Origin of the sequence: Pseudomonas sp. RG1, assembly GCF_025910115.1 — a bacterium.
GTDB lineage: Bacteria > Pseudomonadota > Gammaproteobacteria > Pseudomonadales > Pseudomonadaceae > Aquipseudomonas > Aquipseudomonas atacamensis.
This window is the reverse complement of the sequence record NZ_JAPCIK010000001.1, coordinates 1-56,161: the sequence shown is the minus strand read 5'-3', so window position 1 is coordinate 56,161 and position 56,161 is coordinate 1. Positions and strand designations below refer to the sequence as shown.

General features: G+C 61.0%; 52 protein-coding genes and 2 pseudogenes (1 of these 54 cut by a window edge). 29 read left to right on the top strand and 25 right to left on the bottom strand.

Annotated features, from left to right (window positions below):
• Window positions 1-1,774: the 5' portion of a DNA helicase Rep gene (gene rep, locus OK411_RS00270; RefSeq protein ID WP_016772574.1), read on the bottom strand. The gene continues 236 nt to the left of window position 1, outside the view; the window shows 1,774 of its 2,010 coding nt (coding positions 1-1,774); it begins with the start codon at window positions 1,772-1,774; its stop codon lies off the left edge, out of view.
• Between the two features lie 272 nt (window positions 1,775-2,046).
• On the opposite strand from rep, the gene OK411_RS00265 reads away from it, so the two are divergent.
• Window positions 2,047-3,717: a putative bifunctional diguanylate cyclase/phosphodiesterase gene (locus OK411_RS00265; protein WP_073470929.1), complete on the top strand. Its 1,671-nt coding sequence runs from the start codon at window positions 2,047-2,049 to the stop codon at window positions 3,715-3,717.
• A gap of 78 nt (window positions 3,718-3,795) precedes the next feature.
• On the opposite strand, the gene OK411_RS00260 is transcribed toward OK411_RS00265, so the two are convergent.
• The gene (locus tag OK411_RS00260; protein WP_264364243.1) at window positions 3,796-5,190 is read right to left on the bottom strand and encodes a NorM family multidrug efflux MATE transporter; all 1,395 of its coding nucleotides are present in this window, start codon (window positions 5,188-5,190) and stop codon (window positions 3,796-3,798) included.
• 159 nt (window positions 5,191-5,349) lie between these two features.
• Between OK411_RS00260 and OK411_RS00255 the strand changes: the two genes are divergently transcribed.
• From OK411_RS00255 to OK411_RS00245, 3 genes are all read left to right on the top strand, one after another.
• A complete protein-coding gene (locus tag OK411_RS00255; RefSeq protein ID WP_024014781.1) occupies window positions 5,350-6,270 on the top strand; it encodes a LysR substrate-binding domain-containing protein in 921 nt (306 codons plus the stop codon).
• A gap of 187 nt (window positions 6,271-6,457) precedes the next feature.
• The gene (locus OK411_RS00250) at window positions 6,458-8,434 is read left to right on the top strand and encodes a methyl-accepting chemotaxis protein (RefSeq protein ID WP_016772578.1); all 1,977 of its coding nucleotides are present in this window, start codon (window positions 6,458-6,460) and stop codon (window positions 8,432-8,434) included.
• 195 nt (window positions 8,435-8,629) lie between these two features.
• Window positions 8,630-9,844 carry an aldose 1-epimerase family protein gene (locus OK411_RS00245; protein ID WP_136493174.1) on the top strand — a complete coding sequence of 405 codons (1,215 nt, stop codon included), beginning with the start codon at window positions 8,630-8,632 and terminating at the stop codon, window positions 9,842-9,844.
• Here OK411_RS00245 and OK411_RS00240 read toward each other — a convergent pair.
• Both OK411_RS00240 and OK411_RS00235 read right to left on the bottom strand, forming a co-directional pair.
• Window positions 9,841-11,334: a YifB family Mg chelatase-like AAA ATPase gene (locus OK411_RS00240; protein WP_110644495.1), complete on the bottom strand. Its 1,494-nt coding sequence runs from the start codon at window positions 11,332-11,334 to the stop codon at window positions 9,841-9,843. The genes OK411_RS00245 and OK411_RS00240 overlap by 4 nt on opposite strands.
• 383 nt (window positions 11,335-11,717) lie before the next feature.
• The gene (locus OK411_RS00235; RefSeq protein WP_073470953.1) at window positions 11,718-12,182 is read right to left on the bottom strand and encodes a hypothetical protein; all 465 of its coding nucleotides are present in this window, start codon (window positions 12,180-12,182) and stop codon (window positions 11,718-11,720) included.
• A gap of 252 nt (window positions 12,183-12,434) precedes the next feature.
• On the opposite strand from OK411_RS00235, the gene OK411_RS00230 reads away from it, so the two are divergent.
• Window positions 12,435-12,704: a HigA family addiction module antitoxin gene (locus OK411_RS00230; RefSeq protein ID WP_125916812.1), complete on the top strand. Its 270-nt coding sequence runs from the start codon at window positions 12,435-12,437 to the stop codon at window positions 12,702-12,704.
• Window positions 12,705-12,914: 210 nt separating this feature from the next.
• Here the strand turns inward: OK411_RS00230 and OK411_RS00225 are convergent, their stop codons facing one another.
• Complete coding sequence (locus OK411_RS00225; protein ID WP_264364242.1) at window positions 12,915-13,175, bottom strand: accessory factor UbiK family protein; 261 nt, start codon at window positions 13,173-13,175, stop codon at window positions 12,915-12,917.
• A gap of 394 nt (window positions 13,176-13,569) precedes the next feature.
• Here OK411_RS00225 and glnK point away from each other — a divergent pair, with 394 nt between their 5' ends.
• The 4 genes from glnK (at window position 13,570) to sutA (ending at window position 16,351) form a co-directional block, all read left to right on the top strand.
• Complete coding sequence (gene glnK / locus OK411_RS00220) at window positions 13,570-13,908, top strand: P-II family nitrogen regulator (protein ID WP_002555808.1); 339 nt, start codon at window positions 13,570-13,572, stop codon at window positions 13,906-13,908.
• Between the two features lie 37 nt (window positions 13,909-13,945).
• Window positions 13,946-15,283, top strand: coding sequence for an ammonium transporter (locus OK411_RS00215; RefSeq protein ID WP_041476939.1), 1,338 nt, complete (start codon window positions 13,946-13,948; stop codon window positions 15,281-15,283).
• A gap of 214 nt (window positions 15,284-15,497) precedes the next feature.
• Window positions 15,498-15,923 carry a secondary thiamine-phosphate synthase enzyme YjbQ gene (locus tag OK411_RS00210; RefSeq protein WP_024014775.1) on the top strand — a complete coding sequence of 142 codons (426 nt, stop codon included), beginning with the start codon at window positions 15,498-15,500 and terminating at the stop codon, window positions 15,921-15,923.
• A 101-nt stretch (window positions 15,924-16,024) separates the two neighbouring features.
• Window positions 16,025-16,351: a transcriptional regulator SutA gene (gene sutA / locus OK411_RS00205; RefSeq protein WP_016772583.1), complete on the top strand. Its 327-nt coding sequence runs from the start codon at window positions 16,025-16,027 to the stop codon at window positions 16,349-16,351.
• 189 nt (window positions 16,352-16,540) lie between these two features.
• Here sutA and OK411_RS00200 read toward each other — a convergent pair whose 3' ends face one another.
• Genes OK411_RS00200 through lptM form a run of 6 tightly spaced genes read right to left on the bottom strand, consistent with a single transcriptional unit; the run spans window position 16,541 to window position 21,147 of the window.
• Window positions 16,541-17,248, bottom strand: coding sequence for an HAD family hydrolase (locus OK411_RS00200; RefSeq protein ID WP_264364241.1), 708 nt, complete (start codon window positions 17,246-17,248; stop codon window positions 16,541-16,543).
• Window positions 17,245-18,144 (bottom strand): tyrosine recombinase XerC, encoded by a 900-nt coding sequence (gene xerC / locus OK411_RS00195; RefSeq protein ID WP_264364240.1) that lies wholly within the window; start codon window positions 18,142-18,144, stop codon window positions 17,245-17,247. Before xerC ends, OK411_RS00200 begins: the two co-directional genes overlap by 4 nt.
• A gap of 2 nt (window positions 18,145-18,146) precedes the next feature.
• Window positions 18,147-18,872, bottom strand: a complete 726-nt coding sequence (locus OK411_RS00190) for a DUF484 family protein (protein WP_024014772.1) — start codon at window positions 18,870-18,872, stop codon at window positions 18,147-18,149.
• Between the two features lie 13 nt (window positions 18,873-18,885).
• The gene (dapF, locus tag OK411_RS00185; RefSeq protein ID WP_039757394.1) at window positions 18,886-19,716 is read right to left on the bottom strand and encodes a diaminopimelate epimerase; all 831 of its coding nucleotides are present in this window, start codon (window positions 19,714-19,716) and stop codon (window positions 18,886-18,888) included.
• 3 nt (window positions 19,717-19,719) lie between these two features.
• Window positions 19,720-20,967: a diaminopimelate decarboxylase gene (gene lysA, locus OK411_RS00180; protein ID WP_071172135.1), complete on the bottom strand. Its 1,248-nt coding sequence runs from the start codon at window positions 20,965-20,967 to the stop codon at window positions 19,720-19,722.
• Window positions 20,968-20,976: 9 nt separating this feature from the next.
• Window positions 20,977-21,147, bottom strand: coding sequence for an LPS translocon maturation chaperone LptM (gene lptM, locus OK411_RS00175; RefSeq protein ID WP_016772589.1), 171 nt, complete (start codon window positions 21,145-21,147; stop codon window positions 20,977-20,979).
• Between the two features lie 324 nt (window positions 21,148-21,471).
• On the opposite strand from lptM, the gene cyaY reads away from it, so the two are divergent.
• The 3 genes from cyaY to rnk all read left to right on the top strand — a co-directional run bounded on the left by cyaY (window position 21,472) and on the right by rnk (window position 22,703).
• Window positions 21,472-21,804, top strand: a complete 333-nt coding sequence (gene cyaY, locus OK411_RS00170; RefSeq protein ID WP_041476930.1) for an iron donor protein CyaY — start codon at window positions 21,472-21,474, stop codon at window positions 21,802-21,804.
• A gap of 3 nt (window positions 21,805-21,807) precedes the next feature.
• A complete protein-coding gene (locus OK411_RS00165; RefSeq protein WP_110599860.1) occupies window positions 21,808-22,029 on the top strand; it encodes a DUF1289 domain-containing protein in 222 nt (73 codons plus the stop codon).
• Between the two features lie 254 nt (window positions 22,030-22,283).
• Entirely contained in the window at window positions 22,284-22,703 is a 420-nt protein-coding gene (gene rnk / locus OK411_RS00160) for a nucleoside diphosphate kinase regulator (protein WP_039757397.1), read from the top strand.
• A 9-nt stretch (window positions 22,704-22,712) separates the two neighbouring features.
• On the opposite strand, the gene OK411_RS00155 is transcribed toward rnk, so the two are convergent.
• The 3 genes from OK411_RS00155 to OK411_RS00145 form a co-directional block, all read right to left on the bottom strand.
• Window positions 22,713-25,556 (bottom strand): class I adenylate cyclase, encoded by a 2,844-nt coding sequence (locus OK411_RS00155; protein WP_136493170.1) that lies wholly within the window; start codon window positions 25,554-25,556, stop codon window positions 22,713-22,715.
• A gap of 181 nt (window positions 25,557-25,737) precedes the next feature.
• Complete coding sequence (locus OK411_RS00150; protein WP_016772594.1) at window positions 25,738-25,983, bottom strand: TIGR02647 family protein; 246 nt, start codon at window positions 25,981-25,983, stop codon at window positions 25,738-25,740.
• A 196-nt stretch (window positions 25,984-26,179) separates the two neighbouring features.
• Window positions 26,180-26,470 (bottom strand): hypothetical protein, encoded by a 291-nt coding sequence (locus OK411_RS00145; RefSeq protein WP_264364239.1) that lies wholly within the window; start codon window positions 26,468-26,470, stop codon window positions 26,180-26,182.
• 123 nt (window positions 26,471-26,593) lie between these two features.
• Here OK411_RS00145 and OK411_RS00140 point away from each other — a divergent pair, with 123 nt between their 5' ends.
• The gene (locus OK411_RS00140; RefSeq protein ID WP_136493169.1) at window positions 26,594-27,253 is read left to right on the top strand and encodes a glutathione S-transferase; all 660 of its coding nucleotides are present in this window, start codon (window positions 26,594-26,596) and stop codon (window positions 27,251-27,253) included.
• A 128-nt stretch (window positions 27,254-27,381) separates the two neighbouring features.
• Here OK411_RS00140 and argH read toward each other — a convergent pair whose 3' ends face one another.
• Window positions 27,382-28,776: an argininosuccinate lyase gene (gene argH / locus OK411_RS00135; RefSeq protein ID WP_016772597.1), complete on the bottom strand. Its 1,395-nt coding sequence runs from the start codon at window positions 28,774-28,776 to the stop codon at window positions 27,382-27,384.
• A gap of 314 nt (window positions 28,777-29,090) precedes the next feature.
• On the opposite strand from argH, the pseudogene OK411_RS00130 reads away from it, so the two are divergent.
• From OK411_RS00130 to OK411_RS00095, 8 genes and pseudogenes are all read left to right on the top strand, one after another.
• A pseudogene (locus OK411_RS00130) lies at window positions 29,091-29,249 on the top strand (sensor histidine kinase); the annotation flags it as partial.
• Window positions 29,246-29,992 carry a LytR/AlgR family response regulator transcription factor gene (locus tag OK411_RS00125; RefSeq protein WP_016772598.1) on the top strand — a complete coding sequence of 249 codons (747 nt, stop codon included), beginning with the start codon at window positions 29,246-29,248 and terminating at the stop codon, window positions 29,990-29,992. The pseudogene OK411_RS00130 and the gene OK411_RS00125, both read left to right, overlap by 4 nt.
• Window positions 29,993-30,129: 137 nt before the next feature.
• Window positions 30,130-31,071 (top strand): hydroxymethylbilane synthase, encoded by a 942-nt coding sequence (hemC, locus tag OK411_RS00120; protein WP_056791656.1) that lies wholly within the window; start codon window positions 30,130-30,132, stop codon window positions 31,069-31,071.
• Window positions 31,068-31,814, top strand: a pseudogene (locus tag OK411_RS00115) (uroporphyrinogen-III synthase); the annotation flags it as partial. The gene hemC and the pseudogene OK411_RS00115, both read left to right, overlap by 4 nt.
• A gap of 36 nt (window positions 31,815-31,850) precedes the next feature.
• On the top strand, window positions 31,851-32,993 hold the full coding sequence (locus tag OK411_RS00110; RefSeq protein ID WP_225914463.1) for a uroporphyrinogen-III C-methyltransferase: 1,143 nt from the start codon (window positions 31,851-31,853) through the stop codon (window positions 32,991-32,993).
• A complete protein-coding gene (locus tag OK411_RS00105; protein ID WP_264364238.1) occupies window positions 32,990-34,228 on the top strand; it encodes a heme biosynthesis protein HemY in 1,239 nt (412 codons plus the stop codon). The genes OK411_RS00110 and OK411_RS00105 overlap by 4 nt, the downstream gene beginning before the upstream one ends.
• A gap of 216 nt (window positions 34,229-34,444) precedes the next feature.
• Entirely contained in the window at window positions 34,445-34,996 is a 552-nt protein-coding gene (locus OK411_RS00100; protein ID WP_016772601.1) for a disulfide bond formation protein B, read from the top strand.
• Window positions 34,997-35,177: 181 nt separating this feature from the next.
• The gene (locus tag OK411_RS00095) at window positions 35,178-35,636 is read left to right on the top strand and encodes an Rsd/AlgQ family anti-sigma factor (protein ID WP_016772602.1); all 459 of its coding nucleotides are present in this window, start codon (window positions 35,178-35,180) and stop codon (window positions 35,634-35,636) included.
• Window positions 35,637-35,693: 57 nt separating this feature from the next.
• Here the strand turns inward: OK411_RS00095 and OK411_RS00090 are convergent, their stop codons facing one another.
• On the bottom strand, window positions 35,694-36,359 hold the full coding sequence (locus tag OK411_RS00090; protein ID WP_264364237.1) for an FKBP-type peptidyl-prolyl cis-trans isomerase: 666 nt from the start codon (window positions 36,357-36,359) through the stop codon (window positions 35,694-35,696).
• A 192-nt stretch (window positions 36,360-36,551) separates the two neighbouring features.
• Between OK411_RS00090 and OK411_RS00085 the strand changes: the two genes are divergently transcribed.
• Window positions 36,552-37,745: an AlgP family protein gene (locus OK411_RS00085; protein ID WP_136493165.1), complete on the top strand. Its 1,194-nt coding sequence runs from the start codon at window positions 36,552-36,554 to the stop codon at window positions 37,743-37,745.
• Here the strand turns inward: OK411_RS00085 and OK411_RS00080 are convergent.
• On the bottom strand, window positions 37,742-38,203 hold the full coding sequence (locus OK411_RS00080) for a TIGR02444 family protein (RefSeq protein ID WP_133335744.1): 462 nt from the start codon (window positions 38,201-38,203) through the stop codon (window positions 37,742-37,744). The two genes, OK411_RS00085 and OK411_RS00080, sit on opposite strands and share 4 nt — an antisense overlap.
• 50 nt (window positions 38,204-38,253) lie before the next feature.
• Here OK411_RS00080 and OK411_RS00075 point away from each other — a divergent pair, with 50 nt between their 5' ends.
• The 3 genes from OK411_RS00075 to rhtB all read left to right on the top strand — a co-directional run bounded on the left by OK411_RS00075 (window position 38,254) and on the right by rhtB (window position 41,524).
• Entirely contained in the window at window positions 38,254-40,164 is a 1,911-nt protein-coding gene (locus OK411_RS00075; protein WP_264364236.1) for an ATP-binding cassette domain-containing protein, read from the top strand.
• Window positions 40,164-40,745, top strand: coding sequence for a mechanosensitive ion channel family protein (locus OK411_RS00070; RefSeq protein WP_024014760.1), 582 nt, complete (start codon window positions 40,164-40,166; stop codon window positions 40,743-40,745). Before OK411_RS00075 ends, OK411_RS00070 begins: the two co-directional genes overlap by 1 nt.
• A 146-nt stretch (window positions 40,746-40,891) precedes the next feature.
• Window positions 40,892-41,524 (top strand): homoserine/homoserine lactone efflux protein, encoded by a 633-nt coding sequence (gene rhtB / locus OK411_RS00065; RefSeq protein WP_016772608.1) that lies wholly within the window; start codon window positions 40,892-40,894, stop codon window positions 41,522-41,524.
• A gap of 218 nt (window positions 41,525-41,742) precedes the next feature.
• Here the strand turns inward: rhtB and OK411_RS00060 are convergent, their stop codons facing one another.
• From OK411_RS00060 to OK411_RS00040, 5 genes are all read right to left on the bottom strand, one after another.
• On the bottom strand, window positions 41,743-42,486 hold the full coding sequence (locus tag OK411_RS00060; RefSeq protein WP_110599886.1) for a penicillin-binding protein activator LpoB: 744 nt from the start codon (window positions 42,484-42,486) through the stop codon (window positions 41,743-41,745).
• A 3-nt stretch (window positions 42,487-42,489) separates the two neighbouring features.
• A complete protein-coding gene (lpoB, locus tag OK411_RS00055; protein WP_016772610.1) occupies window positions 42,490-43,077 on the bottom strand; it encodes a penicillin-binding protein activator LpoB in 588 nt (195 codons plus the stop codon).
• A gap of 36 nt (window positions 43,078-43,113) precedes the next feature.
• Window positions 43,114-43,485 (bottom strand): YcfL family protein, encoded by a 372-nt coding sequence (locus tag OK411_RS00050; RefSeq protein WP_016772611.1) that lies wholly within the window; start codon window positions 43,483-43,485, stop codon window positions 43,114-43,116.
• A 16-nt stretch (window positions 43,486-43,501) separates the two neighbouring features.
• Complete coding sequence (locus OK411_RS00045) at window positions 43,502-44,896, bottom strand: COG3014 family protein (protein ID WP_016772612.1); 1,395 nt, start codon at window positions 44,894-44,896, stop codon at window positions 43,502-43,504.
• Between the two features lie 206 nt (window positions 44,897-45,102).
• The gene (locus tag OK411_RS00040; RefSeq protein ID WP_264364235.1) at window positions 45,103-46,509 is read right to left on the bottom strand and encodes a COG3014 family protein; all 1,407 of its coding nucleotides are present in this window, start codon (window positions 46,507-46,509) and stop codon (window positions 45,103-45,105) included.
• A gap of 251 nt (window positions 46,510-46,760) precedes the next feature.
• On the opposite strand from OK411_RS00040, the gene OK411_RS00035 reads away from it, so the two are divergent.
• Together OK411_RS00035 and OK411_RS00030 are read left to right on the top strand one after the other, a co-directional pair.
• Entirely contained in the window at window positions 46,761-48,659 is a 1,899-nt protein-coding gene (locus OK411_RS00035; RefSeq protein ID WP_123441797.1) for an FTR1 family protein, read from the top strand.
• Between the two features lie 102 nt (window positions 48,660-48,761).
• A complete protein-coding gene (locus OK411_RS00030) occupies window positions 48,762-49,217 on the top strand; it encodes a YaiI/YqxD family protein (protein ID WP_016772615.1) in 456 nt (151 codons plus the stop codon).
• 128 nt (window positions 49,218-49,345) lie between these two features.
• On the opposite strand, the gene elbB is transcribed toward OK411_RS00030, so the two are convergent.
• Complete coding sequence (gene elbB / locus OK411_RS00025) at window positions 49,346-50,014, bottom strand: isoprenoid biosynthesis glyoxalase ElbB (RefSeq protein ID WP_264364234.1); 669 nt, start codon at window positions 50,012-50,014, stop codon at window positions 49,346-49,348.
• Window positions 50,015-50,181: 167 nt separating this feature from the next.
• Complete coding sequence (locus tag OK411_RS00020; RefSeq protein ID WP_056791681.1) at window positions 50,182-50,841, bottom strand: DedA family protein; 660 nt, start codon at window positions 50,839-50,841, stop codon at window positions 50,182-50,184.
• A 207-nt stretch (window positions 50,842-51,048) separates the two neighbouring features.
• Between OK411_RS00020 and hemB the strand changes: the two genes are divergently transcribed.
• Together hemB and ppk1 are read left to right on the top strand one after the other, a co-directional pair.
• Complete coding sequence (gene hemB, locus OK411_RS00015) at window positions 51,049-52,062, top strand: porphobilinogen synthase (protein ID WP_041476908.1); 1,014 nt, start codon at window positions 51,049-51,051, stop codon at window positions 52,060-52,062.
• 18 nt (window positions 52,063-52,080) lie between these two features.
• The gene (gene ppk1 / locus OK411_RS00010) at window positions 52,081-54,306 is read left to right on the top strand and encodes a polyphosphate kinase 1 (RefSeq protein ID WP_016772619.1); all 2,226 of its coding nucleotides are present in this window, start codon (window positions 52,081-52,083) and stop codon (window positions 54,304-54,306) included.
• Window positions 54,307-54,550: 244 nt separating this feature from the next.
• Here ppk1 and ppx read toward each other — a convergent pair whose 3' ends face one another.
• On the bottom strand, window positions 54,551-56,053 hold the full coding sequence (ppx, locus tag OK411_RS00005) for an exopolyphosphatase (protein WP_101161519.1): 1,503 nt from the start codon (window positions 56,051-56,053) through the stop codon (window positions 54,551-54,553).
• Window positions 56,054-56,161 lie beyond the last annotated feature (108 nt).

Genomic DNA, 56,161 nt, shown 5'->3' with positions numbered 1-56,161 from the left:
CTTCGATGGTGTCGGCTTCGATGCTGGAACGGTGCGGGAGGATTTCCTCTTCCATGCCCATGATGAACACGTAGGGAAATTCCAGCCCTTTGGACGCATGCAGCGTCATCATCTGCACACCTTCGGCACCGTCCTCTTCTTCCTGCTGGCGCTCGAGCATGTCACGCAGCACCAGTTTGCCGATGGCGTCTTCGACGGTCATTTCGCCGTCCTCGTCCTTCTCGAGAGTGTTTTTCAACGCCTCGATGAGGAACCAGACGTTGCCCATGCGGTAGTCCGCAGCCTTGTCGCTGGAGCTGTTGGTGCGCAGCCAGTTCTCGTAGTCGATGTCCATGACCATGCTGCGCAGCGCCGAGATCGGATCTTCGCCGGCGCACTGCTCGCGGACCTTGTCCATGAAGCGCTTGAAGCGCGCCAGGCGATCGGTGAAGCGGCTGTCGAGATGTTCGCCGAGGCCAATTTCGTCGGTGGCGGCGTACATCGAGATCTTGCGCTCGGTGGCGTAGTTGCCGAGCTTTTCCAGGGTGGTCGAGCCGATCTCGCGACGCGGCACGTTGATCACGCGCAGGAAGGCGTTGTCGTCATCCGGGTTTACGATCAGGCGGAAGTAGGCCATCAGGTCCTTCACTTCCTGACGACCGAAGAAGCTGTTGCCGCCGCTCAGGCGATACGGCACCTGATGGTGTTGCAGCTTCAATTCGATCAGCTTGGCCTGGTAGTTACCGCGATAAAGAATGGCGAAATCGCTGTACGGGCGGTCGGTGCGCAAGTGCAGGCTGAGGATTTCCATGGCCACGCGCTCGGCTTCGGCGTCCTCGTTGCGGCAGCGGATCACGCGGATCTCGTCGCCGTGGCCCATCTCGCTCCACAGCTGTTTTTCGAATTCGTGCGGGTTGTTCGAGATCAGCACGTTGGCGCAGCGCAGGATGCGGCTGGTGGAGCGGTAGTTCTGCTCCAGCATCACCACTTTCAAGGACGGATAGTCGTCCTTGAGCAGCATCAGGTTTTCCGGGCGCGCGCCACGCCAGGCGTAGATCGACTGGTCATCATCGCCCACCACGGTGAACTGGTTGCGCTTGCCGATGAGCATCTTCACCAACAGATACTGACTGGCGTTGGTGTCCTGGTATTCATCGACCAGCAGGTAACGGACCTTGTTCTGCCACTTTTCGAGAATGTCGGCGTGCTCTTCGAAGAGCTTTACCGGCAGCAGGATCAGGTCATCGAAGTCCACCGCGTTGAACGCCTTGAGCGTGCGCTGATAGTGGGTGTAGACGATGGCGGCGGTCTGCTCCTTGGGATTGCGCGCGTTTTCCAAGGCCTGGGCCGGCAGGATCAGGTCGTTTTTCCAGGCGCCGATCATGTTCTTGATCTCGTCGACGCCGTCGTCGCCTGCGTATTCCTTCTGCATGATGTCGGTCATCAGGGCTTTGACGTCGGTCTCGTCGAAGATCGAGAAACCGGGTTTGTAGCCCAGCCGCGCATGCTCCTTGCGGATGATGTTCAGGCCCAGGTTGTGGAAGGTGCAGACGGTCAGGCCACGGCCTTCGCCGGCACGCAACAGGGTGCCGACCCGCTCTTTCATCTCGCGCGCGGCCTTGTTGGTAAAGGTCATGGCGACGATGTACTGGGCGCGGATGCCGCAGTTCTGGATCAGGTGCGCGATCTTGCGCGTGATCACGCTGGTCTTGCCGGAGCCAGCACCGGCGAGCACCAATAGAGGGCCGCCGACGTAGTTCACGGCTTCTTGCTGCCGGGGATTGAGTCGGGACATACGAAAATTCGGGAGTCGTTGACGAAATGGGCCGGCATTTTAACAGGCTCAGCGATTTCTGCTGCTCTGTCCGACTTGTGACGCAGCACGCGATTCAGATTTGCCGCTTTTGTTACTTTCACGCAGGATACGCGGGGATTTTGCGGCTAATGTTCTCATTCGTGACACAAAATAACGTTTCGATGCCGTTGTCATCAGACAACGCATTGGTCATTGTTCAGCACACCGGCATAATGCCCCGCCTACATCATTGCAGAGTCTAGGGAGTCAGCTTGTCTACGCCTGTCGAACCCTTGCGTTTGCTGCTACTGGCCGAAGAGCCAGCGTGGACAGCGTTGTTGCGTGAGTGTCTGGCTCCGATGGGGAGCGCGGCGGTGCTGATCAGCGCGCCGAACTGGGATTCGGTCAGCCGCCTGTTCGAGGACAACCGCCACGCGGTGCTGCTGACCCTGCCGGCGTTGCAACCGGCGCCCGGGCGTTGCAGCCTGCCGACCGTTCTGCTGCTTGAACACGAACCGGCCACCGCGCCGGTCGGTGTCAGCGACTGGCTGGTATTCGACGCCCTCGACGCCGGCATGCTCCAGCGCTGCCTGCGCCATGTGCGCGAGCGCGGCGTGCTGGAAAACACTCTCCAGCGTCTCGCCGAACAGGATCCGCTGACTGGCATCGCCAATCGCCAGGGCTTTCAGACCCTGCTTACTGCGCGTCTTGCCGAAGGCGACGGTCGCGGTCTCGCCCTCGGCCATCTCGATCTCGACAATTTTCGCCATGCCAACGATGCCCTTGGTCATCAGGCCGGCGATCGCCTGATCCTGCAAGTGGTCGCGCGGCTGAAAAGTCAGCTGGAGGCCGGCGATCAACTGGCACGGCTGGGCAGCGATGAATTCGCTCTGCTGATCGATACCCGTCGTGCACCGCAACGCGCCGAGTGGATGGCCGAACGCATTACTGAGGCGTTGGCCGAACCTTATTGGGTCGACGGCGAGAGCCTGCTGATCGGTTCCAGCCTCGGCATCGCCCATGCCCGCGCCAATGGCGGTGCCGATCCACTGATGTGGCACGCCCATATCGCCATGCAGCAGGCCAAGAGCACACAGGGCTGCACTTTTCATATCTTCAACGAACGCATCAACCGCAACGCGCGGAGCATGGCCGACCTCGAAAGCGAGCTGCGCCGGGCCTTGCGCCGCGATGAGCTGGAACTGCATTACCAGCCACGCCTGAATCTTGAAGACGGCCAGATTGTCGGCCTCGAAGCGCTGGTGCGCTGGCGTCATGGCGAGCGCGGTCTGTTGCCACCGAGCGAGTTCGTGCCGCTGGCCGAGCAGAGCGGGCTGATCGTGCCGCTGGGCTACTGGGTGATTTCCCGCGCCTTGCGCGATATGCAGGCGTTGCGCGAGCAGGGGCTGCCGGCGCTGCACATGGCGATCAATCTGTCGTTCCGCCAGTTCCAGGACAGCCAGTTGCTGCCGACGCTCAGCCGCCTGATTGCCGAACGTGGGGTGGAGGCGCAGTGGTTGGAATTCGAACTGACCGAAACCGCGGTAATGCGGCGCAGCGATCTGGTCAAGCAGACCATGGACGCCCTCGGCCGCCTCGGTGTGCGCTTCTCGCTGGACGATTTCGGCACCGGGTTTTCCTCGTTCGTGCACCTCAACAGCCTGCCGATCACCTTGCTGAAGATCGACAAGAGTTTTGTCGGCGGCATGGAACAGCGCGAAGAGAACCGCAAACTGGTGCACGCGATGATCAACCTTGCGCACAACCTGCACCTGGAAGTGGTCGCCGAGGGCGTCGAGACGCCGGAGCAACTGGAGTTGTTGCGCGGGTTCGGCTGCGATCAGGTACAGGGTTACCTGATCAGCCGACCGTTGCCGCTGGATGAGTTGGTGGAATATCTGACCTTTGGAGCCAGTCAGCAGGCTTCGGTGGAAGCCATTTAAAAGATCGCAGCCTTCGGCAGCTCCTACCTTGGAATGTGTTCCCTTGTAGGAGCCGCCGAAGGCTTCGATCTTTTGATCTTAATCCGCGCCGATGGCCTCGAACCTCTCTGCAACTGGCTCGCGCCGAATCATCCGCTGCATCTTCCATTCGAACGCCAGCGTCAGGCTTACCGCTGCGCACGCCAGGCCCAACGCCAGACCCCACCAGACACCAGTTGGTCCCCAATTGAGATGGAACGCCATCCACCACGCCGCCGGTGCGCCGATCAGCCAATAGCAAGCGAGTCCCACCAGAAACGTAGTCTTGGCATCCTTGAGCCCACGAATACAGCCCATGGCAATCGTCTGCGTGCCGTCGAACAGCTCGAACCACGCCGCTACTGCCAACAGGCTCACCGCCAGACGGATCACTTCGGCAAACGCCGGATCGTTGTGGTCGAGGAACAGGCCGACCAACTGGTTCGGCCACAGCCAGAACACCAGGGCAAAGCCGAGCATCACCACGGCACCGAAAGTGATGCCGACACGCCCGGACATGCGCGCATCGACCAATTGCCCGGCGCCATAGTGTTGGCCGACGCGCATGGTGATGGCATAGGACATCCCGGCCGGGACCATGAACGCCACCGACACGATCTGCAGGGCGATTTGATGCGCGCCCATCTGCGTACTGCCCATGGTGCCCATGCACAACGCGGCAAAGGCAAACAGCCCGACTTCCACCGCATAGGTGCCGCCAATCGGCAGGCCCAGACGCCACAGTTCTTTCAGGTATTGCCGGTTCGGCCGCGACAGGCCGGCGCGCAACGGATAAGCGTCATACGCCGGATGCCGGCGGATATGCCAGGCCAGCGCCAGTGCCATGCAGTTGGCGACAATCGCCGTGACCAGACCGATACCGGTCAGGCCCAGTTGTGGCAGGCCGAACATGCCGGTGATCAGCGCGTAGTTGAGCAGGAAGTTGGCCACCGTACCGGCGAGGCTGATGACCATCACTGGCGTCGCCCGGCCGATTGCACTGGTAAAACCGCGCAGGGCCATGAAGCTCAGGTAGCCGGGCAGGGCGAAGGGCAGGGCGATGAGAAATTGCCCGGCGGCGTTGACGTTGGTTTCGGTTTGGCCGAACAGCAGCAACACCGGTTTGAGGTTCCACAACAACAGCCCTCCGCCGAGGGCCATAAGCCAGGCCAGCCACAACCCGGCCTGGGTCAGGCGCGCGGCACCGATGATGTCGCCGGCACCCTGACGGATCGCCACCAGTGTGCCGACCGCTGCAATCACGCCGATGCAGAAAATCGACACGAACGAGTAGCTCGCGGCACCGAGGCCGCCACCGGCCAGCGCTTCGGGGCTGAGGCGCGCCATCATCAGGGTGTCGGTCAGCACCATCAGCATGTGCGCCAACTGCGAAGCAATCAGCGGCCCCGCCAGCCGCAGAATGGCCCAGAGTTCGGTACGCACAGGATGCTGCATGGTCATCACCACCCAAATATCAGAGGAAGCAGAAGAGCGTCGATTCTCGGCGCTTGGCAGGCTTTGCACAAAGGGATAAAAAGGATGGGTGGCATGATTAATACTCATCCTGAATCGTCCTGCCGAATTGGCTGTATCCCCGCTATTGGAGCTTTGTGTATGTCCCGACGCCTTCCGCCGTTGTATGCCCTGCGCGCATTCGAAGCTGCAGCGCGACACAGCTCGTTTACCCGCGCGGCGGAAGAACTGTCGATCACCCAGAGTGCGGTCAGTCGGCACATGCGCACTCTTGAAGAACACTTCGCCTGCCGGCTGTTCCATCGCAGCGGGCGCAACCTGCAACTGACGGAATCGGCGCGGCTGCTGTTGCCCGGTATCCGCGAAGGCTTTGCCGCCCTTGAGCGCGCCTGCAATACCTTGCGTGCCGAGGACGACATCCTGCGCATGAAAGCGCCATCGACCCTGACCATGCGTTGGCTGCTGGCGCGGTTGAGTCGCTTCCGCCATTTGCAGCCGGGCAATGAGGTGCAACTGACCAGCGCATGGATGGATATCGATTCGGTGGACTTCAACAATGAACCGTTCGATTGCGCGGTGTTGCTCAGCGACGGGCATTTCCCGCCGGACTGGGAAGCGAGCCTGCTGTTTCCCGAGGAATTGATTCCGGTCGGCGCGCCGAACCTGCTCAATGATCAACCTTGGGATGTAGCGCGTCTGGCGACGGCTGAACTGCTGCACCCGACCCCGGATCGCCGTGACTGGCGCAGTTGGCTGGAGCGCATGGGCCTGTCCGATCAGGTCTCGCTCAAGGGCGGACAAGTGTTCGATACGCTGGAACTGGGCATGATCGCCGCGGCGCGCGGCTACGGCGTTTCGATGGGTGATCTGTTGATGGTCGCCGAAGATGTCGCGCAAGGACGCTTGAGCCTGCCATGGCCAACCGCCGTCGCCAGTGGCCTGAATTATTACCTGGTGTGGCCGAAACCGCGTCCGGGAGGTGAACGTTTGCGCCGTCTCAGCGATTTTCTCCAAGGCGAAGTCCGCGCCATGCAATTGCCGGCGGTAGAGCGCTTGAGCTGAAACGTTCGAGCCGGCACAATGCCACTGCTGCGCCATACCCACGCAATCCGCTCAAGTATTCGGTTTTACCGCCGACTACGAGCATGTGGAACCGTCGTGCCGGTTCCGCGCTACCCCCATTATTAGAATATTTTCCGGGCAATTACCGCGATCAAGGAGGATTCGGTGGCTCGGCCAGGAGCTGTTCATGTCTCAACCTCGTGCTCGGATCGCCTCGCAGCTGGGCCTTGCCCTTGCTGTGATACTGGCGATAGTCATCAGCGGCAGTACGGTGTTCGCCTTGCGTTCGCTGGATTCCGCCAACCTCGCCACCCGTGAAGAGCATCTGGCCAGTGAGGCCCGGCTGCTGGCCGATCAACTGAGTACCTTTCACGGTACGCTGCGCGAAAGCACCCTGCGCCTGAGCGGGCTGTTCGAAAAGCGCTTCGGCAGTGGTTTGAGTGTGCACCCCGATCAGCCAGTGACCGTGGCCGGTGTGCAGACTCCGGGCTTGCATCTGGGCAACGAGGTGCTGAACAACAACTTCAAGGAAGTTGACGAGTTCAAGCAGATGACCGCTGGTGTGGCCACGGTATTCGTGCGCAGCGGCGAAGACTTCATTCGCGTCAGCACCAACGTCAGCAAGCAGGACGGCACCCGTGCCATCGGCACCGTGCTCGATCATGCCAACCCGGCGTACGCGAAACTGATGGCGGGGCAGAGTTATGTCGGCCGCTCGTTGCTGTTCGAGCGCTACTACATGTCGCAGTACACCCCGGTGCGCGATGCGGGCGGCAAGATAATCGCCGTGCTGTACGTCGGCTTCGACTACACCGATGCGCAGAACGCGCAGTTCGCCAATCTCAAGCGCTTCCGCATTGGCAAGACCGGCTCGCTGGCGCTGCTCGACGAGCAGAACAAATGGCTGGTGCCGATTGCCGGCGTCGAAAACCTGGATCAAGCCGCCCCGACCATCAACAACCTGGTGAAAACCCCGGGCAAGGGTGAGTTCTGGAGCGACAAGGGTGAGGACTTCTACAGCATCGCCGTGCCGTTCGAAGGTGGCCCGTGGTCGGTGGTGGCGAGCATGCCGAAAGCCGAGATCCGCGCGGTGACCTGGAGCGTCGGTACGCAACTGGCGATCGGCAGCCTGCTGGCGATGTTGCTCGCGGTCGGTTCCGTGGTCTGGCTGCTGCGCAGCAAACTCGCACCGCTGGGCGATCTGGTGCGTCAGGCCGAAGCCTTGGGCGCGGGTGATCTGAGTGTGCGGCTGAACGTATCGAGCCACGATGAAATCGGTCAGCTGTCCCGCGCGTTCAACCAGATGAGCCAGGCGCTGTCGACCATGGTCGAGCACATCCGCCGCGCTTCGGAAGAGGTCAACAGCCGTGCGCAGGCGCTGTCCGGTTTGTCCGGCGGTGCGTATGAAGGCATGGAGCAGCAGTCGGGCGAAATCACCAGCATGGCCGGCGCCGTGGAAGAGTTCAGCGCCACCTCGCTGAACATTGCCGACAACATGGGCGCGACCCAGCGCCTGGCGCAGGAAAACGCTCAGCAGACACAGATCGGCCGCAGCTCGATGGAAGAGGCGTCGTCGTCGCTGGAGCAGATCGCTGGCGCGCTGAACAGCACCGCCAGCGTGATCAACACGCTGGGGCAGCGCTCTCAGGAAATCGGCGGCATTGTCGGTGTGATCACCTCGATCGCCGAGCAGACCAACCTGTTGGCACTTAACGCCGCCATCGAAGCCGCGCGTGCCGGTGAGCAGGGTCGCGGTTTTGCCGTGGTCGCGGACGAAGTGCGCAGCCTCGCCTCGCGTACCCGTCAGGCGACCGATGAAATCTCCAGCATGATCCACAGCATCCAACAGGAAACCGGCAACGCGATCAGCACCATGGAACAGGGCAACGTGCTGATGCAGGAAGGCCTGTCGCGCAACGCCAATGTAGCCTCGGCGCTGGCGCGGATTGACGAGCAGAGCCGTTCGGCAGGCCAGCAGTTCGCCGCGATCACCACCGCCACTCAGGAACAAAGCAGCACTGCCACATTGCTGAGCAGCAACTTGCAGAGCATCGCCTTGGCTAACAGCGAGCAGCGCGAGGTTGTCTCGAACCTGGCTGTCACCGCGAAAGAGCTGGAGAAGCTGGCGGCGGATCTGCGTTCCGAGGTTGATCGCTTCCGTTGATGCGTCTCTGAAACAGCTACCGCGAGCAGGCTCGCTCCCACGGTTTTTGGTGTGATTCACAAATGTTGTGACTGCCCGAAATCCATGTTGGAGCGAGCCTGCTCGCGAATGCTTTTCTCCCACCGCTTCTTTGGACTTGCTGAAACGTTTCCGCAGCGCTATAAAAATGGCACAACTCCAATAAAGGCTGCTGCCATGACCCCGCTCAAACTCCTCGTCGCCCTCGGCGCATTCTCTGCCGCTTCCCACGCCATGGCCTGGGACTATGTCCTGCTCGACGCCAACACTCCGGCAAAAAACTGGACGATCACCAGTGAGCAACTCGGCGTAAAAACCGCCAAACCGTTTTCCGTAACCCTGCGTACCCTGCATGGCGGTCGTCAGGAGGGCGTCAGCATTGTCGATATCGATAACGGCACGATGAAACTCTCGGTAGTGCCGACCCGTGGCATGAACGTGTTGCAGGCCTCGGTGGGCGACGTGCGCATGGGCTGGGACTCGCCGGTCAAGGACGTGGTCAACCCGGCGTTCATCGAACTCAACGGTCGCGGTGGCCTGGGCTGGCTCGAAGGCTTCAATGAGCTGGTGACCCGTTGCGGTTATGAGTGGGTTGGCCATCCCGGCATGGACAACGGCGAATTGCTGACCTTGCACGGTCGCGCCGCCAACATCCCGGCCAGCACCGTCACTTTGCACATCGACGAGAAGCCGCCGTATGCCATCACGCTGCGTGGCGAGCTGAAAGAGCAGGCATTCAAGAAAGTCGATTTCTCGGTAGCCACCGAACTGGTCACCGAACCGGGAACCGCCAGCTTCGCCCTCAACGACACCCTGACCAACAACGGCGACTATGCGAAGGAATATCAGGCGCTGTATCACAGCAACTTCAGCACGCCGTTTCTTGAGCAAGGGGCAAAATTCGCTGCGCCGGTGAAGCAGGTGTCGCCGTTCAACGAGAAGGCCAAGGGCGATCTGCCCGACTGGCAGACCTATCGCGGGCCAACCAAGGACTACGACGAAACTGTCTACAACGTCGTGCCGTATGCGGACGCCAAGGGTGACACCCTCACCGTGCTGCACAACAAGGCCGGTAGCCTCGGCGTATCCGTTGGCTTCAACACTCAGCAGTTGCCAGTGTTTTCGCTGTGGAAAAACACCGACACCCAAGGGCAGGGCTACGTCACCGGGCTGGAGCCGGGAACCAGTTTTTCCTACAACCGTCGCTATCAGCGGCCGTTGAATCTGGTGCCGACCATTGCCCCAAAAGAACATAAACAGTTCCAGATCAGCTACAGCCTGCTGGCCGACAAAGGGGCGGTGGACAAGGCCCTCAAGCGCGTGACCGAGATTCAGGCCGGTCGCGACACTGAAGTGCGTCAGGCACCGCTGGTTGATCTGACTGAGCATTAAGGTGTCGCCGGCCGGTATTGCAGTGCCTCGGCCAGATGCTCGCGGGTAATCGCATCGGCCTGTTCAAGATCCGCCAGCGTGCGCGCGACCTTGAGCAGGCGATGCGCCGAGCGCAGCGACAGGATCAATCGCTCGCAGGCCGCTTCCAGCCATTTTTCATCGGCTGTGGATAACGTGCAGTGACGCTTGAGCCCCGGCAGATCGAGAAACGCATTGGCACAGCCCTGACGTTTCTGCTGGCGCTCCCGCGCTTCGGCCACCAACGCCGCAGCGCTGGCGCTGTTTTCGCCTGGCTTGGCTGCCGGATTCAATGCGGTTGCCTCCCGCGCGACGGTCAGGTGCAGATCAATCCGATCCAGCAGCGGCCCTGACAGTTTGTTGCGATAGCGCTGGACCATGTCCGGTGTGCACGAGCATTTGCCGCTGGGCTCGCCAAGATATCCACAGGGACACGGATTCATCGCTGCCACCAATTGAAATCGCGCGGGGAAACGTACGCGATCCTTGGCCCGGGCGATGACGATATGCCCGGACTCCAACGGCTCGCGCAGCACTTCCAGAACCTTGCGATCAAACTCCGGCAACTCATCGAGAAACAGCACGCCGTGATGGGCGAGGGTGATTTCGCCGGGTTGCGGTTTCGAACTGCCACCGACCAATGCCGGCCCGGAAGCGGAATGGTGCGGTTGGCGGAAGGGGCGTTGCGGCCAGTGAGTCAGAGGCACCCCGCTGGCGACCGATTGAATCGCTGCCACTTCCAGCGCCTCGCATTCGGATAGCGGCGGCAATAATCCTGGTAGACGACTGGCCAGCAGAGTCTTGCCGGTTCCCGGAGGCCCGCTGAACAACAAGTTGTGCGCCCCCGCTGCGGCAATCAGCAGTGCGCGTTTGGCGGCTGTCTGCCCCTGCACCTCGTTAAGGTCGGGATAGGGTTTGGCAGCGTGCATCAAACCATCGGAAACGTAAGGCTCGACCGGCGTGTGCCCATTGAAATGCGCCACCGCTTCCAGCAAGTGATCGACTGCGAACACTTTCAGCCCCGAAGCCAGGCACGCCTCTTCCGCATTCGCTCGAGGCACCACCAACGCCCGCCCGGCCTTGCGCGCCGCCAGTGCCGCCGGCAGCACGCCACGCACTGGTCGCACAGCACCGGACAATGCCAATTCACCGAGACATTCCACCTCATCCAGGGTCAGGCAGGGCACCTGCACACTGGCCGACAGAATCCCCAAAGCAATCGCCAGATCGAAGCGCCCGCCATCCTTGGGCAGGTCCGCCGGCGCCAGATTCAAGGTGATCCGCCGCGCCGGAAATTGCAGCCCGGAATTGATGATCGCACTGCGCACCCGATCCTTGCTCTCCTTCACCGCCGCCTCGGGCAGGCCGACCATGGTCAGCGACGGCAGACCGTTGGCCAGATGGACTTCGACGGTGACAGCGGGGGCTTCCACGCCAATCTGGGCGCGACTGTGGACAATGGAGAGGGACATGGTCGTTCCTTGAGCTGAATCGGGGAGCCGCTTCCTGCGGGTTTTTGAAGGGTAGTTGAGCCGGGTTTCAGTGCTGAAATAGAGGTTTACAAGACGTATCAAGACCCGATGGGCTGTCATTGCTTGCCTGAATTGGACCGTTGACTCTCGACCGGCATTGACGGATCATCCCGTTCGAGGACTGCAACTGCGCATTCGTCGGGACTGGGCACCAGCAAAAGCTCCCCCGCATTTTTGGCAGCAGAGAAAGCTGGTTTCTCTGAAGTAGTGACGGCGGGCTAGCCTGTCGGATTCTGAACCCAAGGCCGTGAAGCCAGGAGCTAAAGAATCGCTGCGACTACTCCTCAAAAAATACTTAAAAGGCGTCCATCGGACGCCTTTTTTTATTTCTGATTTGGTGGTGCTCGTGGTATCTGCCCCACTAACGTGCCATGTGCACGTTTTTGCGGGTACCAAGTCACCACGAAGTAACCAAATCCTGTGGCGCGCTCGTGTCGCGGTTCAAGAATCAGTGTTCCCATAGATGTCCTCAGTACCGCGACCCTGTTTCCACATCGCTGTTCTTTGAACTCACAATAGATTTGTGCCCCCGGGACGATCATTTTCGCAACAATCGCTGCTACCCCATCGGCAGTCTGGCAACCATGCTTGAGCAAATCGGCACTATGGGCTTCCCAAATGTGCACTACGCCAAAACCACTATTCGCTCGACGGTGAATACCTACCCGCAGATAAATCTTCCCGCCTGGCAAGCCGAATTTTGGCATATCGGGGATCGTGCCAAAGATGTAACCACCATCTGGATGCTGAACCAGCGTGTTTTCTTTGAGCTTGAGCAAATGAGACAAGAGGGATCCAGAACCAGAGTGTCTGGCGATCAATGTGTATCGCCTGGAACTCGACGAATAGGATCGACCGGCGCAGGCGAAAGCCAGCAGCCTAATCACAGCCAAGAACTCACGGAATCAGGCGCAGACGCTGATTCTCGTAGGGTTATGCCTTATTAGTTGTAGGACGCCGGCCAAACGGTTTTGATGGTCTTGTTTTCCTGAATCGGATGCTCCAGTTTGGTCACTCAACGCAGCCTCTGGAGGCGAAAAATGAACCGCAATGGTATGCGCCCGATTCATCCGGGCGAGGTTCTGAATAAGGAGTTCATGGAGCCGTTGGGCATGATTGTCATGGATCTGGCCATGCCCACGAACTGGCCCGAAAGTGAGATCGAAAAGCTTGTGAAATGCCAGCTCAGGATCTGCACCGATCTGGCAATCAGCCTTGCCACTCATCTCAACACTACGCCTGAGTTCTGGATGAATCTCCAATCGACTTACGATTTGCGCAGGGCCCAGCTCCGGCATGCGGGCTTATAGCGATTGCAGCATCCGCGAAGCCCTTTTCCACCATGGCCCTGCCCTGGTCGCCAAACCCGCTGCTGAACATTCAGCATCAGATGAGCTTAGAAACCTGGGCTTTTTGGCGCAATCGGACGGCGGTCATTTAAGGTTGTAGGACGTTGCCGGGATGGTCGAAGGGCTATCGATCAGAAGATCGCAGCCTTCGGCAGCTCCAGGAGGCGCGGATTATTCGGCGGGCGGTGTCAGTTTCGCTTCCATCTCGGCGACTTTGGCTTCGAGGCTTTCGAGGCGGGCCCGCGTGCGAGCCAACACCACCACCTGACTATCAAACTCTTCCCGGCTGACCAGATCGAGTTTGCTGAAGGCACTTTGCAGCAGCATTTTGAACTGGCTTTCGATTTCGGCTTTCGGCAGCGAGGTATCGCCGCTGAACAGGCGGGAGGCGGTGCCGCTCAGGGCGTCGAGGAAGTCTTTGGGCGCGAGCATGGGAAATGTCCTGGAAACAATGGCCGGCAGTGTATCACGCAGTGTCTATAGTCAATCTCGTTGCACGGATGCACGCTTTTCGCGCAGGGGGACGGACGGTGGCGCACCGTTGTTGTGCGTATCGGCAAAAGCTTTTCTGCCCGAGCGCGTGCAACAGGGGCCAAGAGATTGAAATGCAGGGTTTTTGCCGAGCTGGCAAGGTTTCTGCTTAGTCACCCTCGACCCATGCACTGATGCAGTCGCTGTGACGAATGCAGTGCGGCAGACGAAGCGGGGAGTTTCGTCTGATGCGGTTAGCTGGCGTCAACGATGCGTTACAAAGCCAGGCACTGCGCTTAGACTTGAGACGGGTTTGTTTTCCTGGGGCAAGTCCACCAATTCGGGAGAGAGTTTCATGAAGCTAGTCACTGCCATCATCAAGCCGTTCAAGTTGGACGACGTGCGCGAGTCGCTGTCCGAAATCGGCGTGCAGGGCATTACCGTCACTGAAGTCAAAGGCTTCGGCCGGCAGAAGGGTCACACCGAGCTGTATCGTGGCGCGGAATATGTGGTCGATTTTCTGCCCAAGGTGAAAATCGACGTGGCCATCGACGACAAGGATCTGGATCGGGTTATCGAGGCGATAACCAAAGCGGCCAACACCGGCAAGATCGGTGACGGCAAGATCTTCGTGGTCAATCTGGAACAGGCGATCCGCATCCGTACCGGCGAAACCGATACCGACGCGATCTAAGCGCCGCCACAAACCCAACGCCCCAGGAGAAAACAATATGACTCTGCGTAAATTCGCAGGGCTAGGCGCCCTGTTGTCCATCGTAATGCCCGGCATCGCCATGGCGGCAGACGAAGTGGCAGCGCCAGTCCTCAATTCCGGCGACACCGCCTGGATGCTCACCTCGACAGCGCTCGTGCTGTTCATGACCATTCCCGGCCTGGCGCTGTTCTACGGCGGTATGGTTCGCTCGAAAAACATTCTTTCCGTGCTGATGCAGTGCTTCGCCATTACCGGTCTGATCAGCATCCTGTGGGTCATTTATGGCTACAGCATTGCCTTCGACACCACCGGCATGGAGCAGGGCGTCGTCAACTTCAATTCGTTCTTCGGTGGCATGGGCAAGGCGTTCCTCGCCGGTGTCACGCCTTCGAGCATCACCGGCCCGGCGGCGCTGTTCCCTGAGGCGGTGTTCATCACCTTCCAGATGACCTTCGCGATCATCACCCCGGCGCTGATTGTCGGTGCGTTCGCCGAGCGCATGAAGTTCTCCGCGATGCTGATCTTCATGGGCATCTGGTTCACTCTGGTTTATGCACCGATCGCGCACATGGTCTGGTCCGGTAACGGCGGCCTGATGTGGGACTGGGGCGTGCTCGACTTCGCTGGCGGCACCGTGGTGCACATCAACGCCGGTATCGCCGGTCTGGTCGCGTGCCTGGTACTGGGCAAGCGCAAAGGCTTCCCGACCACACCAATGGCTCCGCATAACCTCGGCTACACCCTGATGGGCGCGGCGATGCTGTGGGTCGGCTGGTTCGGCTTCAACGCCGGTTCCGCTGCCGCTGCCAACGGCACTGCCGGTATGGCCATGCTGGTTACCCAGATCGCCACTGCCGCTGCGGCACTGGGCTGGATGTTTGCCGAGTGGGTCACCCACGGCAAGCCAAGCGCACTGGGTATTGCTTCGGGTGTGGTCGCCGGTCTGGTCGCGATCACTCCGGCCGCTGGCACCGTGGGCCCGATGGGTGCACTGGTGATCGGTCTGGCCGCAGGCGTGGTGTGCTTCTTCTGCGCCACCACCCTGAAACGCAAACTCGGCTATGACGATTCCCTGGACGCCTTCGGCGTGCACGGCATCGGCGGTATCCTCGGCGCGATCCTCACCGGTGTGTTTGCCGCACCGGCACTGGGCGGCTTCGGCACCGTGACTGACATCGGCGCGCAGGTCTGGATCCAGATCAAAGGCGTCGGCTTCACGGTGATCTACACCGCGATCGTCACCTTCATCATCCTCAAGGTGCTGGACGCCGTCATGGGTCTGCGCGTAACGGAGGAAGAAGAGTCGGTCGGCCTCGATCTGGCACAACACAACGAACGCGGCTACAACCTGTAAGTACGCGCGATAAAAAATTGCCCGGTTCGCCGGGCATTTTTTTGTCCGGGATTTGTCATTCAGGGAGTGGCTGAAAGGATTTTTCTTACGGCTTTGGTCGTCTTTACGACGAGGCTTTTTCTGCGGGCAATCGCTTACATCGCTGCAGGAATATTAGGGCCTTTGTTTTTTTTCAGAGCACGCTAGAATGCGCCCCGAACGAGCGGAGAACTGTATGTGGCAACAGACTCTGATAACCCTGCGGGCAAGGCCCCGGGGCTTTCATCTGGTGACGGACGAGTTGCTCGCAGGCTTGCCTGAACTCAAGACCTGTCGGGTCGGTCTGTTGCATTTGTGGCTGCAGCACACGTCGGCGTCGTTGACCATCAACGAGAACGCCGATCCGGCAGTTCGTCGCGACTTCGAACGATTTTTCAATCGTCTGATCCCACAAGGAACAGACGGCTACGAGCACAACGACGAAGGCCCGGATGATCTCCCGGCGCACTTCAAGGCCAGCGTGCTCGGTTGCCAGATCAGTCTGCCGGTTGCGGCAGGGCGGCTGGCACTGGGTACCTGGCAAGGGATTTATCTGGGCGAGCACCGTGATCATGGCGGTGCCCGTAAAGTCCTCGCCACCTTGCACGGTGAACAGGCATGAGCCGCTGCCGGGCAGCGGCAGAAGATTTTTCAACGGCGGCTTCGACAGCCGCCAAAGCTGGTCTATAACTAATCTGCTTTTGGCAAGTCATGAGGTAGAACATGAGCGACGATGATCTGGAAAACGACGACCTCGAAGTAGGCGACGAAGACGAGGCCGAGGAAGGCCTGGAAGCGGCAGCGGAAGACGTTGCCGAAGACGATGGCGGTGACGACACGCCGGCCCCGGCTGCCAAAGGCAAAGCCAAGGCTGCGGTATCGGTCGACGAGTTGCCGAGCATCGAAGCCAAGAACAAGGAGCGTGACGCCCTGGCCAAGGCCATGGAAGAATTCCTTGCGCGCGGCGGCAAGGTGCAGGAAGTTGAGGCCAACGTGGTCGCCGATCCGCCCAAGAAGCCGGACAACAAGTACGGCAGCCGCCCTATCTGAGGCGCGTCGCTCGCTTGCTGAAAAAGCCCGCCGTCGCTGCGGGCTTTTTTATGCCTGGAATAAATGCGTTGAAAACAAATGCAGTCCCCTGTGGCAGCGAGCCTGCTCGCGAAGAGGGCATGTCAGCCGACATACATGTTGGATGACACACCGCATTCGCGAGCAGGCTCGCTCCCACAGGGCTGTAGATCAGTTCGAGGAAGCATTCCAGCGGGAGAGGACGGCTGGCAGTTCAGTGAGGCTGCGAATTTCCGCATCCGGCAAGCGCTCCGCTTCCCAGACCTTGCCCGTCGGGTTGAACCACACCGCGCGCAAGCCTGCCTGCTGAGCGCCAGCAATGTCATCGCCAGGATGATCGCCGACATGCACCGCCGCTGCGGGGCGTACACCGCCGCGCTGCAACGCTTCATGAAACAGCCGCGCATCCGGTTTGGCGATGCCGATGTCTTCGGCGCACAGGGCAAACTTGAAGTAATCCGCCAGCCCCAGCCGGCGCACGTCGGCATTGCCATTGGTGACCACGCCGAGGGCATAGTGATTGGCGAGCAGCTCCAGCAGCGGCTCGACTTCGGGAAACACTTCGATCTGATGCCGCGCATGCAGGAACACTTCAAAAGCCTTGTCAGCCAGCTCCGACGCTTCGCCGTGGGCATACCCGGCTTCTTCCAGCGCATGGAACAGCACACGTCGGCGCAGCGCGCTGATGCGGTGTTTGAGGCCCGGTTCGCCCGCCAGCACTCGCTCGCGAATCGACCACAAATGCTCCACCGGCACTGCGCCCAGATTCGACGCATGCTCGCTCAGCCATTCGCGCAACACTGTTTCGGCGCTGGCGATCACTGGAGCGGTGTCCCACAGGGTGTCGTCGAGGTCGAAGGTGATCAACTGAATGCTCATGAATCATCGCCTTTCATGCGTTTGGCCCGGGGATGGGCGCTGTCGTAGACCGCCGCCAGATGCTGGAAGTCGAGGTGGGTATAGATCTGCGTGGTTTTGATATCGGAGTGGCCGAGCAATTCCTGCACCGCGCGCAAGTCCTGCGAGGACTCGAGCAAATGGCTGGCGAACGAGTGCCGCAGCATGTGCGGATGCAGGTTCTGCCCCAACTCGCGCTCGCCAGCCAGTTTGACCCGCACCTGAATCGCGCGCGGGCCGAGACGCCGACCTTGCTGGCTGACAAACACCGCATCGTCCGCCGGGTTGGTCATGGCTCTAAGCTGCAACCAGTGTTCCAAGGCTTCGCGGGCCTTGGTGCCAACCGGCAACAGCCGGGTCTTGCTGCCCTTGCCGAGCACCTGAACCATGCCGTCGGCGAGGTCGAGTTGATCGAGGTTGAGGCCGGTCAGCTCGGACAGGCGCAGGCCAGAGGAATAGAACAGCTCCAGAATGGCCTGATCACGCCGGGCGAGAAAATCGTCCTCGACCGCTCCTTCCAGCAATTGCAGGGCGCGGTCGGTATCGAGGGTCTTCGGCAGGCGCCGTTCGCCTTTCGGCGGGGCCAGGCCGGTGGCCGGGTCGTGGTCGCACAGGCCTTCGCGATTCAAATAGTGATAGAGCCCGCGCACCGCCGAGAGCAGGCGGGCGAGGCTGCGCGAGGACTGGCCTTGCGCATGCAACTGGGCGATCAGGCTGCGCAGGCGCTGGATGTCCAGCGCGGCCCAGCTGCCGATGTTCTGCTTGATGCACCAGCCGAGGACTTTATCGAGGTCGCGGCGATAAGCCGACAGGGTGTGCGGCGACACCTGTCGCTCACTGCGCAGATGTTCGCAGTAAGCGTCCAGTTGTCGTTCCATGGTCAGCGTACCGAGCGCAGCGAGCTGTTGACCCGTGGCAGCACGCGGCCCATGACCTCGGCGATGTAACTGAGGAACAGGGTGCCGACCGAGCTCTTGTAATGCTGCGGGTCACGGCTGGCGATGGCCAGAATGCCGTGAATGCCCTGATGGCTGACGGCAACCACGGCGGTCGAGCCGATCTGCTGGCGCTGTTCTTCGCCGAAGAGGAAATCCAGCTCATGTTCACGCAGGCTGCCGCTGACGCTTTTGCCTTCGGTGAGCAGGCCGCCGATCGCGGTTTGCGCATCGGCGTGGGTAACCCAGCGGCCGACCGGGGCCGGGTTGTCGCCGAGCAGGATCAGGCTGACGAAGGGCACCTGGAAATCCTGACGCAGGCTGTCTTCAACGCTGATGACCACGTCTTCCAGGGTCGATGCATCCATCAGCGCGAGAATCAGGCGGCGGGTCTTTTCGAACAGGCGATCGTTGTCGCGGGCCACGTCCATCAGATGCGAAAGGCGATGGCGCATCTCGATATTGCGGTCGCGCAGGATGGTCATCTGCCGCTCGACCAGCGACACGGTGTCGCCACGTCGGTGCGGAATGCGCAGCGACGGCAGCAGCTCTTCGTGCTCGACGAAGAAGTCCGGATGAGCCTCCAGGTAGGCGGCAACCGCGGCTGCCTCAAGGCTCTCGGACGCTGATTCGTCGACTGGTCGGGCGGGTACCTGTGGCTTGTCGGTCATGATTTCTGCTCGCTCAAAGACGCACTTGTCCTTCGTATACACGCACTGCCGGACCGGTCATCAACACCGGTTCGCCCGGGCCGGCCCACTCGATGGACAGACGCCCGCCGGGCAGGTCGATCAACAGCGGCGAATCCATCCACCCCTGACTGATAGCCGCCACCGCCGCCGCACAGGCGCCGGTGCCGCAGGCCTGGGTTTCCCCGGCGCCGCGTTCCCAAACACGCAGTTGCGCGCGATGGCGGTCGATGACTTGAAGGAAGCCGACATTGACCCGCGCCGGGAAGCGCGGATGGTGCTCGATCTTCGGCCCCAGTTCATGCACCGGTGCGCTGTTGATGTCGTCCACGCGGATCACCGCATGGGGATTGCCCATCGACACGGCGGCCAATTCGACCGTAGTGCCATCGACGTCCAGCTGATAGCTGCTGGCCTGCGCTGGTGCCTGGAATGGAATGTCCGCCGGCACCAGGCGCGGCGCGCCCATGTTCACGCCGATCTGGCCGTCGTTACGCACGTCCAGTTCAATGATGCCGCCCTTGGTCTCGACGCGGATCTGCCGTTTCGCAGTCAGACGCTTGTCGAGCACGAAGCGGGCGAAGCAGCGCGCACCGTTGCCGCATTGCTCCACTTCCGAGCCGTCGGAGTTGAAGATCCGGTAGCGGAAATCCACATCCGGGTTACTCGGTGCTTCGACGATCAGCAACTGGTCGAAACCGATCCCGGTGTGGCGGTCGCCCCATTGCTTGGCGTGTTTGGGCTGAATGTGCGCGTGCTGGCTGACCAGGTCGAGGACCATGAAGTCGTTGCCCAGGCCGTGCATTTTGGTAAAACGCAGCAGCATGGGTTACTCCGGCAGCAGGCTTTCGCCGGCAAACAGCTCGGCCACGGTTTCGCGGCGACGCACTTCAAAAACCTGATCACCATCCACCAGCACTTCAGCGGCACGGCCGCGAGTGTTGTAGTTGGAGCTCATCACAAAACCGTAGGCGCCAGCCGAATGCACTGCCAGCAAGTCGCCTTCTTCCAGCGCCAGCTCGCGGTCCTTGGCGAGGAAGTCGCCGGTTTCGCAGATCGGGCCGACGATGTCGTACTTGCGTGCAGCGCTGTCGCGCGGTTTCACCGCCGTGACGTCCATCCACGCCTGATACAGCGCCGGACGGATCAGGTCGTTCATCGCCGCATCGACGATGGCGAAATCCTTGTGCTCGGTGTGTTTGAGGTATTCGACCTGTGTCAGCAACACGCCGCCATTGGCAACGATGAAGCGACCCGGTTCGAACACCAGCGCCAGGTCACGCCCGTCGAGACGCTCGCGCACGGCTTTGATGTAATCAGCAGCCAACGGCGGCTCTTCATCGCGATAACGCACGCCCAGGCCGCCACCGAGATCGATGTGGCGCAGGTGAATCCCGCAATCGCCCAGACGGTCGACCAGATCCAGCAGGCGATCCAGGGCGTCAATAAATGGTGGCAGCGTGGTCAGTTGCGAACCGATATGGCAGTCGACACCGATCACTTCCAGGTTCGGCAGATGCGCGGCGCGCACGTACACGTCTTCGGCGTCGGCAATGGCGATGCCGAACTTGTTCTCTTTCAGACCGGTGGAAATGTACGGATGGGTGCCGGCATCGACGTCCGGGTTCACGCGTAGCGAAACCGGGGCGCGAACACCCAGCTCGGCGGCGACCACTTGCAGGCGCTCAAGCTCATCGGTGGACTCGACGTTGAAGCAGTGCACGCCGACTTCGAGCGCGCGGCGCATGTCGTCACGGGTCTTGCCGACGCCGGAGAAAACGATCTTGTCGGCGCTGCCACCCGCGGCCAGTACACGTTCCAGCTCACCACGGGAAACGATGTCGAAACCGGCGCCGAGACGGGCCAGGACATTCAGTACACCGAGGTTGGAGTTGGCTTTGACCGCGAAGCAGACCAGATGCGGCATGCCGGCCAGCGCATCGGCGTAGGCCAGATACTGCGCTTCGATGTGGGCGCGCGAGTAGACATAGGTGGGCGTGCCGAAGCGGTCGGCGATGGCGGACAGCGCCACACCTTCCGCGAACAGCTCCCCGCCACGGTAGTTAAAAGCGTCCATGGCGATCCCTTAGTAAACGTCGTGCTTGTGAGCCTTGGATGGCTGCTTCTGCGAAGACTGGGCTTGTTCGGCCGGGTCCTGGTCGTCATCGGGCAGGTACAGCGGGCCTTTTTGACCACAGGCCGAAACCAGGCAGGCAACCGCGACGAGCGCAGCAAGGGAAGAGATCAGGCGCTTCATGGCGAAATCCTTGAAAATGCGTTAATTGCGCCGGAGTATACCGGCCACCCGGCAGCTTGCCTATGCGAGGGGGTTCCCGTCCGGCGGGGCTTGCTGGATACCGGATGGATACCTGCAATACCTGTGGGAGCGAGCTTGCTCGCGAAGAGGTCGTCACATTCGATATGTTTGTTGCCTGACACACCGCTTTCGCGAGCAAGCTCGCTCCCACAGAGGGCGATGTTGGATGGAAACTGGTGCTTGGTCGTTAATCTTTGCAATCGGTCGGCAGCGTCCGTATCTTTCGGCGCTTGAGCCTGATCAGACATTTTTGAGGTTGCCGCAATGAGTTTGTCCGAAGCCCGTTTCCACGATCTGGTCGATGAAACCCAGGAAAAACTGGAAGACATATTTGACGAAAGCGATCTGGACATCGATCTGGAAAGCTCGGCTGGCGTGCTGACGGTCAAATTCGAAAACGGTAGCCAGTTGATCTTCAGTCGCCAGGAGCCATTGCGTCAGCTGTGGCTGGCCGCTGTGTCCGGTGGTTTCCACTTCGACTATGACGAAGAAAGCGAGCGCTGGATGTGCGACAAGAGCGAAGAGCAATTGGGCGAAATGCTTCAGCGCCTCGTCAAGCAGCAGGCTGGCGCCGAATTCGATTTCGAAGGTCTGTGATTCGTGACGGATGCCGCGCCTGTTCGCCCGCCGAAACCGCTCTACAGCAACGTCAGCCCGGCGGTACCTTCGCCGTGCACGGGCGTATGTCGGCTGGACGAACAGAAAGTCTGTCTCGGCTGCGCGCGCCACGTTGAAGATATTCGCGAATGGCGCTCGGCCGATGATCAACGGCGCCGGGTGATTTGCCAGCAGGCTGCCGCACGAAAATCCCAAGCCTGTTGATATCGTGGCGAGGGGATTTATCCCCGTTGGGTCGCGTAGCGGCCCCAGAGTCTATACGGCTGCTGCGCAGCCGAACGGGGATAAATCCCCTCGCCACAAGGGTTTCACCCAGGCAAAAAAGGGCGTGACTTGTATATTTTTTGAGCTGTGATAGTGTCCGCGAACGCCTCAAACCACCGAGGCACGGTGAAAACCCCGTCTTTTTTGGCGGGGTTTTGCTTTTTTTGTGCAGAAGAAAGGAGTCTGCCTGGATCATGACCGCACCTTCCATCACCCTTACCCGTCTGGACGTGCAACGTCTGGAGCGCCTGATCGACAGCCTGAGCGAGAAAGACCAGGCTGCGCCGGGCGTGATTGCGCTGCAAACCGAGCTGGATCGCGCCGATACCGTGGTCGGCCACGATGAAGTGCCCGCCGATGTCGTGACCATGAATTCCCGCGTGCATTGCCGCGAAGAAGGCAGTGGCAAGGATTACCACCTGACGCTGGTCTATCCCAAGGACGCCAACGCCGATGAAGGCAAGATTTCCATTCTCGCGCCGGTCGGCAGCGCGCTGCTGGGCCTGAAGGTCGGTCAGCACATCGATTGGCCGGCGCCGGGCGGCAAGTCGCTGAAACTGACCTTGCTGGAAGTGGAATCGCAACCGGTCAACGGCGGCGCCTTTCCCGAATAAATTCCCGCTTCAAACCTGTTCGAGCGCTTCATTCAACGAGCGCTCCAGGTCCGCCTTGTAGCGCAGATACAGATTGCTTGAACTGTGCCCGTCACCGAGCAACCCCGAGAGGTCGAGGTCGGTGATGTAGCAGCGATAGCGTTCGGTCTCGCGGCGCTGCTCGACGATCTCTCGTGTGACCACGCTGAACAACTGGTCGCCATGCTCCAGCTCGCTGAATTCGCGCTGATTGCAATACAGGGTGACCTGCACTTCGCCGGGCGCGGCTTTACCGATGATCGCCTGTACGTCATAGAACGGTTTGTTCACCGGGGTCTGCGGTGCCGGCCGGGTTTCGACCCTGCGCGAGCGCCCCGGGCCTGACGGCAACAGCTGGTAATACAAAGTCTCGGGGCTGCCCGCAGGGCCACCGTCCATCGGCAATTGCGCTTCACGGCGGTACTGGATCGATTGCAGAAAACGCTGCAGCGGCACCAGCAGACTCTGCTCGTCGTGGTACGGCAGTTGCTGCTGCCACAGCGCATTGAATTCATCCAGCACGTACAGCTCGGCCTGCTGCTCGCTGATGCGGTAGAAGACCTGAATGCACTCCGGCTGACCCATCGGCAGGATCAGCGCGAGGTCATGGTCCTCCAGCGCCATCGGGTCGAGGTGCAGCGGGCTGTAGCGCGGTTGTTCTTCGCCCAGATAATCGAGCAGTGCCGGCAGAGTGGCGAGGGCGACATGGTTGACCTGGCCGGGCACCAGCTCCAGCACGTGATAGTGCTGCTGCACCTGAATCAGGTAGCGGTGATTCAACTCGCTGAGCAACAGGGTCTGCGCGGTGTCGACGATTTCCTCTACGCGGCGGGCAATGAATTGCGCGCGGTTGTGGCAGAAACAGCGCACCTTCAGCGACGGCTGCACCGGGCCGCGCGGCAGGTTGTTGAGGTAATCGCGCAGGCAGTCGAGCAGCGCATGCGGGCCGTCGAAACGATTGACCAGCACTTCGTTCCAGCTGTTGAGCGTGACTTGATCGAGGGTCAGCACCAGGTTTTCGCGCACGCCGGCATAGCTCAGCGAGTCGGTGCGTTCGGTGGTCATCAGGATGTTCAGATCACGGTGATGCTTGAGCGGGTCGACGCCGACGTTGATCAGCAGCAGCACTTCGCTGGGCACGGCGGCACGCAGCAAGGGCTCTTCGGCGACGGTGGACAAGGGTAGGGCGATGCACTGCTGCAGGCTGCCGAGCAGGTTGAACAGCTCGAACTCGCTCAAGTCGCTGGTGCCCGGATGCAGGGCCAGACGTGTGCTGCTGTCGATCACGCCGTTGCGGTGGCACCAGGTCAGCAGTTCAAGCAGCTCGCGACTGCGCTTGATCGGCGCGAAGTGTTCCCACTCCAGTGCCGTCAGGCTGCCGTTGTACAGGCCCCACTGGGTCTGCCCCGGCTCCTTTTTGTTCGGCGACTGCACCAGGGTCAGGGTGTCTTCGGCCAGATCCGGGGCAATGCCCGGATTGATGAACTCGACCTTGTCGGCCTTGCGCTCGAACGCTGCGTACAGGCGCCGGCCGAGGACATTGAGGTCGCGCTTGTTGATCAGGCTGACAGTCTGTTCGCTGCGGGCGAACTGGGTAAGGAAGCGATAGCTGTAATTGAGTTCATTGACCAGCGCGCGGCGCTCGGCGCTGACCTGGCGGACTTTCCACTGACTGCGACTGTCGAGCAGCGCCAGTTGCCGTTGATCCCAATGCCACTCGCCGGCCAGGCGTTCGAGCAGTGCACGTTGCCAGCCCTGGCTGCGGCTGTTGCCGGTGAGCTTGCGGTTGACCTTCAGATACAGCGCGCGGCGCACCAGCTCAAGACGTTCCGGCTCGTTGCGGGCAATCAGGTATTCCTCGATGCGGCGGTACACGACCATGTACGGGTCCAGCTCATCGAGATCGAGTTGATTGGCAAACACGGCTTTCTTGAAGCGCAGGCTCAGGCACTGAACGTGCGGGTGTTCACTGGCGTACACCTCGGTCAGCAGCAGTTTGAGCACTGACTTGTAGGGCGATTCGATGCCTTTGAACAACTGCCACAATCCGGCGCCGATGAATTCCCCGGGCGGAATGGTCGCCATCGGCCCGAGATCCAGGGTTTCGTCGGCGCGAATGAAGCGTTTGGACAGCAGGGTGTAGGTGTAGGCGTCGTAGGCTGTTTCTTCATAGACCGGCACCAGCCACCAGATCGGCGTGCGCCCGGCCAGCCAGATCGCCGTGCGGTAAAACTCGTCGAGCAGCAGATAGTGCTGGGTGCTGCCGCAGTTGTCCGAACTGAGCTGGGAATCGCGTTCGCCTTTGACGAAGCGCGCCGGGTCGATCAGGAAGAAATGCGCTTCGGCACCCTGGCTTGCAGCCCAGGCTTCCAGCAATTGGCACTTCTTGCTCAGCTCGGCGAGCTCGCTTTCGCTCAGATCCGGCCCATGGCAGACCCACACGTCCATATCGCTCTGATCGGCCTGGGCCAGCGTGCCGAGGCTGCCCATCAGGAACAGGCCGTGGATCGGTCGCGGCGGGTTACTGCCATGGCGCGGCCTGTAAGAGAACGAGCGAGTCAGGCGCTGCGCCTCAGTCAGCGCATTGGCGTCCGGCTCATAATTCGAAAGCCCCGCCGGCGTACTGCCCGAGACATAGCCGGGCAGCAACGGATGATTGACGTGAAAGAACAGCGGCAACAGCGTCAACACGCTTTGCTGGCGCGTCGACAAGCCTTCGAGAGCGCGGCCGAGGCGGCCTTCATTGAGTTTGAGAAAACGTGCGCGCAGTTGGCTGAGTACCTTGCGGTCGATGCCTTCGTCCAGGTCGGGGCGGATTTCGTGGGTGCGGGTCATGTCAGCTCAAACCGGCTTGCAGGCTCGGACGTAGAGGATCTCGGAATGGCCGCAGTTTAGCCGCTGCGCGGCAGGACGTTTAAGCTGAATTTGTTTTTTGACGTCAGTTTTTTATCGACAGCGATCGGGCGGGCCCGCGGAAATCCCGTGGCAGGAGTTCCCGTGGGCGAAGTCAGAGAAATCAGGCGGTTTCCTGTTCTTTCAAAATCGTCAGTACGGTCTGCACGTTTTGCGCGGCATCGCGACCGAGGCTGGTCAGATAACCGCCATCGGGCTGGTCGGTGAGTTCTTTTTCAAAGAGGCGCTGGGCAGCAGCGATGTGTTTCGGGGCAGCGGTCTGGTGAATTTTCAGACCTTCCTGGGAACTGTCCAGGTTGAAGAGTGCAAGGACTTCCAGTTCGGCAACCAACTCAGGGGTAAGCGACATAAGGACTCCAGACTTTCTAGGAATTGGACGACAGCGCCTCTAAGGTGAACCCGCTGGTGCAGCATGTCCAGTGCTCGGATCAGGGGATTTTGTCTTGAGGCGAATTCCAGTGTAGTCGGGCGGCAGCAGATGGCTGGATGGATGCGTAACAAACCTTGTGGGAGCGAGCCTGCTCGCTCCCACAAGAGTGATGTGGTTACTGCTTTTCCGGTGGCAGCTCTGGCAAAGCGCGCAGTGCCGCTTCGTACCACTGGGTGTCGAACGAGCGATCTTCATCGAGCATCGCGTCAATTTCGAAAGCCAGCACATGGGCCATCAAATTGAGGATCTCCTCACGGTCCATGCCGACCAAAGTCAGCTTGTTCAACGTAGCCTTGGCCGCCGGCGGGTTGTCGCTTTCAATCTGGTTCTCGATGGCTTCGATCAGCGTCGCTTCAGTGAATGCTTCTTCGTCGTCATCGTTGACGATATCTGTCGGCTCGCTCATGGCAGGCTCCTCAGGGAAAGGCGCCAGTTTACCCGCATTCAGCGGCGTGATGCTGCTGGCGGGAAACGTCGCGGCGTTCTATAAACAGGCACTGCCCACCCCGCACGGCCTGGAGGCTCTGTGATGTTCAAGCTCTACGGATTTGCTGTCAGCAACTACTACAACATGGTCAAACTGGCACTGCTGGAAAAAGGCCTGCCCTTCGAAGAGGTGACCTTCTACCCGACGCAGACACCGGAGTCACTGGCAATCAGTCCGCGTGGCAAGGTCCCGGTGCTGGGTGTCGACGCCGGTTATATCAACGAAACCGCGATCATCCTCGAATACCTCGAACAAGCACAAAAGGGCACGCCACTCCTGCCCAGCGACCCGTTCGAGCGCGCGCAGGTATTGGCAATTGCCAAGGCGATCGAGTTGTACATCGAGTTGCCGGGGCGTGCCTGCTATGGCGAGGCGTTTTTCGGTATGACGTTGCCGGAGGCGATCAAAGAGAAGACCCGGACCGAGCTGCTGCTGGGCTTCGCGGCGCTGGGCCGTCATGGCAAGTTCGCCCCGTACGTGGCGGGTGACAGTCTGAGCATTGCCGATTTGTATTTCCTCTACAGCGTGCCGCTGGCCTGTGCGGTCGGGCAGAAGCTGTTCGGGATTGATCTGCTGGCCGAGATGCCGCAGGCGAAAGCGCTGCTGGAGCGGCTTGAGCAGAATCCGCATGTGGAGAAGATCGCGGCGGATAAGGACGCGGCGATGCCGGCGTTTTTGGCGATGATTGCTGCCAAGAAATGAATTTTGTAGCGCTCTGAAGGAAGCCTTCGCGAGCAGGCTCGCTCCCACATTGAACTGGTGGTGAACACAAATTTTGTGAACATCCAGAATCCCTGTGGGAGCGAGCCTGCTCGCGAAGCTCTTGGCTTTTAGCGGCTGGCCAGCAGGGCCTGGCCGCGCGCCACCGCAGCCTTGACCTGCGCCGGTGCAGTCCCGCCGATATGGTCGCGGGCATTCACCGAGCCTTCCAGGGTCAGCACGGCAAACACGTCCTGCTCGATCTGATCGCTGAACTGACGCAGTTCTTCCAGGCTCATCTCGGCCAGATCCTTACCCGTGTCGACGCCGTATTTCACCGCGTGGCCAACGATTTCATGGCAGTCGCGGAACGGCAGGCCACGGCGCACCAGATAATCCGCCAGGTCGGTCGCGGTGGAGAAACCGCGCAGTGCCGCTTCACGCATGATCGCGTGTTTCGGCTTGATCGCCGGGATCATGTCGGCAAACGCGCGCAGCGAATCGCGCAGGGTGTCGGCGGCGTCGAACAGCGGCTCCTTGTCTTCCTGATTGTCCTTGTTGTAGGCCAGTGGCTGGCCTTTCATCAGGGTCAGCAGGCCCATCAGCGCGCCGAACACACGGCCGGTCTTGCCGCGCACCAGCTCGGGCACGTCGGGGTTTTTCTTTTGCGGCATGATCGAGCTGCCGGTGCAGAAACGGTCCGGCAGATCGATGAACTGGAACTGCGCGCTGGTCCACAGCACCAGCTCTTCGGAGAAGCGCGACAGGTGCATCATCGCGATGCTTGCGGCCGAGCAGAATTCGATGGCGAAGTCGCGATCGGAAACGTTGTCCAGCGAGTTGCCGCCGACGGCGTCGAAGCCGAGCAGTTGCGCGGTGTATTCGCGGTCGATCGGGTAAGTGGTGCCGGCCAGCGCGGCGCTGCCCAGCGGCATGCGGTTAGTGCGCTTGCGGCAATCGACCAGACGCTCGTAGTCGCGGCTGAGCATTTCGAACCAGGCCAGCATGTGGTGCCCGAAGGTCACAGGCTGCGCGGTCTGCAAGTGGGTGAAGCCGGGCATGATGCTCGCGGCCTCACGCTCGGCCTGCTCCAGCAGGCCTTTTTGCAGGCGGGTGATCTCGGCGAGGATCAGGTCGATTTCATCGCGCAGCCACAGGCGGATATCGGTGGCGACCTGGTCGTTGCGGCTGCGCCCGGTGTGGAGCTTTTTACCGGTGACGCCGATGCGGTCGGTCAGGCGTGCTTCGATGTTCATGTGCACGTCTTCGAGGTCGACGCGCCAGTCGAACTGGCCGGCCTCGATTTCGCCCTGAATGGTCTTCAGGCCATCGATGATGCTGTCGCGCTCGGCATCGGTCAGCACGCCGACCTTGGCCAGCATGGTGGCGTGGGCGATCGAGCCCATGATGTCGTGGCGATACAGGCGCTGGTCGAAAGTGACGGAGGCGGTGAAGCGGGCGACGAAGGCGTCGACGGGTTCACTGAAGCGGCCGCCCCAGGACTGATTGGTCTTGTCAGTGCTCATGAATTCGCTCGTATCGGCTTGAAGAAATGGCGTGAAACGCTGGCGCGGATAATAACAGGGTTGCCAATCCTGTCGCTGACACCGGTCGATACGTTTTTTCGAGGATGTGTCAGGCATGTCCGGCGCGGTCTGCAAGGAATTTACAAAAGGATATTTTTTGATTGAGCAATATCGTTCCGACGAACGTCTACAGTGGACATAAGGGTCGGTGCGAATGCGGATCATGCAAAGGTCCGGCCACTGGCTATAAGAAGAGGGGGCGGGTGAGTTGTACAACGGTCACCCACCGTGAGAAACGCAGGAAACACTGGGCTCCGAGCGGTACGACCCGGATGCTGGCAAATATTGCTGGCCGACGTACGGCACTTTTTGGCGCTCGGGCTAGTCTTAGCGTGGATCGCGGTGACGGAGGTCACTACACCTGTCTACGCTATCCTTGTGCGAGACTCACGCAGGAATCCAGCGCAATATGAATGTCCTGATCGTTGATGACGAACCCCTGGCTCGCGAGCGCCTAAGCCGTATGGTGAGCGAGCTCGAGGGTTACACAGTCCTGGAGCCCAGTGCCACGAATGGCGAGGAGGCGTTAGCGCTGATCGACAGCCACAAGCCGGATATCGTGCTGCTCGATATCCGCATGCCGGGCCTCGATGGCCTGCAGGTTGCTGCCCGACTGTGCGAACGAGAGACGCCGCCGGCCGTGGTGTTTTGCACCAGTCCCGATGAATTTGCCGTGGAAGCCCTGCAGGCCAGCGCCGTGGGCTATGTGGTGAAACCTGTGCGAACCGAACACTTGAATGAAGCCCTGAAGCGGGCTGAACGTCCCAACCGGGCGCAACTCTCGGCCCTGACCCGTCCCGCTGCCGAAAGTGGCAACGGCCCACGCAGCCACATCAGCGCACGGACCCGTAAAGGCATCGAGCTGATTCCGCTGGATCAGGTGGTCTACTTCATCGCCGACCACAAGTACGTGACCCTGCGTCACGAAGCCGGCGAGGTGCTGCTCGACGAACCCCTCAAAGCCCTTGAAGACGAATTCGGCGAACGCTTTGTGCGTATCCACCGCAATGCGCTGGTCGCTCGCGACCGCATCGAGCGCTTGCAACGCACGCCACTGGGACATTTCCAGTTGTTCCTCAAAGGCCTCAATGGCGATGCGCTGATTGTCAGCCGGCGGCATGTTGCCGGTGTGCGCAAGATGATGCAGGGGCTTTGACCCGGTCTTCAGCGGTCTTTTCGTGTTCTTTTATCCGGCATGGCAGGCCAGGGAGGCCGCGCCGGTTCTGATTCAGGTCAAAGCGAAATTGACTGAGCTGTTATTATCCGCCGTATCTATTCAGTACGGATTGTTCCATGTCCCCTCGCGAAATCCGCATCGCCACCCGTAAAAGTGCGCTGGCCCTCTGGCAGGCCGAATACGTCAAAGCCCGTCTCGAGGCGGCCCACCCGGGCCTGCTGGTGACGCTGGTGCCCATGGTCAGTCGCGGCGACAAGCTGCTCGACTCGCCACTGTCGAAGATCGGCGGCAAGGGTCTGTTCGTCAAGGAGCTGGAAACCGCGCTGCTGGAAAACCAGGCCGATATCGCCGTGCATTCGATGAAAGATGTGCCGATGGACTTCCCGCAAGGCCTGGGTCTGTTCTGCATCTGTGAGCGTGAAGACCCGCGCGATGCATTCGTCTCCAACACCTACGCCAGTCTTGAAGCGCTGCCTGCCGGGGCCATCGTCGGCACTTCGAGCCTGCGTCGGCAGACGCAATTGCTGGCGCGGCGTCCCGATCTGCAGATCCGTTTCCTGCGCGGCAACGTCAACACCCGTCTGGCCAAACTCGACGCCGGCGAGTACGACGCGATCATCCTCGCTGCGGCGGGCTTGATCCGCCTGGGTTTCGAAGATCGCATCACTTCGGCGATCAGTGTCGATGACAGCCTGCCGGCCGGTGGCCAGGGCGCGGTCGGCATCGAATGCCGTAGCGCCGACCACGAAATCCACGCCTTGCTCGCGCCTTTGCATCACGCCGATACCGCTTCGCGGGTGAACGCCGAACGCGCCCTCAACAAACATTTGAACGGCGGCTGCCAAGTGCCGATCGCCTGCTACGCCGTGCTTGAAGGCGAGCAGTTGTGGTTGCGCGGTCTGGTCGGCGAACCGAGTGGTGGCAAGCTGCTCAGTGCCGAAGCCCGCGCGCCGCGCGCGGACGCCGAGACCTTGGGCGTGCAGGTCGCTGAAGACCTGCTCAAGCAAGGCGCCGATGACATTCTCAAAGCGGTGTACGGCGAGGCGGGTCACGAGTGACGGCCTGGCGCCTGCTGCTGACGCGCCCGGGAGACGACTGCGCGGCGCTGGCCGAACAGTTGGCCGGGCACGGGATTTTCAGCAGTTGCCTGCCGCTTCTGGACATTGTTCCGCTGCCGCTCTCTGACACTATTCGCCAGGCGATTTCGCGATTGCCCGCTTGCAGCGCGGTGATTGTGGTCAGCAAACCGGCGGCGCGGATTGCGGTGGATCTGCTCAAGTCCCAAGGCACGGCGCCATTGAGCATGCCGTGGTTCAGCGTCGGCGCGGCGACCGCAGGCATTCTTCGCGAGCATGGTCTCGATGTCAGCTTCCCGGCTGACGGCGATGACAGTGAAGCCCTGCTGCAATTGCCGCGTCTGCGCGAGGCGCTCGACCAGTCCGGCGCGCAGGTGATGATCCTGCGCGGCGAGGGCGGTCGTGAACTGCTCGCCGAGCGCCTGCGCGCGCTTGGTGCTAGTGTCGAGTATCTGGAGTTGTATCGCCGCGACCTGCCAGCCTACCCGCCAAACGAGCTGCCACGGCGGATCGAAGCGGAACGCTTGAACGGGCTGGTGGTCAGCAGTGGACAGGGTTTCGAGCACCTGCGGCAGATGGCCGGCGATGCCTGGCCGAAGATCGCGCAGTTGCCGTTGTTTGTACCGAGCCCGAGGGTCGCCGAGCTGGCACGTGCCGCCGGGGCTCAAACAGTTGTGGATTGCCGCGGCGCAAGTGCCGCGGCTTTGCTGACGGCGTTACGGGAATGTCCCATGCCGTTTTCTAATGCAAAGGATGGATACGTGAGCGAAACAGCCTTGCCAAAAGATGACGTCCAGCCTGCGCTCGATGCCCAGGTTGAAACTCCACCACCGGCCCAAGAGCCGCGCCGAGGCAATGGACTGGCAATTGTCGCCCTGCTGCTCGGCGCCGCCGGTGTCGCCATCGGTGGTTGGGGTGTCTGGCAGGTGCGCCACCTGCAGAACAACACGCAGCAACAGTCGAGTCAGGTGCAGGCTTTGAACGATCAGGCGCAGAGTCTGAAGCTCAACGAACAGCGTCTGACCGAGCGCCTGGCGCAGTTGCCCGGTGCTGACGAGCTCGCCGAGCGCCAGCGTCTGGTCACGCAACTGCAGGGCGATCAACAGCGCCTGAATCAACGTCTGGAAACCGTCCTCGGCGCCAGCCGCAAGGACTGGCGTCTGGCCGAGGCCGAACACTTGCTGCGTCTGGCCAGCCTGCGCCTTTCAGCGTTGCAGGACATCAGCAGCGCCCAGGCATTGGTGCAGGGCGCCGATGAAATTCTCCGTGAACAGAACGATCCGGGTTCCTTCGCCGCGCGCGAGCAAGTGGCGAAAACCCTGGTCGCCTTGCGCAGCACCGAACAGCCGGATCGCACCGGGCTGTTCCTGCGCCTTGGCGCGCTGCGCGATCAGGTTATCGACCTCACGGAGCTTGCGCCGGAGTACAAGGATCGCGGCGAGTCGCTGCTGGGCCTGACCAACGATGGCGATGGCGCCAGTCGCTGGGCGCAGTGGTGGGACAAGGTTTCGCGCTATATCCGCATCGATTTCAACGCTGACAAGAACGTCAAACCGCTGCTGGCCGGACAGAGCCTGAGCCAGGTGCGCCTGGCCCTGAGCCTGGCGCTGGAGCAGGCGCAGTGGGCCGCGCTCAACGGTCAGGCGGCGGTGTACACCCAGGCGCTGGCCGAGGCACGCGATGTGCTCAAAGGCAATTTCAACCCGGACAATCCGCAAAGCAAAGTCATGCTGGAACAGGTCGCCGAGCTGAGCAAGGAACCGGTCACCGTCAAGACGCCGGATCTGGCCGGCACCTTGAGTGCGGTGCAGGGATATCTGGAGCGACGTAACGTCAATGCCGAGGAATCGGTGAAACCGTTCGCCAAGCCTGCCGCCAATGCTGCGCAGGAGGCGACCCCATGAAGCGCCTCTATGTAATCGTGTCTCTGGTCATCGCCGCGACGGCAGCGCTGGGCCTGGCGATTGCCGAGCATTCCGGTTACGTGCTGGTGGCGTACAAGAGCTTCCGTTACGAGTCGAGCCTGTGGGCGACCCTGGCGGTGATCGCGGTGCTGTGGTTGCTGTTCTGGGGTATCAAGGTACTGGTCGAGCTGGTGATGACCTCCACCGGCGTGGTCAATCCGTGGTCGCGACGCAATCGCAGCCGCCGCGTGCAAGTGGCAATCGAGCACGGGCAGCTGGATCTGGCTGAAGGGCGCTGGGCCAGTGCGCAACGGCACTTGACCCGCGCAGCGGAAGCCGAGCGTCAGCCACTGCTGTATTACCTCGGCGCCGCCCGTGCGGCGAACGAGCAAGGTCAGTACGAAGAAAGTGATCGTTTGCTCGAACGCGCGCTGGAGCGTCAGCCGCAAGCCGAATTGGCGATCGCCCTCAGTCACGCGCAACTGCAAACCGATCGTGGCGACACCGACGGTGCGCTGGTGACCTTGCAGGCAATGCATGAACGGCATCCGCGCAGCGCGCAGACATTGCGTCAATTGCAACGTCTGCATCAGCAGCGTGGCGAATGGCCGGCGGTGATTCGTCTGCTGCCGGAGCTGCGTAAGGACAAGGTCCTGCCGCCGGCCGAACTGGCCGAACTCGAGCGCCGCGCCTGGGGTGAGAACCTGTCCTTGGCAGCGCATCGCGAAGAAGACGGTACGGTGGGTCTGCAATCGCTCAAGCGGGCGTGGGAACAGCTGACTTCGGCGCAGCGTCAGGAAGCACCTTTGGTGCTGGCCTATGCCGAGCAACTGCGCCAGTTGGGCGCTCAGGTCGAGGCCGAAGAAGTGCTGCGCACAGCGCTCAAGCGCAAGTACGACAGCCATCTGGCGCGGCTTTATGGTCTGGTTCGTGGCAGTGATCCTGCGCGTCAGTTGCAGATTGCCGAAGGCTGGCTCAAGGAGCACCCGGCCGATCCGAGTCTGCTGCTGACCCTTGGACGCTTGTGTCTGCAAACCAGTCTGTGGGGCAAGGCTCGCGACTATCTGGAAAGCAGTCTGCGCGTGCAGCGCAATCCGGAGACCTGTGCGGAGTTGGCCCGTCTGCTTGCACAGCTTGGCGATACCGACCGCAGCAATCAGTTGTTCCAGGAAGGTCTGGGGCTGCTGGACGAGCGTCTGCTGGCAGCGCCTTTACCGGTTGCGGCAAAGGTCTGAAGGGCGGGGGAGGATGCTCCCTCGTGAACTTTGATGACCGAAAATTCCCCTTCTTCGCGCTTTGGAGACAAAGTCCTACAGAGCGCTTCACCGTTTCCTATCGAGCCTGTCGGGTTTTCCCTACACCTGCGGTGAACTGTCGGCAGGCCCTTGCCTTGAAAGGCTGACACGCTTTCCTCTACCGTAACCGTCTGTCTCTACTGTTACGGAAAAGCCATGTCGTTGGCCTGCTCACGCTCCTTGTTCTTCATGGCTTTCATTGCGGGGGCCTTTGCTCTGGGAGCTTCCTATTACCTCGAATACGCGGTCGGCCTGACGCCTTGCAGTCTGTGCCTGGTGCAGCGATTGTTCCTCACATTGCTGTGCATCGGCTGCGGCGTGGCGGCGGTGCATGGCCCTCGGCGCGTTGGCTTATGGTGGTACTGGCTGTTTGCACTCGGCGCCAGTCTGGGTGGAACCACCGCTGCGTGGCGGCAGGTGTTGATCCAGAGTGACTCGATGCTGCAACTGGTCAAATGCTCGCCAACCGTGGAGTCACTGTTCAGCGACCTGCCGTGGATCTGCGCCTTGCAACGGATGTTCAACGGCGGCGCCGATTGTGCGGACATCTCCTGGACACTGTTCGATCTGAGCATCCCGGAATGGAGCCTGCTGTTTTTTGTCGGCGTGTCGATCCTTGCGGTTTATCAGTTGTTGCGTCTGATCTGGAGCGCTCTGCAACGACCGGTCAGCGACGAAGCGTCGCACCACCTGCTGGTCAGGGATTAAACACTTGTATGAACTTTATCTCCTGCGTACCTTGAAGCCATAGGCGTGCGGGCATAATCTGGCCGGCACGTGTCATTGGATTTATGTTGCTCGATGACGCTCTGCCCGATCGTCCACCAGTCAAATCAGAACAGGGGCGCGGGTGTAGAGCAGCATGACCCACAAGGGAAGAGAGATCGCCATGCTCGAAAGTTGTCAGAATGCTCAGGAACGTTGGGGTGGGGTTCATCTGCTGATCGACCGCTGGTTGCAGGAGCGTGAAGAGCTGATCGGCGCCTACGACAAGCTCGGTGCGCAGCCTGAGTCGCTGTCCGAGAGCCGCAAGCCTTTGCAGGAATTCTGCGGCGTGCTGGTCGATTACGTATCGGCGGGGCACTTCGAAATCTATGAACAGCTGACTGGCGAAGCCAAGGCGTTCAACGACAAGCGCGGCCTGGAACTCGCCGAGACCATCTACCCGCGCATCGACGTCATTACCGAGAAGCTGCTCGCGTTCAACGACCTGTGCGACGAAGGCAAATGCGTTGCGGAGAAATTCAAGGAATTGGGCGGCTTGCTGCATGAGCGCTTCGAACTTGAAGACTGCCTGATCGAAGTGCTGCACACGGCACACAAGGCAGAAGATCCGGTTCAGGCCTGATCCACGTCCTTCATGAAAAACGGTGCGCCCGAAAGCGCACCGTTTTTTTATGCCTGATCAGCTCATCGCGCCACGCAATTCCACTTCGAAAACCAGAGGCGTGAACGGCGCGATCAGGTCGCCGGCGCCGTCGGCGCCATAGGCTTGATCCGATGGAATCACCAGCCGCCATTTCGCCCCCACCGGCATGTTCTGCAAGGCGGTGCGCCAACCGGCGATCACGCTGTCGAGGTTGAACCATTGCGGCTGGGTGTTCTGATCGAACACGGTGCCATCCGGCAGCTTGCCGACATACAGCACCTGCACTTTGCCGTCCGGGCCGGCCTTGGCGCCAGTGCCCGGAACCAGTTCAGTCAGAAGGATGCCGTCGGCCAGTTCCTTCACCCCCGGTTTGGCTTTTTCCGCACTGAGAAAGCGTTGCTCGTTTTCCATCGCCGCATCGCTCGATTGCCGTGATGCCTGCTCGGCATTGCGCGATTCGTGGTCGGCCAGAATCTGTTCGATACGCGCTTCACTCAGCGCCAGCGGCTTGCCCTGATACGCCTGTTGCAGACCTTCGATCAGCGCCTGGATCTGCAAATGCGGCACCTCTTGGCGCAGCCGTTCGCCGAGGCTGGCACCGAGGCTGTAAGCCAGATCATGAGCATCGTTCGCCGTGTTTTTTTCATCGGCATACGCCGTCGAAAAAAACACGCAGAGGGACAAAATAAAGTAGCGCGACATGGGTACTCTCCGACCTGAGATGCGGGGGATTATGCCAGTGCAAACGTCTGCATCGGTGAACTGCTTTTTCCCGCGCGCACAACATTTCGGCTTCGGTGCAACGCAACGGTGCAGATACTGTCAACATGCCCTAGCGGCGGTATCAGCAGAGGTCTAGTATGAGCCGCACTCACGTCAGCCAGGAGGTAAACCATGTCGGCCACCAAGAAGCCTGTAAATACTCCGTTGCACTTACTCCAACAGTTGTCGGGCAGCCTGCTCGAGCATTTGGAAAACGCTTGCTCGCAAGCCTTGGCTGATGCTGAAAAACTGCTCGCCAAGCTGGAAAAACAGCGTGGCAAGGCGCAGGAAAAACTGCACAAATCGCGCACCAAATTGCAGGACGCCGCCACCGCCGGCAAAGCCAAGGCACAGAACAAGGCCAAGGCTGCCGTGAAAGAACTCGAAGACTTGCTCGACGCTTTGAAAGATCGTCAGTCCGAAACCCGCAGCTACATTCTGCAGCTCAAGCGCGATGCCCAGGAAAGCCTGAAACTGGCCCAGGGTGTTGGCCGCGTGCAGGAAGCAGTGGGCAAAGTTCTGTCGTCGCGTTCGGCCAAACCCGCAGCAGCACCAGCGAAGAAAGTCGCTGCCAAACCTGCTGCAAGCAAAGCCCCGGCGAAGACCGCTGCGGCGAAACCTGCTGTCGCGAAAACCGCCGCCAAACCAGCGGCCAAGGCGCCAGTGAAAGCGGCTGCCAAACCAGCGGCGAAAACTGCAGCGAAGAAGCCGGTGGCGAGCGCGGCAAAACCGGCGGCTAAAACCACCGCAGCCAAACCTGCTGCAGCCAAGCCAGCAGTGAAAGCCACCCCTGCCAAAGCCGCTGCAAAACCGGCCGCGAGCAAAGCTGCACCGGCGAAAACCGCAGCCGCCAAACCTGCTGCCAAAGCAGCAGCGAAACCAGCAGCAAAACCTGCTGCGAAGACCGCCGCTGCGAAGCCTGCTGCCAAGACTGCGGCCAAGCCGGCCGCCGCCAAACCTGCTGCGAAAGTGGCGGTAAAACCGGCTGCCAAACCAGCCGCAACATCGGCAGCAAAACCTGCGGCAAAAACCGCTGCGAAACCGGCCGCCAAGCCAGCTGCGAAACCCGCTGCTGCCAAGCCTGCGACCGCTGCTGCAAAGCCGGCCGCCAAGCCAGCCGCAAAACCAGCGGTGAAAAAGCCTGCAGCTGCCAAGCCAGCCGCGACCAAACCGGCTACCGCTCCAGCAGCCAAGCCTGCCACTGCCGCTACCCCGGCTGCTCCAGCTGCATCGGCACCGTCGTCCGCCACTCACTCGACCCCTTCGACTGCGCCAGCGCCAGCCGCTTCGTCGAACGTCAGCAGCACCCCGACCAGCGCTTCCTAAGTGCCGGTTGCCGCGACGCGCAGCACTTGCAGCGCGTCGCGGTTCAGGCTGGCGGCATTGCCGGCCAAGCCCTCAAGCCAGGTCACCGAACCTGCATCGTTGCGCGTCCACTCCTGCGCCACACCTTCGAGCCGTGACAGCAAGGTGCGCTCAGCTTCAAGCTCCAGTGATTTGATCTGCTCGCGCATGCCGGCCACCACTGCATCGTCGACGGCCCGGGCTTTCCATTGCAGGCGCAGGGTTCGCAGCGGCTGCACCACTTCGATATCCCACGGCGCGGTCAAGGCCTTGAGCAGACGTACGCGCGGTTCATCGCACGCCACCGCGCGCTGCTCCAGCCACAAACCGCAGAGCAGCAGGCAGACATTGGCGCCCGCCGTTTGCAATTGCAGGCAGGCATCTTCCACGCCCGGCCGGGCGTAGACATCAAGGGCAAAGCTCCACAGGTCAGAGGACATCGTGCTACTCGCGCCAGTTGTGAGCGAAGCTGGTAGACTCCGCCGCCATTATGATCCGACTTCAGAACCTGACTTTACAGCGTGGCCCGCAACGTCTGCTAGAAGACGCCGAGCTGACCCTGCACGCCGGCCACAAAGCCGGCCTTATCGGCGCCAACGGTGCCGGCAAATCCAGCCTGTTCGCGTTGCTGCGCGGCGAGTTGCACCCGGATTCGGGCGACTGCCTGCTGCCGGCCGACTGGCGCATCGCGCACATGCGCCAGGAGGTCGACACCCTCGAGCGCCTGGCGGTCGATTATGTGCTCGATGGCGACCTGCGTCTGCGCGAGGTGCAACGCGAGCTTGCCGCTGCCGAAGAGGCCCATGACGGCACCGCACTGGCGCGCCTGCACGCCGAACTCGACAGCGCCGACGGTTACACCGCCGATGCGCGGGCGCGAAAGCTGCTCGCCGGTCTTGGGTTCACCAATGAGCAGATGGACCGTCAGGTAGGCGATTTCTCCGGTGGCTGGCGGATGCGTCTGAATCTGGCGCAGGCACTGATGTGCCCGTCGGATCTGCTGCTGCTCGATGAACCGACCAACCACTTGGATCTCGACGCGATCATCTGGCTCGAAGAGTGGCTGAAAAGTTATCCGGGCACCTTGTTGCTGATTTCCCACGACCGGGATTTCCTCGACGAAGTGGTCGATCACGTCGCCCATGTCGATCAGCGCAAACTGACCCTCTACCGGGGCGGCTACACCGCGTTCGAACGCGCCCGCGCCGAGCGTCTGGCCCAGCAGCAACAAGCCTACGAGAAGCAGCAGGCGCAGCGTGCGCACATGGAGAGCTACATCGCCCGCTTCAAGGCGCAAGCGACCAAGGCCCGTCAGGCGCAGAGCCGGATCAAGGCGCTGGAGCGCATGGAAGAATTGTCGGCGGCCCACGTCGATTCGCCGTTCGACTTCGTCTTCCGCGAGTCGACCAAGATCTCCAGTCCGCTGATCGACCTGTCCGATGCGCGCCTGGGTTATGGCGACAAGACCATCCTCGAGAAGGTCAAGCTGCAACTGACCCCGGGTGCGCGGATCGGTCTGCTTGGGCCGAACGGCGCGGGTAAATCGACGCTGATCAAGAACCTCGCCGGCGAGCTCGAACCGCTGGCCGGGCGCCTGACCCGTGGCGAAAACACCGTGGTCGGCTACTTTGCCCAGCATCAGCTCGACTCGCTGGATTCCAAGGCCAGCCCATTGCTGCATTTGCAGCGTCTGGCGCCGGGTGAGCGCGAGCAGACCCTGCGCGACTTCCTCGGCGGCTTCGACTTCCGGGGCGCACGCATCGATGAGCCGGTGCTGAATTTCTCCGGTGGCGAGAAGGCCCGTCTGGCCCTCGCGCTGATCGCCTGGGAGCGGCCGAACCTGTTGCTGCTCGACGAACCGACCAACCACCTCGACCTGGAAATGCGTCTGGCGCTGACCATGGCCCTGCAGGAATTCAGCGGTGCGGTGCTGGTGGTTTCTCACGATCGGCACTTGCTCAAGAGCACCACCGACAACTTCTATCTGGTCGCCGACGGCAAGGTCGAAGAGTTCGACGGCGATCTCGAAGACTACGCACGTTGGCTGGTGGAATACCGTCAGCGCAATGCGCCGGTCAGCAATATGCCGGTCAACCCGGACAAGACCGACAAGAAAGCGCAACGCCAAGCGGCGGCAGCGTTGCGTCAGCAACTGGCGCCGCACAAGCGCGAGGCCGACAAGCTTGAAGCCGAACTGGGCAAGCTTCACGAGAAACTGGCCAAGGTCGATGCCAGCCTGGGTGACAGCGATGTCTACGAGCCGGCGCGCAAGAATGAATTGCGTGATCTGCTCGCCGAACAGGCCAAGTTGAAGGTGCGTGAAGCCGAGCTGGAAGAAGCCTGGATGGAAGCCCTGGAAACCCTGGAAAGCATGCAGGCGGAGCTGGAGGCGTTGTCCTGATGGAAGCCTTCAAGCTGCCCTTTGCGGCGGTGTGGGTCGAACCGCTCTGGTTCACCGCGCAGATTCTGCTGATTCTGCTGGCCGGTTACCTGACCCAGCGTTTCGTTGCCAAAGGTCTGACTCGCCTCGGTGAGCGCTATCCGTTTCCGCCGCAGTTGCTGATGCCGCTGCGTGGCGTGTTGCGCTGGCTGATCATGGGCAGCGCGCTGCTCTTCGTGCTCGAGCGCCTCGGCGTTTCGGCCACGGTGCTGTGGACTGCGCTGTCGGGATTTGTCGCAGTGGCGGCGGTGGCGTTCTTCGCCATGTGGAGCGTGCTGTCGAACCTGCTCTGCGCCATTCTCATCTTCACCGTCGGGCCGTTCCGCCTCGGCGACGTGGTCGAACTGGTCGACACCACCGACAAGCCTGGCGTCAAAGGCCGGGTGATCGCAATCAATCTGCTCTACACCACGCTGGTCGAGGCCGAAGAACTCGGCACCGGCAGCGCCATGGTGCAGGTGCCGAACAGTCTGTTCTTCCAGCGATCGGTGCGGCGTTGGCGCGGGACGGATGTGTTTCCTTCCAGCGGTTTTGAGAAGTAGCTTTTTCAGCAAGATCGCAGTCTTCGGCAGCTCCTACATTTGGAATACGATCCCTGTAGGAGCTGCCGAAGGCTGCGATCTTTTGCTTTTAGCCCCAAACAGCATTAGTTTTGACGACTTGTCACAAGCATCAGCCGAGGTGTGCGATGGAGCTTCAAACATGGCTGGCATTTTTTGCCGCCTGCTGGGTGATCAGCCTGTCCCCGGGCGCGGGCGCCATCGCGTCGATGTCCAGCGGTCTGCAATACGGATTCTGGCGCGGCTACTGGAACGCACTGGGCCTGCAGATCGGTCTGGCGGTGCAGATCGCGATTGTCGGCGCGGGTGTTGGCGCTGTGCTCACCGCTTCGGCCACAGCGTTCCATGCGATCAAATGGTTCGGTGTCGCCTATCTGGTTTACCTGGCGATCAAGCAATGGCGCGCGCTGCCCATGGACATGAGCGATGACGCCGCAGTGCGGCCGATCGGCAAGCCGCTGGCTTTGGTGTTTCGCGGCTTTCTGGTGAACATCAGCAACCCCAAGGCGTTGGTGTTCATGCTCGCGGTGTTGCCGCAGTTCATCAATCCCCATGCGCCGCTGCTGATTCAGTATCTGGTGATCGGCGTGACCATGGTGTTCGTCGACCTGATTGTCATGGCCGGTTACACCGGACTGGCGTCGAAGGTGCTGCGCCTGTTGCGCACGCCCAAGCAGCAGAAACGCATGAACCGCACCTTTGCCGGGTTATTCATTGGCGCGGCGGCGTTCATGGCGACATTGCGCAAAGCGGCGGCGTAAAACGCTCGGGCAGAAAAAAGGCGACCTCAAGAGGTCGCTTTTTTCATTTCTACCGAGACATCGGGGCAAGCGAGCTTTTGTGGCGAGGGGATCTATCCCCGTTGGACTGCGCAGCAGTCCCAATCGTCTTGAATCAATAGCGAGGGCCGCTTCGCGACCCAACGGGGATAAATCCCCTCGCCACAGAGCCCTTCGCCACAAAAGTCCTCAGATCCGGCTCAGCGTAAAATCACCGGTGCCGTATCACGCGGCAGATTGTTGCGCTGCGGCGCCTCACGCGGTTGTTCATAACCGTCACCACCGAGCTGCATGCTCAGCTGCCCGGCCACGTCTTCGCCCAAGGCCTTGGACACCTCACGCACCACCCGCGGACGGTTCAGCGAGATCTTGATGTCGCGATGGTTCACCAGTTTGGTGTCCTGCGCTTCGCCCATCGCCGTGAAGGCCGAGGTGATCTCGTAGGTCTTGGTGTTGATCAGACTGAAATCCGCCACCAGCGTCAGGCCCAGTACCGCCGAGTAGCTGTCGGTGTGCGCCAGCTCGTTGATGTCCTGGGTGAAGTCGATATCGGACACGGTGCCGAACAGCACGTAGTCGGCGCCTTTGAAGTTGCCGGCCTTGATGCGTTTGATCACGTCATACACGTCGCCTTTGGATGAGGCGGTATACGGCGTGCCCTGCACCAGCTGGAACATGCCGGTACGCAGGATTTCACCCTTGATGTCGCCGGTGAATTTGCGCAACTCGCCCTGTTCGATATAGCTGGTGGTCGCTTCGATCTCGTTGTAGCTCGAAGAACCGCTGGCGCTGTAGTAACTCTCGCGGTGATTGCTCTGCGCCGAAACGATGTGGATGTATTGCTCCACGCGCTCCTGATACGCCAGATCCGTCACCGCCACTTTCGGGGCCGCCTGCGCGCTGAAGGCGCAAGCCAGGGCCATCATGCCAATCCATGTGCGCATCGATCAACGCTCCGTGGTTTTGCGGATCTCTTTTTCGTCCATCCACTCGGCCAGACCGCTTTCGACGTCGATCAACTGCAGGCTGAATTTGTAGAAGACGTCCTTGTAGTCGCTGCTGCGCTTGACGATCGAGCTGATCGAGCCTTCGATGCGGTACTTGGCGGCAACCATGTTGCCGGTCTTGGCCACGGTGCTTTTCTTGTACAGGCCGCTCTGGTTTTGCAGCTTGAGCTGGTCAACCTGGCTCTGCATCGCATTGTTGTCGCTGGCGAAGCGCGCAACACCGGTCTTCATCAACTGAGTCTTGATGCTGGTGGTGATTTCGCGGGTGTCGATGTACTCGCTGGTCTTGTTCTTCACATCGTAGACCTGAACCACTGGACGGCCCTGCAGAATGCCGGACTGGGCCAGCGAGCGGGTCATCGACTCGGCGATCATTTGCAGGTCGGTCGAACCGAATTCGTTGGTCACGGTTTCAACCGCTTTGGTGTCGCCATAGCTGATGTTCTTGCTGCCCAGGGTCGGCGAGGTATTGGCGCAACCGGAGGCGAGCAGGGCGATGACGGCGATGCAGGAAAAGCGTGCAAACATGAGAAAGCTCTCTCAATCAGAAATAGGGTGGCGGGCTTAAGGCGTCTTGATTTCCAGACGGAAATCCACGGCTTTCGGGGTCGGGGCGATGGCCTGAATGAAGCTGGTCTGGGCGCCGTACATCATCTGGCTTTTCCACACTTCTTCTTCGGCAACCGGGAAACCTTCGGCGCCGAGCCAGGCGAAGCGGTAGTAGAAAATCTTGTTGCTGTTGAGGGTGTTGCTCAACTGCACGTTGACGGTCATGAAGCCGTTTTCACGAGCCACGCGCATGGCGCCGACGACGATGTGTTTCTGCGGGCCCATGGCCACGACTTTGCTCGCGGCGCTGCCCGGCTCCGGCGGTGGCGGGGTGGCGCAGCCTGCCAGCAAGGCGAGGGCGGCGACGGCGATGATCTTCAAGCGCATTGCAAAGACTCCGTTCTTAAGGTTGTTTGAGGCTGGCGACGTTGGTCGCGGCAGCGCTCGGCATTACGTGAGCAGCGATGCCGCCAGCGAATACCTGGTTGCCCACGGCACGCAGGCTGATCACTTGGTAGCGCTGGTCGACAGTGACCTTGACCACCGAGCCGCCGACGGCGCTCGGCAGGGTAACCTGATGCTCACCTTTTTTCAGGCGCAGACGCACCACTTGGGTGTTGTCCGGCAGGGTGCGCCATGTACGGGTATCGGCACCTTCAAGCACCGCTGAAGAAATACCCACGGCGAGACCGGCCAGCGGGTTGGTTTCGTTGATCTGCTTTTGCGCCACACCTTTGGTGATTGCGCGCACGGTGGTGCGCACGATGATCCCCGGCATGTCATCGCGCAGAGCGCGGCGGGACATGGCGGTGGTGCTGTTCAGCGCGGTCAGGTCGACCTGCTTGCCGTCGACGCCGATCTGCGCGAAAGGCGCGGTGGAGGTATCCGGTTTGATGATCGGGAACGACAGCGGAGTGATCACCACGTTGTTGGAAATCGGCAGCGGCAGCGGCACGCGAATCGAGTCGCGGGCCGGGGCCAGACCGCTCTGCACGACGATGAGAATGTCGCTGTCATCGGATTTGGAAGGCTTGTCGAGATTGACCAGCGCCTGCTCGAGCAACGGCGTGTTCGGGCGCAGTTCGGCAGCCTTGCGATAACCCGGCGCGGCCAGATCCTTCTCGCCCAAAGCTTCGTAAACGAAACCGGCCAGGTAATGACTGAACGCACTCTGGTAGCTGTTCTTCAGGCCGACCACTTCCGGCGCGTCGAGGCTGGCCACCGGATAACCCTGCAAATCCTTGTACTGGGTCTTGATGCCTTCTTTCTCTGCCTCTTCTTCGCTCTTGAGGTATTCCTTGTCGCGCAGGTCGGCGATCACCGCTTCGCGTTCGTGGGTCTTTTTGATCGCCGTGCGGGCGCCATCGAAATCGTTGACCGCCAACAGGTTCAGGGCCATCTGCGTGGTCAGCATGACTTTTTCGTAGTCATAGCCTTCGTAGCGACGCACCTTGTCGTTGACGATGAAGCTGCCGAACTGTGCCAGGTACTTGGCCGAGTCGAGCTTGACCGCGTCTTCCCACTGACCGACCACCTGATCGGCACTGCCCCAGGCGTTCTGGCTGCCCGACAGGTCGCCCTTGGCGCGCAGCAGTTCACCTTTCTCGAAGTAATAGAGCAGGTCTTTGTCGGTGCCGGTGTTGTTCTTTTCCAGCAGGGTCAGCGCCGCGTCGACGTTGCCGGATGCCAGTTGCTGATTGGTCTGGGCCAGTTCGGAATCGTAGTTGCGAAACGCTGCGCAGCCGGACAACAGCGTGACAGCGCTGAGCGCGAGCAGCATGGGAGCGCGGAATGCCATGGGTACTTCTTCCCTGAGTAACAAAACTTGCAGCCGCGTGTGCTGGTCGGGCTGGTGTGACCTATCGACGGCGGCGCTGGCCTCCTGCCAATTCCTCATGGGTGAGGAGCTTTTGATGCCGGCTCGCTGGGCGAGGGCGCGGCATTATAAACGTGGGGTGATGGCTATGTAATAGCTTTTTGGGTGCATTTTCAGATGTGGTGCCATCACTTCTCCGCAGTAGCGGGTTTATCCGACGCGGGTTTTTGATTCGGTACAAAGGCTGATCCGACGGTATAGACCTGATCCCGGAATACCCGCAGGTGCAGAATCTGGCGGTCCTGGTCGACGCGCATTTCAAAAGGGTGGTCGATGGACGCAGGCGCAAAACGGAAGGTATGCAGGCCTTTCTTCAAGCGCAGGCGGGCGACCAGCGTCTTGTCCGGCAACGCTCGCCATGTGCGGGTGTCGGCTTCTTCGAACGGATCATGCTGAGTGACGATCAACGAGGTTTTCGCCGGGTTGCGCTCGTTTTCCTGCGCTTGACCGATGGCGGCCATGTTGGCGCGGAACATCGCCCGCGAGATGATTTGCGGCATGTCGTCGCGCAGTGTGCGCATGGACATATCGGTCACGCTATTAATCACCACCAGCGGCTGTTTGCGACCGTCTACGGTGATATGGCTGAAGTTGGGCGTAACTGCGTCCGGCACCATCACCGGGAATGAAATGGGCGCGATGATGACCAGCGTTTCGTTCAGACGAACCGGGATCGGCACTTGCACTGAGCTGCGAGCCGGAGCCAGGCCACTCTGGATAATCAGCAACACATCGCTTTCATCGGCTTTCGCTGGCGGTTTGTCGAGATTGCTCAGGGCCTTTTGCAGCAAGGGCATGTCCGGCCGCAGTTCGATCGCCTGACGATAACCGGCCGCCGCGAGGGCGCGCTCGCCGAGGGCTTCATAGGTGAATCCGGCCAGATAGTGGCTGAACGCACTTTGGTAGCCGTTTTTCAGCTCAACGACCTGCGGCGCATCAAGCAAGGCGACCGGGTAGCCTTCCAGTTCTTTGTAATGGAGAATTTTGCCCTGAGCTTTTGCCTGTTCCTCGGCCGCTTCGTATTGCTTTTCACGCTGGCGGGCGATCAACGCTTCGCGTTCGTGGGTTTTCCTGATGTCTGCGCGGGCGCCGGCAAAGTCATTGACGGATAGCTGGTTCAAGGCCATTTGCGTAGTCAACATGACCTTTTCGTAATCGTAGCCTTCATAGCGCCGCAGCTTGTCGTTGACCAGCATCGTGCCCATTTCATCACCGAAACGCGCCAGTAATTTCATCGCGCCGGACGGGTTGGCTTCCTCGCGCTGGAAGATCATCCGGTCGGCATTGCGCCAGGCGTCCTGGCTGTCGGGCAGGGCACTGCCAGCGCTGAGGATCGCGCCTTTTTCCAGGTAGTACAGCAGATCCTTGTCTTCCCACGGGTTGTTCATTTCCACCAGTGCCAGAGCCCCGGTCAGATTGCCCCGGGTCATTTGCTCGGTGGTCTGCTGCATTTCGAGATCGTAGTTGCGATAGGCGGCACAGCCGCTCAACTGAACAGCGACGCAAAGCAGCAAAACGAACGGAAGACTCCGCATTGAGGTTGATTCCTTGCGCGCAAATGCTCTGGGGCGGGCAGTATAAAGTGGATGATGGCAAATGGCTGCGATCTTGATCGAACCTGTCGAGGCTCAATCGGCAGCGGGCAGTGCGGCAATACTCGGCGACAAACGCTGATGCCGTCTGCCGGGTATTTCCTGCCAATCAAAGCGAAACGCCGACAGAGCTTGAGAGAAATGTCTTCGAAGTGAACAATATGTAACTTCGCATTTCCATTTGAGATTCGTTCATGACTGCCTCGTCCCGATTGCTGGCCTGGCTGCTGTTCCCGTTATTGTCCCTGAGCAGCCTGCCGCTGCTGGCCGATACCGTGGAAGGCGCGCCGCAAGCGTTGCACCTGCTCGATTACATCAGTGCCGATTACCCGCCAACGGTCGCGGCAGGCAAAGTCATCGACGATGGCGAATACCGCGAGCAGCTGGAATTCACCCAGGTTCTGCAAGGCTTGATCACTGCATTACCGGCGAAACCGGAAAAAGCCGCGCTGGAACAGGGCGTCGAATCTTTGCACGCCGCCATCACTGCGAAGCAGGACGGTGTTGATGTCGCCCGTCAGGCCCGACAGCTGGGGGCCAAACTGGCGGTGGCTTATGAAGTCAGCCAGGCGCCGATCATCACCCCGGACCCGACACGCGGTGCGCCGTTGTATGCGCAGAACTGCTCGGTGTGCCACGGTGATACAGGTGCCGGCGACGGCCCGGCCGGCCTAGGTCTGACTCCCGCGCCAGCCAACCTGCGCGACGCTGCGCGCATGGATCACCTGAGCCTGTACGCGATCTACAGCACCCTCGGCCAGGGTGTCGAAGGCACCGACATGCCGGCGTTTGCCGATCAGCTCGATGATCGCCAGCGCTGGGATCTGGCCACCTACATTGCCGGCTTCAGTGCCGATGCGGCGGCCGCCAAGTCCGACAAGGTCTACAACATCGCCGACCTGGCCCGGCAGACCCCGGCCGAAGTACAGGCGGCGGAGGGCGCAGAGGTCGCGGCAACGTTTCGTGCCCAGCGCGCGCAACCGCCGCAGGTCAAACGCGGGCCGGCACAGTTGCTTGATTACACTGCCGCCACGCTGGACAAGAGCCTCGCGGCCTACCGCGCCGGTGAACATGATCAGGCCTATGACCTGTCGGTAGCGGCATATCTGGAAGGCTTCGAGCTGGTCGAAAGCTCGCTGGACAACGTCGATGCCAACGTGCGCAAGGACACCGAAAAATCGCTGATGGCTTACCGGCAGTCGCTGCAGGACGGTCTGCCGGTCGAACAGGCCGAACAGCGTCTGGACGCGGCCAAGGCCAAACTCAAGGAATCCGCCGGCCTGCTGGGCAGCGACGGCCTGAGCTGGTCGCTGAGCTACATTTCCGGCCTGCTGATTCTGCTGCGCGAAGGCCTGGAAGCGATTCTGGTGCTGGCGGCGATCCTCGCCTTCTTGCGCAACACCGGCCAGCAATCGGCAGTACGCAGTGTCAACGTTGGCTGGGGTCTGGCATTGCTGGCGGGTCTGGGCACCTGGGCACTGGCGGCGTATGTGATCGACGTCAGCGGTTCGCAGCGTGAGTTGCTGGAAGGCGCCACCGCGCTGTTTGCCAGCGTCATGGTGTTGTGGCTCGGCGTGTGGATGCATGACCGCCGTCACGCGGCGGCCTGGCAGGATTACATCAAGAGCAGCCTGGTCGGCGGCGGTGGTCGTTTCGGTTTTGCGATCCTGGCGTTCTTCTCGGTCTATCGCGAGTTGTTTGAAGTGATCCTGTTCTACGAAACTCTGTGGCTGCAGGCCGGGCCTGCCGGGCACAACGCCGTATTGGCCGGCGGTGCGACGGCGCTGGTGCTGCTGGTCGGTCTGGCCTGGGTGATCCTGCGCGGCTCGGCGAAACTGCCGCTGACGCTGTTCTTCAGCATCAACGCCGCGCTGTTGTGCGCGTTGTCGGTGGTGTTTGCCGGGCATGGCGTGAAGGCCTTGCAGGAAGCCGGGATCTTCGGCACACGGCCAGTGGCGTTCTTTGAATTCGACTGGCTGGGGATCCATGCCGATGCCTATTCGCTGACCGCGCAGGTGGTGGCGATTGTGGCGATTGCTGTGCTGTATGGGCGCAGTTGGGTGGCGGAGAAGCGTCGGGTTTCGGCTGCATAAAGGCATTCGCTGCGCTCATATTCGCGAGCAGGCTCGCTCCCACAGGTTCGGTATGTATCCTGTGGGAGCGAGCCTGCTCGCGAATTTTTTGGAGGCAAGAACATGCGTGTATGGATCGATGCCGACGCCTGTCCACGGGCGGCGAAGGATCTGGTGGTGAAATTCGCGTTAAAGCGCCAGTTCGAAGTAGTGCTGGTGGCCGGGCAGCCACAGATCAAGCCGGGGCTGGCGATCGTCAAATTGATCGTGGTGCCGAGCGGGCCGGATGCGGCGGATGATTATCTGGTCGAGCACGCCGTGCCGGGCGAACTGGTGATCTGCAGCGATATTCCGCTGGCCGATCGGCTGGTGAAGAAGGGCGTGGCGGCGCTGGATCCGCGCGGCAAGGAGTTCGATGCGCAGAACATGGGTGAGCGTCTGGCAGTGCGGAATCTGTTCACCGATCTCAGGGAGCAGGGCCAGATCAGCGGCGGCCCGGCGCCGTTTGGCGAGCGTGAAAAGCAGGCGTTTGCCAATGCGCTGGACCGGATTCTGACCCGGCTCACCCGCAAGCCCTGAGTCTTGCACAATCGCTGTGGGAGCGAGCCTGCTCGCGAAATCTGTGTGTCATACAACCTGATGTTGGCTGATACAACGCATTCGCGAGCAAGCTCGCTCCCACATTTGGTTTCATCTACGGCTAGGGATCAAGCGTCGTTTTCGTGAGTCAGTTCGAGCACGCGGTCGACCAGTTTGTTGATCCCCGAAGCCGCTTCACTGATGGTCTGCGCCAGCATGTACGCCGGGGTGGTGACCAGTTTGCGCGCCTTGTCTTCGACGATTTCGGTGACGGCGCACTCTTCGTGGGTGGCGCCCATCTTGTTCATCGCCGCAGCGGTGTCGGCGTCGTTGCCGATGGTGCAGGTCACGCCCGGGCCATAGATTTTCGCCGCCAGCGCCGGGGAGATGCAGATCAGCCCGACCGGTTTGCCCGCTTCGGCAAATGCTTCGGCCAGGGCCAGCACTTCGGGTTGCACGGTGCAGCCGGCGCCTTCGATGGCGAAGTTCGACAGGTTCTTCGCCGCGCCGAAACCGCCGGGCACGATCAGCGCATCGAAGTCTTCGACGTCGGCGTCGCGGATATCCGTGACGTTGCCCCGGGCAATCCGCGCCGATTCCACCAGCACGTTGCGCGATTCCGGCATTTCTTCGCCGGTCAGGTGGTTGATCACATGCAATTGCGCGATGTTTGGCGCGAAGCACTGCACCTGCGCGCCGCGCTGGTCGAGGCGCAGCAGGGTGATGACACTTTCCTGGATTTCGGCGCCGTCGTACACGCCACTGCCGGACAGGATCACTGCAACTTTTTTGCTCATGGGCTTCTCTCCAGATTCATGGCGCTCAATGTCCCTTAAATTGTCGCGCGTGGCCATAGGGGCATGGGCGACGCACGCGGGGGCAGAGCGCTCTCTCAATGGATCGCAACGGCGGCGGGGTGTTCATTATTTGCCTGGACTGCGCATGGCAGCCGCCAGCGAATGGCTTATTCGGCTGGCGTTTTCGGCCCGGCAGGAGGGGTCGCTTCGGCCTGGCGCAACTGCTCTGCCTCGGCGGCCTTGGCGAGTTGCTCGTCCTGATAGATTTTCTTCGCCAGTTGCGCATTCTTGAAGCGGCGCCGCAGCCACAGGCCCAGGCCGAGGATAAGCAAGGCGCCGAGCACCCACAGCTCGTATTTCTTGATGCTGCCGAGCATGCCTTCCAGCACTGCGCCGAAGTGGTAAGCCGCCGCAGCCAGCGCGGTGGCCCAGATCGCCGCGCCGATGCCATTGAGCAGCAAGTAACGTCCCGGTGGATAACCGGACAGGCCGATCGCCACCGGCATCACCGTGCGCAGGCCATAAACGAAGCGGAAGCTCAGGACCCAGATGTCCGGATGTTTGCGGATGTGCTCCAGCGCACGGTCGCCCATCATCTGCCAGCGCGGTTTGCGCGCAAGCAATTTGCGCCCGTGCTTGCGGCCCAGGAAGTACCACAGCTGATCGCCGGCATAACTGCCGAAGAATGCCACGACCACCACCAGGTTGATGTCCATGTATCCACGGAACGCAAGGAAGCCTGCGAGCACCAGAATGGTTTCGCCTTCGAAGAACGTGCCGAGAAACAAGGCAAAGTAGCCAAAGTCGTGCAGAAATTGTTGGAGCATTGTCTGGGTGCTGGCGAAATGAACGCGCAGCCTAACCCTTCGGGCACATTCATGAAAGTGTCCAAATGTGTCTCGACGTGAACATTTCCTACATCGACAATGGATTGCGGCTACCTGTCACAGAGCACACATAACTGTCATCTGTTAGTCATAATGGCCGTCTATAACTGTCACGCTCGCCCGTTTGCCCGGGCTCAGGAGTCTGCCGTGAGCTTTACCCCCGCCAATCGTCTGTTCCCTGCCACTCGTCTGCGCCGCAATCGTCGTGATGATTTTTCGCGGCGCCTGGTGCGTGAAAACGTATTGACGGTCGATGATCTGATTCTGCCGGTGTTCGTGCTCGACGGTGAAAACCGCCGCGAAGCCGTGGCCTCGATGCCGGGCGTCGAGCGACTGACCATTGATCTGCTGCTTGAAGAAGCGGCGAAATGGGTCGAGCTGGGCATTCCGGCGCTGGCGCTGTTCCCGGTCACCCCGCCTGAGCTGAAATCCCTCGATGCCGCCGAAGCCTGGAATCCCGAAGGCATCGCCCAGCGCGCCACTCGCGCCCTGCGCGAGCGTTTCCCGGAGCTGGGCGTGATCACTGACGTCGCGCTGGACCCGTTCACCACCCACGGTCAGGACGGCATTCTCGACGAAGACGGCTACGTGCAGAACGACATCACTGTCGATGCGCTGGTGCGTCAGGCGCTGTCCCACGCCGAAGCCGGCGCGCAGGTGGTGGCGCCATCGGACATGATGGACGGTCGCATCCAGGCGATTCGTGAGGCGCTGGAAATTGCCGGTCACGTCAACGTGCGCATCATGGCCTACTCGGCCAAGTATGCCAGCGCCTACTACGGGCCTTTCCGCGATGCCGTGGGTTCGGCGTCGAATCTGGGCAAGGCCAACAAGGCTTCTTATCAGATGGACCCGGCCAACAGTGACGAAGCGCTGCACGAAGTCGGTGCCGACTTGTCCGAAGGTGCGGACATGGTCATGGTCAAACCGGGCATGCCCTACCTGGACATTCTTTTTCGCGTCAAAGATGCCTTCAAGGTGCCGACCTTCGTCTATCAGGTCAGTGGCGAATACGCCATGCACATGGCCGCTATCCAGAATGGCTGGTTGAGCGAAGCGGTGATCCTCGAGTCACTGACCGCCTTTAAACGTGCCGGTGCAGATGGCATCCTGACTTACTTTGCCGTTCGTGCCGCTCAATTGTTACGAGAGCAGAAATAGCCCTCCCAGGAACATTCCATGAATACCGAAGGACTCACTGAAGTTGCCGTAAAAGAAGCTCAGCCGGTGGTCGAGCAAATCACCGAAACCCCGCCGGAACTGGAGCCTGCGCCACCCGCGCCGGTTGCCGAAACCGCTGTGGCGGTACCGGCGATCGCCATTCCCGGCCTGGATGACAGCAGCCTGTACATCCACCGCGAGCTTTCGCAATTGCAGTTCAACATCCGCGTGCTGGAACAGGCGCTGGACGAGTCCTACCCGTTGCTGGAGCGACTGAAGTTCCTGCTGATCTTCTCCAGCAACCTCGACGAATTCTTCGAGATCCGCGTCGCCGGGCTGAAAAAGCAGATCACTTTTGCCCGCGAACAGGCCGGCGCTGACGGCTTGCAGCCGCATCAGGCGCTGGCGCGGATCAGCGAACTGGTTCACGGTCACGTTGACCGCCAGTACGCGATCCTCAACGACATCCTCCTGCCGGAGCTGGAAAAGCATCAGGTGCGCTTCATCCGTCGGCGCAACTGGACGACCAAGCTCAAGACCTGGGTCCGGCGCTATTTCCGCGACGAGATCGCGCCGATCATCACCCCGATCGGCCTCGACCCGACGCACCCGTTCCCGCTGCTGGTGAACAAGAGTCTGAACTTCATCGTCGAGCTCGAAGGTATCGACGCCTTCGGTCGCGACTCCGGTCTGGCGATCATTCCGGCACCGCGTCTGCTGCCTCGGATCATCAAGGTGCCGGAAGAAGTCGGCGGCGCCGGCGACAACTATGTGTTCCTGTCGTCGATGATCCACGCCCACGCCGATGACCTGTTCCAGGGCATGAAGGTAAAAGGCTGCTACCAGTTCCGTCTGACCCGAAATGCCGACCTGGCGCTCGATTCCGAAGACGTCGAAGACCTGGCCCGCGCTCTGCGTGGCGAGTTGTTCTCGCGGCGCTACGGTGACGCGGTGCGTCTGGAAGTCGCCGACACTTGCCCGAAACACCTCTCGGACTATCTGCTCAAGCAGTTCAACCTGAGCGAGACCGAGCTGTATCAGGTCAACGGCCCGGTCAACCTGACGCGCCTGTTCAGCATCACCGGTCTGGACAGCCATCCGGAGCTGCAATACACGCCGTTCACCCCGCAGATCCCGAAACTGCTGCAAAACAGCGAAAACATCTTCAGTGTGGTCAGCAAGCAGGACATCCTCCTGCTGCACCCGTTCGAGTCGTTCACCCCGGTGGTCGACCTGCTGCGTCAGGCCGCGAAAGACCCGCATGTGTTGGCCGTACGGCAAACGCTTTACCGCTCCGGCGCCAACTCCGAGATCGTCGATGCGCTGGTCGACGCCGCGCGTAACGGCAAGGAAGTCACCGCGGTGATCGAGCTGCGTGCGCGCTTTGACGAGGAATCCAACCTGCAACTGGCCAGCCGTCTGCAAGCGGCCGGTGCGGTGGTGATCTACGGCGTGGTCGGCTTCAAGACCCACGCCAAGATGATGCTGATCCTGCGCCGTGAGGCTGGCGAGATCGTCCGTTATGCGCATCTCGGTACCGGCAACTACCACGCCGGTAACGCCAAGCTTTACACCGACTACAGCCTGCTGACCTCCGACGACGCCTTGTGCGAGGACGTCGGCAAACTGTTCAGCCAGTTGATCGGCATGGGCAAGACGCTGCGCATGAAAAAGCTGCTGCATGCGCCGTTCACCCTGAAGAAGGGCATGCTCGACATGATTGCCCGCGAAACCCAGTTCGCCCTCGAAGGCAAACCGGCGCACATCATCGCCAAGTTCAACTCGCTGACCGATCCGAAGATCATCCGCGCGCTGTACAAGGCCAGCCAGTCCGGCGTGCGCATCGATCTGGTGGTGCGCGGCATGTGCTGCCTGCGTCCGGGCATCGCCGGGGTCTCGCACAACATTCATGTGCGCTCGATCATTGGCCGCTTCCTCGAGCACACGCGGGTGTTCTACTTCCTCAACGGCGGCGACGAGCAGATGTTCCTCTCCAGCGCCGACTGGATGGAGCGCAACCTCGACAAGCGCGTCGAGACCTGCTTCCCGGTGGAAGGCAAGAAGCTGCTGACCCGCGTCAAGAAGGAGCTGGAGCTGTACCTGACCGACAACACCCACAGCTGGAGCCTGCAGTCGGACGGCCGCTACATTCGCAACACACCCACCGGCAACCAGAACCCGCGCAGTGCGCAGGCGACGTTGCTGGAGCGGTTGGGCAGCCCGATCTTGCCGGTGAGCAGCTGAGAGCTGAAAGTCAAAAGCCCCTCACCCTAACCCTCTCCCAGAGGGAGAGGGGACTGACCGAGGTGTCTCGCGTCATACACTGACCTGAAATACCTGATCGAACTCTGGCCTCAACGCTAGTACAAATCGGCTCCCTCTCCCTCGGGAGAGGGCTGGGGTGAGGGGGGAGCTACACCGCCGCTCTCAAACAAACCCAATAAAAAGGCGATCCTAACGGATCGCCTTTTTTGTGCCAGCCAGTTACTCAGTGCACCGTGAGAACAATCCCCACCCGCGTCAACCAGTCCGCCTCAAGCCCGAAATCCGCCTGGGTCAGCTGATTTTCATCCAGCCAGTTCTCCGGGAATTCCACATCGAGATGGTCGCCATTGGCATGCAGCACCACCTGCGGCATCGCCTGGGTTCCGCGAATGTGATGGAACAGAATGGCAAAGCGCAGCAGCACGCACAGGCGAATCAGCTTGATGCCGTCATCGCCGAATTCGGCGAACTTGTCCTTGGGAATATTGCGCCGGTGCCCGCGCACCAATAGCGCGAGCATCTGCTGATCCTCGCGGGAGAAGCCGGCCAGATCGGAGTGCTCGATCAGGTAAGCCCCGTGCTTGTGGTAGTGATAGTGAGCGATGTCGAGGCCGACTTCGTGGACTTTCGCCGCCCAGCCGAGCAGTTCGCGCCAGATGCCGTCATCCAGCTCCCAGTCGACGGCGACCTGATCGAACGCGTGCAGGGCCTTGCGCTCGACCCGCGCCGCCTGTTCCAGATCGACGTGATAGCGCTCCATCAGCGAGGTCAGGGTGCGTTCGCGCACGTCTTCGTGATGATGGCGGCCGAGCAGGTCGTAGAGCACGCCTTCACGCAGCGCGCCTTCACAATGATCCATGCGTTGCAGTTCGAGGGCGTCGAAGATCGCTTCGAGAATCGCCAGGCCCGCCGGGAAGATCGCGCGGCGGTCAGGCTTGATGCCTTCGAAATCGATCTTGTCGGCGTCGCCGAGCTTGAACAGTTTGCGCTTGAGCCACGCCAAGCCTTCGGCGTTGACCTCGCCGCTGCCGTGGCCGCCAGCCTTCAGGGCCAGGCCGATGGCGCGAATCGTACCGGAGGAGCCGATGGCTTCATCCCAGGTCAGGCGATGCAGGGCGTGCTCGATGCTCATGATCTCCAGGCGCGCCGCCGTGTAAGCCTGGGCGTAGCGCGCCGGGGTGATCTTGCCGTCCTTGAAGTAGCGCTGGGTGAAACTCACGCAGCCCATTTGCAGGCTTTCGCGCAGCAACGGCTCGAAGCGCTGGCCGATGATGAATTCGGTACTGCCGCCGCCGATATCGGCGACCAAACGTTTGCCCGGGGTATCCGCGAGCGTGTGCGAAACGCCCAGATAGATCAGGCGCGCTTCTTCACGGCCGGAGATGACTTCTACCGTGTGGCCGAGAATTTCCTCGGCGCGGCGGATGAATTCGCCGCGGTTGCGCGCTTCACGCAGGGCGTTGGTGCCGACGATGCGCACGGCGCCGAGCGGCATACCGTTGATCAGTTGGGCAAAGCGCTTGAGGCAATCGAGGCCGCGCTGCATCGATTCTTCGTTGAGCTGGCGCGCGTCGTCGATGCCGGCGGCCAGTTGCACCTTCTCGCCGAGGCGCTCGAGGATGCGGATTTCGCCGTTCTGGGCCTTGGCCACGACCATGTGAAAGCTGTTGGAGCCCAGGTCGATTGCGGCGATCAGGGACAGATTCTTGGCTTGGGATTGCGGCATGGTCAGGGGGTCTCGGTCGATAACCCCGACATCGTGCCACGATCAAACGCTGGCGCCAACGCGCATGGTTCAAACCGTTGATTCAGCGCAGAAAGTCTGGGGATCGCG

Excerpts from the sequence above, each read along its gene's own strand:
- OK411_RS00245 (WP_136493174.1), top strand. The coding sequence starts at position 8,630 with ATGACCCCGCTCAAACTCCTCGTCGCCCTCGGCGCATTCTCTGCCGCT.
- OK411_RS00240 (WP_110644495.1), bottom strand. The coding sequence starts at position 11,334 with ATGTCCCTCTCCATTGTCCACAGTCGCGCCCAGATTGGCGTGGAAGCC.
- OK411_RS00155 (WP_136493170.1), bottom strand. The coding sequence starts at position 25,556 with ATGACCCGCACCCACGAAATCCGCCCCGACCTGGACGAAGGCATCGAC.
- OK411_RS00060 (WP_110599886.1), bottom strand. The coding sequence starts at position 42,486 with ATGCGCACATGGATTGGCATGATGGCCCTGGCTTGCGCCTTCAGCGCG.
- OK411_RS00040 (WP_264364235.1), bottom strand. The coding sequence starts at position 46,509 with ATGCGGAGTCTTCCGTTCGTTTTGCTGCTTTGCGTCGCTGTTCAGTTG.
- OK411_RS00050 (WP_016772611.1), bottom strand. The coding sequence starts at position 43,485 with ATGCGCTTGAAGATCATCGCCGTCGCCGCCCTCGCCTTGCTGGCAGGC.
- dapF (WP_039757394.1), bottom strand. The coding sequence starts at position 19,716 with ATGCTGCTGCGTTTTACCAAAATGCACGGCCTGGGCAACGACTTCATG.
- elbB (WP_264364234.1), bottom strand. The coding sequence starts at position 50,014 with ATGAGCAAAAAAGTTGCAGTGATCCTGTCCGGCAGTGGCGTGTACGAC.
- OK411_RS00085 (WP_136493165.1), top strand. The coding sequence starts at position 36,552 with ATGTCGGCCACCAAGAAGCCTGTAAATACTCCGTTGCACTTACTCCAA.
- OK411_RS00045 (WP_016772612.1), bottom strand. The coding sequence starts at position 44,896 with ATGGCATTCCGCGCTCCCATGCTGCTCGCGCTCAGCGCTGTCACGCTG.
- OK411_RS00150 (WP_016772594.1), bottom strand. The coding sequence starts at position 25,983 with ATGTCGCTTACCCCTGAGTTGGTTGCCGAACTGGAAGTCCTTGCACTC.
- OK411_RS00030 (WP_016772615.1), top strand. The coding sequence starts at position 48,762 with ATGCGTGTATGGATCGATGCCGACGCCTGTCCACGGGCGGCGAAGGAT.
- rnk (WP_039757397.1), top strand. The coding sequence starts at position 22,284 with ATGACCGCACCTTCCATCACCCTTACCCGTCTGGACGTGCAACGTCTG.
- OK411_RS00070 (WP_024014760.1), top strand. The coding sequence starts at position 40,164 with ATGGAAGCCTTCAAGCTGCCCTTTGCGGCGGTGTGGGTCGAACCGCTC.
- xerC (WP_264364240.1), bottom strand. The coding sequence starts at position 18,144 with ATGGAACGACAACTGGACGCTTACTGCGAACATCTGCGCAGTGAGCGA.
- OK411_RS00230 (WP_125916812.1), top strand. The coding sequence starts at position 12,435 with ATGAACCGCAATGGTATGCGCCCGATTCATCCGGGCGAGGTTCTGAAT.
- OK411_RS00020 (WP_056791681.1), bottom strand. The coding sequence starts at position 50,841 with ATGCTCCAACAATTTCTGCACGACTTTGGCTACTTTGCCTTGTTTCTC.
- OK411_RS00075 (WP_264364236.1), top strand. The coding sequence starts at position 38,254 with ATGATCCGACTTCAGAACCTGACTTTACAGCGTGGCCCGCAACGTCTG.
- OK411_RS00035 (WP_123441797.1), top strand. The coding sequence starts at position 46,761 with ATGACTGCCTCGTCCCGATTGCTGGCCTGGCTGCTGTTCCCGTTATTG.
- OK411_RS00100 (WP_016772601.1), top strand. The coding sequence starts at position 34,445 with ATGTCGTTGGCCTGCTCACGCTCCTTGTTCTTCATGGCTTTCATTGCG.
- OK411_RS00215 (WP_041476939.1), top strand. The coding sequence starts at position 13,946 with ATGACTCTGCGTAAATTCGCAGGGCTAGGCGCCCTGTTGTCCATCGTA.
- cyaY (WP_041476930.1), top strand. The coding sequence starts at position 21,472 with ATGAGTTTGTCCGAAGCCCGTTTCCACGATCTGGTCGATGAAACCCAG.
- hemC (WP_056791656.1), top strand. The coding sequence starts at position 30,130 with ATGTCCCCTCGCGAAATCCGCATCGCCACCCGTAAAAGTGCGCTGGCC.
- argH (WP_016772597.1), bottom strand. The coding sequence starts at position 28,776 with ATGAGCACTGACAAGACCAATCAGTCCTGGGGCGGCCGCTTCAGTGAA.
- lptM (WP_016772589.1), bottom strand. The coding sequence starts at position 21,147 with ATGAAGCGCCTGATCTCTTCCCTTGCTGCGCTCGTCGCGGTTGCCTGC.
- sutA (WP_016772583.1), top strand. The coding sequence starts at position 16,025 with ATGAGCGACGATGATCTGGAAAACGACGACCTCGAAGTAGGCGACGAA.
- OK411_RS00125 (WP_016772598.1), top strand. The coding sequence starts at position 29,246 with ATGAATGTCCTGATCGTTGATGACGAACCCCTGGCTCGCGAGCGCCTA.
- OK411_RS00255 (WP_024014781.1), top strand. The coding sequence starts at position 5,350 with ATGTCCCGACGCCTTCCGCCGTTGTATGCCCTGCGCGCATTCGAAGCT.
- rhtB (WP_016772608.1), top strand. The coding sequence starts at position 40,892 with ATGGAGCTTCAAACATGGCTGGCATTTTTTGCCGCCTGCTGGGTGATC.
- OK411_RS00105 (WP_264364238.1), top strand. The coding sequence starts at position 32,990 with ATGAAGCGCCTCTATGTAATCGTGTCTCTGGTCATCGCCGCGACGGCA.
- ppk1 (WP_016772619.1), top strand. The coding sequence starts at position 52,081 with ATGAATACCGAAGGACTCACTGAAGTTGCCGTAAAAGAAGCTCAGCCG.
- OK411_RS00260 (WP_264364243.1), bottom strand. The coding sequence starts at position 5,190 with ATGCAGCATCCTGTGCGTACCGAACTCTGGGCCATTCTGCGGCTGGCG.
- OK411_RS00190 (WP_024014772.1), bottom strand. The coding sequence starts at position 18,872 with ATGACCGACAAGCCACAGGTACCCGCCCGACCAGTCGACGAATCAGCG.
- OK411_RS00225 (WP_264364242.1), bottom strand. The coding sequence starts at position 13,175 with ATGCTCGCGCCCAAAGACTTCCTCGACGCCCTGAGCGGCACCGCCTCC.
- lpoB (WP_016772610.1), bottom strand. The coding sequence starts at position 43,077 with ATGTTTGCACGCTTTTCCTGCATCGCCGTCATCGCCCTGCTCGCCTCC.
- OK411_RS00145 (WP_264364239.1), bottom strand. The coding sequence starts at position 26,470 with ATGAGCGAGCCGACAGATATCGTCAACGATGACGACGAAGAAGCATTC.
- OK411_RS00090 (WP_264364237.1), bottom strand. The coding sequence starts at position 36,359 with ATGTCGCGCTACTTTATTTTGTCCCTCTGCGTGTTTTTTTCGACGGCG.
- OK411_RS00210 (WP_024014775.1), top strand. The coding sequence starts at position 15,498 with ATGTGGCAACAGACTCTGATAACCCTGCGGGCAAGGCCCCGGGGCTTT.
- OK411_RS00250 (WP_016772578.1), top strand. The coding sequence starts at position 6,458 with ATGTCTCAACCTCGTGCTCGGATCGCCTCGCAGCTGGGCCTTGCCCTT.
- OK411_RS00200 (WP_264364241.1), bottom strand. The coding sequence starts at position 17,248 with ATGAGCATTCAGTTGATCACCTTCGACCTCGACGACACCCTGTGGGAC.
- OK411_RS00080 (WP_133335744.1), bottom strand. The coding sequence starts at position 38,203 with ATGTCCTCTGACCTGTGGAGCTTTGCCCTTGATGTCTACGCCCGGCCG.
- glnK (WP_002555808.1), top strand. The coding sequence starts at position 13,570 with ATGAAGCTAGTCACTGCCATCATCAAGCCGTTCAAGTTGGACGACGTG.
- lysA (WP_071172135.1), bottom strand. The coding sequence starts at position 20,967 with ATGGACGCTTTTAACTACCGTGGCGGGGAGCTGTTCGCGGAAGGTGTG.
- ppx (WP_101161519.1), bottom strand. The coding sequence starts at position 56,053 with ATGCCGCAATCCCAAGCCAAGAATCTGTCCCTGATCGCCGCAATCGAC.
- OK411_RS00140 (WP_136493169.1), top strand. The coding sequence starts at position 26,594 with ATGTTCAAGCTCTACGGATTTGCTGTCAGCAACTACTACAACATGGTC.
- OK411_RS00095 (WP_016772602.1), top strand. The coding sequence starts at position 35,178 with ATGCTCGAAAGTTGTCAGAATGCTCAGGAACGTTGGGGTGGGGTTCAT.